At 67.0% G+C, this 56920-nt stretch carries 42 protein-coding genes and 2 tRNA genes (1 of these 44 cut by a window edge); 15 read left to right on the forward strand and 29 right to left on the reverse strand.

Features of this window, described 5'->3' with window-relative positions; genetic code table 11:
- Both C5B91_RS06870 and C5B91_RS06875 read right to left on the reverse strand, forming a co-directional pair.
- Positions 1–452 carry the 5' portion of a pyridoxamine 5'-phosphate oxidase family protein gene (locus C5B91_RS06870; RefSeq protein WP_115819278.1) on the reverse strand. Its footprint begins 46 nt before the window's first position, so only the first 452 of its 498 coding nucleotides appear in the window; the start codon lies at positions 450–452; its stop codon lies off the left edge, out of view.
- Between the two features lie 38 nt (positions 453–490).
- The gene (locus C5B91_RS06875; RefSeq protein WP_008093668.1) at positions 491–1798 is read right to left on the reverse strand and encodes an MFS transporter; all 1308 of its coding nucleotides are present in this window, start codon (positions 1796–1798) and stop codon (positions 491–493) included.
- Positions 1799–1916: 118 nt separating this feature from the next.
- Between C5B91_RS06875 and C5B91_RS06880 the strand changes: the two genes are divergently transcribed.
- Entirely contained in the window at positions 1917–2168 is a 252-nt protein-coding gene (locus C5B91_RS06880; RefSeq protein ID WP_049913456.1) for a hypothetical protein, read from the forward strand.
- 1 nt (position 2169) lies between these two features.
- On the opposite strand, the gene C5B91_RS06885 is transcribed toward C5B91_RS06880, so the two are convergent.
- Positions 2170–2400: a hypothetical protein gene (locus C5B91_RS06885; protein ID WP_115819279.1), complete on the reverse strand. Its 231-nt coding sequence runs from the start codon at positions 2398–2400 to the stop codon at positions 2170–2172.
- A 117-nt stretch (positions 2401–2517) separates the two neighbouring features.
- A tRNA-Lys gene (locus C5B91_RS06890) sits at positions 2518–2591 on the reverse strand.
- A 132-nt stretch (positions 2592–2723) separates the two neighbouring features.
- Between C5B91_RS06890 and C5B91_RS06895 the strand changes: the two genes are divergently transcribed.
- Positions 2724–4181 (forward strand): DHH family phosphoesterase, encoded by a 1458-nt coding sequence (locus C5B91_RS06895; RefSeq protein WP_004976579.1) that lies wholly within the window; start codon positions 2724–2726, stop codon positions 4179–4181.
- 4 nt (positions 4182–4185) lie between these two features.
- Here C5B91_RS06895 and C5B91_RS06900 read toward each other — a convergent pair whose 3' ends face one another.
- From C5B91_RS06900 to C5B91_RS06920, 5 genes are all read right to left on the reverse strand, one after another.
- Positions 4186–4479 (reverse strand): PRC-barrel domain-containing protein, encoded by a 294-nt coding sequence (locus C5B91_RS06900; RefSeq protein WP_007274456.1) that lies wholly within the window; start codon positions 4477–4479, stop codon positions 4186–4188.
- A 184-nt stretch (positions 4480–4663) separates the two neighbouring features.
- The gene (locus C5B91_RS06905; protein WP_049913457.1) at positions 4664–6865 is read right to left on the reverse strand and encodes an LUD domain-containing protein; all 2202 of its coding nucleotides are present in this window, start codon (positions 6863–6865) and stop codon (positions 4664–4666) included.
- A complete protein-coding gene (locus C5B91_RS06910; protein WP_008093681.1) occupies positions 6858–7361 on the reverse strand; it encodes an LUD domain-containing protein in 504 nt (167 codons plus the stop codon). The genes C5B91_RS06905 and C5B91_RS06910 overlap by 8 nt, the downstream gene beginning before the upstream one ends.
- Positions 7362–7439: 78 nt before the next feature.
- Positions 7440–9275 carry an Nramp family divalent metal transporter gene (locus tag C5B91_RS06915; RefSeq protein ID WP_008093683.1) on the reverse strand — a complete coding sequence of 612 codons (1836 nt, stop codon included), beginning with the start codon at positions 9273–9275 and terminating at the stop codon, positions 7440–7442.
- 122 nt (positions 9276–9397) lie between these two features.
- The gene (locus C5B91_RS06920) at positions 9398–10039 is read right to left on the reverse strand and encodes an HTH domain-containing protein (RefSeq protein WP_008093685.1); all 642 of its coding nucleotides are present in this window, start codon (positions 10037–10039) and stop codon (positions 9398–9400) included.
- A gap of 373 nt (positions 10040–10412) precedes the next feature.
- Between C5B91_RS06920 and C5B91_RS06925 the strand changes: the two genes are divergently transcribed.
- From C5B91_RS06925 to C5B91_RS06935, 3 genes are all read left to right on the forward strand, one after another.
- Positions 10413–12125, forward strand: coding sequence for an L-lactate permease (locus C5B91_RS06925; RefSeq protein ID WP_049968544.1), 1713 nt, complete (start codon positions 10413–10415; stop codon positions 12123–12125).
- A gap of 179 nt (positions 12126–12304) precedes the next feature.
- Positions 12305–15385 carry an FAD-binding and (Fe-S)-binding domain-containing protein gene (locus tag C5B91_RS06930; protein ID WP_115819280.1) on the forward strand — a complete coding sequence of 1027 codons (3081 nt, stop codon included), beginning with the start codon at positions 12305–12307 and terminating at the stop codon, positions 15383–15385.
- Positions 15386–15545: 160 nt separating this feature from the next.
- On the forward strand, positions 15546–16334 hold the full coding sequence (locus C5B91_RS06935) for a CBS domain-containing protein (RefSeq protein WP_008093691.1): 789 nt from the start codon (positions 15546–15548) through the stop codon (positions 16332–16334).
- Positions 16335–16378: 44 nt separating this feature from the next.
- Here the strand turns inward: C5B91_RS06935 and C5B91_RS06940 are convergent, their stop codons facing one another.
- From C5B91_RS06940 to C5B91_RS06955, 4 genes are all read right to left on the reverse strand, one after another.
- The gene (locus C5B91_RS06940; protein ID WP_008093693.1) at positions 16379–17515 is read right to left on the reverse strand and encodes a pyridoxal phosphate-dependent aminotransferase; all 1137 of its coding nucleotides are present in this window, start codon (positions 17513–17515) and stop codon (positions 16379–16381) included.
- 70 nt (positions 17516–17585) lie between these two features.
- Entirely contained in the window at positions 17586–18374 is a 789-nt protein-coding gene (locus C5B91_RS06945) for a winged helix-turn-helix domain-containing protein (RefSeq protein WP_008093695.1), read from the reverse strand.
- Between the two features lie 234 nt (positions 18375–18608).
- Positions 18609–19202 carry a DUF123 domain-containing protein gene (locus tag C5B91_RS06950; RefSeq protein ID WP_233514190.1) on the reverse strand — a complete coding sequence of 198 codons (594 nt, stop codon included), beginning with the start codon at positions 19200–19202 and terminating at the stop codon, positions 18609–18611.
- 22 nt (positions 19203–19224) lie between these two features.
- Positions 19225–19656 (reverse strand): DCC1-like thiol-disulfide oxidoreductase family protein, encoded by a 432-nt coding sequence (locus tag C5B91_RS06955; protein WP_008093698.1) that lies wholly within the window; start codon positions 19654–19656, stop codon positions 19225–19227.
- A 106-nt stretch (positions 19657–19762) separates the two neighbouring features.
- Between C5B91_RS06955 and C5B91_RS06960 the strand changes: the two genes are divergently transcribed.
- The 6 genes from C5B91_RS06960 (at position 19763) to C5B91_RS06985 (ending at position 29822) form a co-directional block, all read left to right on the forward strand.
- Complete coding sequence (locus C5B91_RS06960) at positions 19763–22114, forward strand: DEAD/DEAH box helicase (protein WP_115819281.1); 2352 nt, start codon at positions 19763–19765, stop codon at positions 22112–22114.
- A gap of 127 nt (positions 22115–22241) precedes the next feature.
- Complete coding sequence (locus C5B91_RS06965) at positions 22242–23399, forward strand: hypothetical protein (protein WP_008093700.1); 1158 nt, start codon at positions 22242–22244, stop codon at positions 23397–23399.
- Positions 23400–23543: 144 nt separating this feature from the next.
- Positions 23544–24707, forward strand: a complete 1164-nt coding sequence (locus tag C5B91_RS06970) for an iron ABC transporter substrate-binding protein (RefSeq protein WP_115819282.1) — start codon at positions 23544–23546, stop codon at positions 24705–24707.
- A gap of 12 nt (positions 24708–24719) precedes the next feature.
- Positions 24720–26315, forward strand: coding sequence for an iron ABC transporter permease (locus tag C5B91_RS06975; RefSeq protein WP_008093702.1), 1596 nt, complete (start codon positions 24720–24722; stop codon positions 26313–26315).
- Complete coding sequence (locus C5B91_RS06980; protein WP_008093703.1) at positions 26305–27477, forward strand: ABC transporter ATP-binding protein; 1173 nt, start codon at positions 26305–26307, stop codon at positions 27475–27477. The genes C5B91_RS06975 and C5B91_RS06980 overlap by 11 nt, the downstream gene beginning before the upstream one ends.
- Before the next feature lie 2 nt (positions 27478–27479).
- Positions 27480–29822 (forward strand): glycosyltransferase family 39 protein, encoded by a 2343-nt coding sequence (locus C5B91_RS06985; protein ID WP_115819283.1) that lies wholly within the window; start codon positions 27480–27482, stop codon positions 29820–29822.
- Between the two features lie 129 nt (positions 29823–29951).
- On the opposite strand, the gene C5B91_RS06990 is transcribed toward C5B91_RS06985, so the two are convergent.
- The 3 genes from C5B91_RS06990 to malA all read right to left on the reverse strand — a co-directional run bounded on the left by C5B91_RS06990 (position 29952) and on the right by malA (position 36159).
- Positions 29952–31250 carry an MFS transporter gene (locus tag C5B91_RS06990; protein WP_008093705.1) on the reverse strand — a complete coding sequence of 433 codons (1299 nt, stop codon included), beginning with the start codon at positions 31248–31250 and terminating at the stop codon, positions 29952–29954.
- Positions 31251–31531: 281 nt separating this feature from the next.
- Complete coding sequence (gghA, locus tag C5B91_RS06995) at positions 31532–33988, reverse strand: glucosylglycerol hydrolase (RefSeq protein ID WP_115819284.1); 2457 nt, start codon at positions 33986–33988, stop codon at positions 31532–31534.
- 137 nt (positions 33989–34125) lie between these two features.
- On the reverse strand, positions 34126–36159 hold the full coding sequence (malA, locus tag C5B91_RS07000; RefSeq protein ID WP_304999679.1) for an alpha-amylase MalA: 2034 nt from the start codon (positions 36157–36159) through the stop codon (positions 34126–34128).
- Between the two features lie 174 nt (positions 36160–36333).
- On the opposite strand from malA, the gene C5B91_RS07005 reads away from it, so the two are divergent.
- A complete protein-coding gene (locus C5B91_RS07005; protein ID WP_115819286.1) occupies positions 36334–40869 on the forward strand; it encodes a glycoside hydrolase family 15 protein in 4536 nt (1511 codons plus the stop codon).
- 106 nt (positions 40870–40975) lie between these two features.
- A complete protein-coding gene (locus C5B91_RS07010; protein ID WP_049968550.1) occupies positions 40976–41461 on the forward strand; it encodes an SRPBCC family protein in 486 nt (161 codons plus the stop codon).
- A 27-nt stretch (positions 41462–41488) separates the two neighbouring features.
- Here the strand turns inward: C5B91_RS07010 and C5B91_RS07015 are convergent, their stop codons facing one another.
- The 8 genes from C5B91_RS07015 to C5B91_RS07050 form a co-directional block, all read right to left on the reverse strand.
- Positions 41489–43582: a response regulator gene (locus tag C5B91_RS07015; protein ID WP_115819287.1), complete on the reverse strand. Its 2094-nt coding sequence runs from the start codon at positions 43580–43582 to the stop codon at positions 41489–41491.
- A gap of 138 nt (positions 43583–43720) precedes the next feature.
- Entirely contained in the window at positions 43721–44602 is an 882-nt protein-coding gene (locus tag C5B91_RS07020; protein ID WP_008093715.1) for a DMT family transporter, read from the reverse strand.
- Between the two features lie 123 nt (positions 44603–44725).
- Positions 44726–45478: a class I SAM-dependent methyltransferase gene (locus C5B91_RS07025; RefSeq protein WP_008093717.1), complete on the reverse strand. Its 753-nt coding sequence runs from the start codon at positions 45476–45478 to the stop codon at positions 44726–44728.
- Positions 45479–45575: 97 nt separating this feature from the next.
- Complete coding sequence (gene queC, locus C5B91_RS07030; protein WP_008093718.1) at positions 45576–46310, reverse strand: 7-cyano-7-deazaguanine synthase QueC; 735 nt, start codon at positions 46308–46310, stop codon at positions 45576–45578.
- Between the two features lie 148 nt (positions 46311–46458).
- Positions 46459–47232, reverse strand: a complete 774-nt coding sequence (locus tag C5B91_RS07035; RefSeq protein WP_049968554.1) for a 7-carboxy-7-deazaguanine synthase QueE — start codon at positions 47230–47232, stop codon at positions 46459–46461.
- A complete protein-coding gene (locus C5B91_RS07040) occupies positions 47232–47708 on the reverse strand; it encodes a 6-pyruvoyl tetrahydropterin synthase family protein (RefSeq protein ID WP_008093721.1) in 477 nt (158 codons plus the stop codon). Before C5B91_RS07040 ends, C5B91_RS07035 begins: the two co-directional genes overlap by 1 nt.
- A gap of 143 nt (positions 47709–47851) precedes the next feature.
- Entirely contained in the window at positions 47852–48235 is a 384-nt protein-coding gene (locus C5B91_RS07045; protein ID WP_008093723.1) for a thioesterase family protein, read from the reverse strand.
- Between the two features lie 136 nt (positions 48236–48371).
- Entirely contained in the window at positions 48372–48650 is a 279-nt protein-coding gene (locus tag C5B91_RS07050; protein ID WP_050459183.1) for a hypothetical protein, read from the reverse strand.
- 169 nt (positions 48651–48819) lie between these two features.
- Between C5B91_RS07050 and C5B91_RS07055 the strand changes: the two genes are divergently transcribed.
- The gene (locus C5B91_RS07055) at positions 48820–49215 is read left to right on the forward strand and encodes a 2Fe-2S iron-sulfur cluster-binding protein (RefSeq protein ID WP_115819288.1); all 396 of its coding nucleotides are present in this window, start codon (positions 48820–48822) and stop codon (positions 49213–49215) included.
- 178 nt (positions 49216–49393) lie between these two features.
- Here C5B91_RS07055 and C5B91_RS07060 read toward each other — a convergent pair.
- The 3 genes from C5B91_RS07060 to C5B91_RS07070 form a co-directional block, all read right to left on the reverse strand.
- A tRNA-Tyr gene (locus tag C5B91_RS07060) sits at positions 49394–49467 on the reverse strand.
- A 74-nt stretch (positions 49468–49541) separates the two neighbouring features.
- Positions 49542–51584, reverse strand: coding sequence for a DEAD/DEAH box helicase (locus C5B91_RS07065; protein WP_115819289.1), 2043 nt, complete (start codon positions 51582–51584; stop codon positions 49542–49544).
- Between the two features lie 80 nt (positions 51585–51664).
- Positions 51665–52147, reverse strand: a complete 483-nt coding sequence (locus C5B91_RS07070) for a hypothetical protein (RefSeq protein ID WP_008093730.1) — start codon at positions 52145–52147, stop codon at positions 51665–51667.
- A 1401-nt stretch (positions 52148–53548) separates the two neighbouring features.
- Here C5B91_RS07070 and C5B91_RS07075 point away from each other — a divergent pair.
- On the forward strand, positions 53549–54754 hold the full coding sequence (locus C5B91_RS07075; RefSeq protein WP_008093732.1) for a Cdc6/Cdc18 family protein: 1206 nt from the start codon (positions 53549–53551) through the stop codon (positions 54752–54754).
- Between the two features lie 175 nt (positions 54755–54929).
- Here C5B91_RS07075 and C5B91_RS07080 read toward each other — a convergent pair whose 3' ends face one another.
- On the reverse strand, positions 54930–55499 hold the full coding sequence (locus tag C5B91_RS07080; protein WP_008093735.1) for a winged helix-turn-helix domain-containing protein: 570 nt from the start codon (positions 55497–55499) through the stop codon (positions 54930–54932).
- Positions 55500–55796: 297 nt separating this feature from the next.
- Positions 55797–56357, reverse strand: coding sequence for a TATA-box-binding protein (locus C5B91_RS07085; protein ID WP_004041616.1), 561 nt, complete (start codon positions 56355–56357; stop codon positions 55797–55799).
- Between the last annotated feature and the right edge of the window lie 563 nt (positions 56358–56920).

The following is a 56920-nucleotide window of genomic DNA, read 5'->3' on the forward strand; positions in this document are numbered from 1 at the left end:
GACCACGCCAGCACGCGCTCGGGTCGAATCCGAAACACCGGCGTCCCGTGGCGAATCCCGTACTTCGCCTCGTAGGCGTCGTCGATGCGGGCGAGCGTGGTCTCGTCGGCGGTCTCCGCGTCCAGTCGCTCGGCGGCGCCTTCGAGGATGACCACGTCGGTTCCGCTTTCGGTGTGAACCGAGAGGCGCGGGTCGTGCGCGAGGTTTCTGACCCATCTAGTCCGCTCGCCGCCGCCGCAGTGGAACGCGCCGTCGACCCAGACGCCCCAGACCGGGCGGGCGTGCGGTCGGCCGTCGGGGCGGGTCGTCGTGGCCCAGAACACCTCGCCGTCGGCGAACGCGGTCTCGACGAGGTGCCACTCCAAGAGCCCCTCTTCCGATTCGGGGATGCCGTAACTCGGTTCGGTCATCGGGCGGTCGCGGGTCGTCGCGGGCGGCGCGTCGGCGGACATGAGAGAAAGAAGGGACGCGAGAGATTAAACGCGGAGCCCTACCACGTCGTGAGCGCGTCGGTCCCGTGGGACCACGTCAGGGCGGCGAGGAAGGCGAGGACGCCGGTGATGGCCGACGCGCCGCCGACGAAGAACACCCACTCCATGCCGACTTCGGCCATGAGGTAGCCGCCGAGGAGGGGCGCGACGACGCTGCCGGGCCGCCAGAGGAGTTCGCGGATGCCGAAGCTACTGGCGACCCCCGCGCCGCCGGAGCCCTCGTCGGCGAACAGCGCCATGCTGGCCGGTTCGCGGAGGCTGTCTGCGACGCCGAGGAGGCCGGCGAGGCCGACGAGCGGGAGGAACGCGGGCGAAAGCGGACCGAGGAAGGGGACGGCGGCAGGGAGCGCGAGCGCCTCGCCGACCGCGGGCGAGAAGGGGACGGCGAGCGCGATGAGGCCGTAGAGGCCGCCGCCGACGAAGACGAACCGCGCCCGGCCGTACGAATCGGAGATGCGCCCGGTGTACGGCTGACAGAGCATGTTGGTGAACTTCTCGGCGACGACCGTGGCGGCGACGGCGATGCCGCCGTATTCGAGGCCGCCGGAGGCCGCGGAGACCCCGGCGTAGATGGGCACCCACGTCCGGACGAGGGTGACCGCGACGGCGTACTGGACGCGGAACGTCGCCATCGTCAGGATGCGCTCGTTGAGCGCGAGGTCCGTGAACGGAAAGCCGTGGACGCGGGTCTCGTCCGGCGGGAGAAACACCCAGATGGCGACGACGGCGATGGTCAGGAGAATCGTGATGACGATGAAGATGGGCGTGAAGCCGAACAGGTCGTAGAGGATACCGGCGCTGATGCTTCCGAGGATGGAGGCCGCAAAGCGGGCGGCGTTCGCCTTCCCGATGTGGTTCGCGCGCGTCCCCTCGCGGGCGAGTTCGCCGACGAGCGCGAGCGACATCAGCCCCGCGCCGGTGACGGCGACCCCCTGTGCGGCCCGCACGAGAATAAACGAGAGACTGGAGTCGACGAGCGGGAACGCGGCGTAGACGACCGCACCGAGGCCGACCGTCCCCGCAAGCACGAGGCGTTTATCGTACCGGTCGCCGGCCCACGACAGCGGCACGACGGCGATAGTCTGGGCGAGCGTGAAGCCGGTGGTGAACATGCCGATGACGAAGCCGCGAGAGAGGGAGAACCCGCCGAGCGCGAGCCCGCCGAGCGCGAGTTCGGGGACGGCGACCGCACCCGGGTCGAGTTCGTTGATGTACTTCGGGAGCAGGGTGACGAGCGTGATGAAGCCGAAACCGCCGGCGAACCGAGTGAGATACAGCGTCCAAAACCTGAGACGGGTGCGGTCCATGGGCTGTGTGCGGCTAACCGGTGAAAAGAAGTTCCGGAACCGGCCGTCGACGAAGATGACCTAAAGCCCCCGGATAACGGTGGTGAGCTTTATCCCTCACGAAAAGAGACATGTTACCATGGAACTGGTGGATGGTGAAACGGTGGCGAGAGGTGTGGAGACGCGCCTCATCCGAGTCGAGCGGGAGATGAACGACCACGGGGCGATGACCGTCCGCGTGGCCGAAACCGGAGAGCTCCGCACCGTGGTGGCGTGTGCGACCTCCGACCTTCGGGCTCGCCTGGCCTCGGCGACGGTGGGGTCGGAGTTCCCGCTTCGACTCGCGCCCTCGCCGGGCCGCGGGAACTCGTGGGTCGTGCTCGGGCGCTGAGTCAGGAATCGAACAGGAGTTTTGCGCCGACCGCGAGGCCGCCGAAGAGCGTCACGAGCACCGCACCGGCGACGACGTCGGCCCCGAACAACACCCCGAAGTCCGGGGTGAGCGCGGCGACGAACCGGTCGGGGTTGAAGCGCTCCCCGACACCTGTAGCCAGCCCGAAGACGACGGCGACGAGAAGCGTGATGAAGACGAGGACCACTTCGGTCCTGTCGCTCTGGTTCATACTCGGTAGCGTTCGGAGCGGGACATAAAACACCCGAGGGTGGCGACCGAGTCGGTTATCCGACACGAACGACCGAGCCGGAGTCCCGACTGCCGAAGTTGGTCTGAGATGAAGGAATGGGCCGGACGCGATTTGAACACGCGACCGTCTGATTAAGAGTCAGACGCTCTGCCTAACTGAGCTACCGGCCCTTGCAATCTCTCGTAACTGCCGGTAGGTAAAATGACTTTCCTTTCTGTACGACGACGGCAGGGACGCACACGCACGAAACAACGAACAAACGGTGGGTGTTAAGTGGCGGCCGACCGGAGTAGCGGGCAACGATGAGCGCAGGGGTCAGCATTTCCTCGATGTCTACGTACGCGATACTCGGCTGTGGGAGCGTCGGGCACGCGGTCGCCGAGGAACTGACAGACGAGGGAAAAGACGTCCTCATCCTCGACAAGGACGAAAGCCGCGTCGAAGCCTTGCGCGACCAGGACTTGAACGCGCAGACGACGGACATCACCGACCCGGAACTGGCCGGCGCCGTCACCGGTCGCGACGTGATTCTCATCCTCTCGTCGGACGTCGAGGCCAACAAGGCCGCCGTCTCGACCATCCGCGACCGCGGCGAAGACCAGTTCATCGTCGTCCGCGCGTCGGACCCCGTCTCCGAGGACGAACTGACGAAACTCGGTGCCGACGTGGTCATCAATCCCTCCGAGGTCATCGCCGACTCGGCACTTCGGAGCGTCGAGTCCGGCGAACTCGAATACAAAGCCCGCCAACTGGCCGACCTCCTGCGCGACACCGACCACGGGATGGCCATCCTCACCCACGACAACCCCGACCCCGACTCACTCGCGTCGGCGGTCGCCTTACAGGCCATCGCCCGCGAGTACGACGTCGAAGCCGACATCCTCTATTCGGGCGACATGGGACACCAGGAGAACCGGGCGTTCGTGAACATCCTCGGCATCGAACTCACCCCGCGGGCCGACTCGAAGCCGCTCGAAGAGTACGGCGCGGTCGCGCTCGTCGACCACATGAAGTCGGGGATGCCCGACCTCGGTGACGCCGACATCACGGTGTTCATCGACCACTTCGAGCCCGACGACGGCATCGACGCCCGCTTTACCGACGTGCGGCCGAACGTCTCTTCGACCTCGACGATTCTCACGAAGTACATCCAGGAGTTCGACCTCAGCCCGTCGCAGGCGGTCGCCACGGCGCTCCTCTACGGCATCCGCGCCGAGACGCTCGACTTCAAGCGCGATACGACGCCCGCGGACCTGACCGCCGCGGCGTACCTCTACCCCTTCGCCGACCACGACACGCTGGAGAAGGTCGAGTCGCCGTCGATGTCGCCCGAGACGCTGGACGTGCTCGCCGAGGCCATCCAGAACCGCGACGTGCAGGGCTCGCACCTCGTCTCGAACGCGGGGTTCATCCGCGACCGCGACGCGCTGACGCAGGCGGCCCAGCACCTCCTCAACCTGGAGGGCATCACCACGACCGCCGTCTTCGGCATCGCCGACGACACCATCTATCTCGCGGCGCGGTCGAAGGACATCCGCATGAACATCGGGAAGATTCTGAGCGACGCCTTCACCGGCATCGGCGAGGCCGGCGGCCACTCCACGCAGGGGTCCGTCGAGATTCCACTCGGCATCTTCACGGGCATCGAATCCAACGACGACAACCGCGACACGCTCCTCCAACTCACCGAGGAAGCGGTAAAGCGCAAGCTCTTCCGTGCGATGGGCGTGGAGGGCGGCGAGAGCGGAAACGGAAGCTAGAACGTCAGACGACGAGCGACTCTTCGTCTTCTTCGGGATTCTTCAGGCGCTCGATGACGTCGTTGATGAGGATGACGTCACCGACGGCGCGGACCCACCGATACGGGATGAGAACGCCCTTTCCGGGTTCGATTTGATTGCGGAACAGTTCGTCGTTCAGCGCCGTCAACGCGAGACCGGTGACCGTCTCGTGGTCCAGGTCGAGGCGGACGTCTTCGACTTCGCCGACGAACACACCGTTGTTCGAGTAGACCTCCCGGCCTACGAGCGTCGTAATCTCTTCGGGCGTCCCGTCCATATCCGCCAACATGGGATGCCGGGTCTTAATTGTTCGTAGCCCACGGCTCGGGGCGCAGACACGCGGCAGACGGGCGTCCGACGCCGGCGAGAAATCGCCGGACAAAGACGTGTTGTTCGGTTGAGAAGATGGCGTTCCTCGCGTCGCGGGCGACGGCCGAGGCGGGGACCGAAACGGGGGCGCGTTACCGCCGCGGCGCGACCAGCTGAATCGGGTGTTGCGTCGGCCGGCTGAGGAGCGAATCGAGCTGTTCCAGACAGGAGGTGCCGCTGGCGACGACCGTGCGGTCTCTGTTCTCGTCGGTCTGGAACTGTCCCTGTAGCTCGGAGCCGACGTCGACGCTGAGTTCGTAGTACTCGGACTTGTAACCGAACGAGCCGGCCATGCCGCAACACTCCACGTCGGAGGTGGCGACGTCGTAGCCGAGGTCCGACAGGACCGCCTCGGTGTGGCCTTCGAGGCCGAGGGTGCGCTGTTGGCAGTGGCTGTGGTAGGCGACGCCCTCACCCTCGCTCGTCGAGAGCGCGTCGGCGTCCGCGCCGTGTTCCAGTAGGCCGAAGACGTACTCCATGACCTCGTAGCTGACCTCCGAGATGCGCTCGAAGGACTTCTCGGGCAGGAACTTCTCGTACTCGGTTCGGAACATCGCGAGGTCAGACGGCTCGATGACGACGATGTCGCGGCCGTCGTCGATGTGCTCCGCGAGGCCGGCGTACACGTCGTGGGCGTGGTCTTCCGCGGTCGCAATCATGCCCTGCGAGAGCGGGGCGCGGCCCGACGAGCGAACGTCGGGGACGATTACGTCGACACCGAGGGCTTCGAGCGTGCGGACCGCGGCCTTCCCGCGTTCGACCTGCACGTGGTTCGTGTACACGTCGGGATAGAGCACGGCGGTCCGGACCGGGTCGTCGACCCGCGAGGTCCGGTTCTCGAACCAGTCTTTCAGCGTCTCGCGCTGGAAGGCGGGGAGTTCGCGGCGGGCGTCGATGCCGAGGAACCGCTCCATGATGTCGCGGGAGACGCCGAGTCCGGCGGCCCAGTTAGAGACGGGCGCGAAGAAGCTCCCGACCTTCGCGGCCGTCTCGAAGTTGCCGAAGAAGCGTTTCTGGAGGCTGACGCCGCCGGGTTCCTCGTCGGGGGTGAGCCCCTCGACGAGCCAGTCGAGTTCGGAGACCTCGCCGCGGTTGACCCGGTCGCGGACGACCGTGTTTATCCACGGGATATCGATTTCGACCGGGCAGGCGGTGGTACACCGGCTACAGCCGGTACAGAGGTCGTTGAACTCCGCGGCGCTGTCGAGGCCCTCGACGCCGGCCTCCCAGCCGGTGCCGATGCCGCCGGAGTAGGTCTCGCCGCCGAAGGCGTGGCCGCCGACGTGCTGGAAGTTGGCGCAGACGTTGGAACACGCCGAACACCGGATGCAGTAGAGCGTCTCGCGCAGTTGGTCGTCCTCGCGCATGTCGAACCGCCCGTTGTCGATGAGAACGAGGTGGAAATCGCGGTCCGTCTCGGTCTCCGAAAGCGGCGTGTCGGGGGCGTCGAAGTCGACGGTCGGCGACTCGACCGGCGGGGTCAGAAGCGAGATGTAGGAGGTGATGTCCTGTCCCGTTCCCGACTTGCCGATGAGTTCGACGAAGGGACGGAGGTCCTCGACGGTCGGGATAACTTTCTCGACGCCGGCGACCGCGACGTGTGTATCGGGCACGACGGCCGTCTTCCGGGCGTTACCCTCGGAGGTGACGAGCGCCATCGTCCCGGTGTCGGCGGTGATGAAGTTCGCGCCGGTCATCCCCACGTCCGCGCCCTCGATGAGTTCGCCGAGTTGTTCGCGGGCGAACATCGTGAGTTCCTCCGCGGTCTCGAGGGGTTCGTCGGGGTCGAACGTCTCGTTGAACAGGTCGGCGATGGCCTCCCGCGACTTGTGGATGGCGGGCGCGACGATGTGCGACGGGGACTCGTCTGCGACCTGCAAAACCCACTCGCCGAGGTCGGTCTCGACCACGTCGATGTCGGCGGCTTCGAGGTCCTCGTTGACCTCTATCTCCTCGGAGGTCATCGACTTCGACTTGACGACGCGTTCGGCCTCCTTGTCCTCGCAGACCTCGCGGATGTACTGGTTCGCGTCGGCCGCGTCGTCGGCGATGTAGAGCGTGCCGCCGTTGGACTCGACGGTCTCGCGCAGTTGGTCGATGAGTTCGGGGAGGCGCTCGATGGCGTCTTCCTTGATGGCCCGCGCTTCGGACTTCAGCCCCTCGTAGTCGTCGAGCGTCTGGACCGACTGGTAGCGACCCTCGTTGAACCCGCGGGTGCTCGTGCCGACGGCGTCGCCCTCGGTCTCCATCAACTGTCGAATCTTCGCCGCCTTGGCCTCGCGCGCCTTACTCATCGAGAATCACCACGTGGACTTCCTTCGGACCGTGCGCTCCTTTCACCAGCGCGCCCATGTCGGCGGTGGCGCTGGGGCCGGTGGCGATAATGGCCGAGGAGTGTCCCGTGCGGAACTCCTCGCCCAGCCAGTCGAACGCCTCGGGCATGCCGGGGACGATATCCGACCGTCGGAGGACGGCGACGTGGAGGTCGCCGAACAGACTCACCGGCTCGATGCCGTCGGGCGTGCCCTGCACGACGACGCTCCCGTAGTCCGCGATGCCCAGTCCCGCGGCCGTGATACCGGCGTTCGCCTCGCGGAGGTCCGCGGGGGTCGGGTCGGTGTTCACCCAGCCGGGGAGCTCGACGCCGTCGTACGGAAGTTCCACGCCGATAGTCGGGTCCGAACAGAGTCCTTCGAGCACGTCCGCCAGCCTATCGGAAGACGCGTGTGTCCAGCCTACTTCGAGTCGTTCGAGCGAGTCCTCGAACGTCGCAACCGTGCCGGTTGACATACGTTGAGCTAGCGCGTTCTACATAATCGTTCTTCGGGTTCAGACACCTCGCTGTCGGTTAATTATGAAGGATGAGAGTTAGGGGAACCGGCCGGCCGCCTCGTCCGCGTCGGCGACCGTTCCGGCCGCCTCGCGCTTACCGGCGGTGGACTTCGTCACCGCGTACGTTTGCACGACGAAGTAGCCAGCCCAGAGGAGGTAGCCGCCGGTGCCGCTCCCGAGGACCGTCGGAACCGTCCGGAACGTCTCGAGACCGACGGTGGTCAGCCACGTCCCGATGAGGAGGACACTGAAGTAGCCGTAGAAGCCCGTTGCCCACCACATACCGACGACGCGGGCCCAGCCGGGTTGGACGTGTTCGGGGAGCCGAGTCGTGTTCATCACGAGGACGAGCGCGGTGTAGGGCCACATCATCACGCCGGACATCGCGGCCCCGACGACGAGGAAGAAAAACGGCTCTTGACCCTCGAACGGCGAGGAGAAAAGCAGGATGATGACGACGCCCCAGACGCAGAAGGCGGTGAGGAGCCGCCAGAACAGCTTCGGGAGGTCCCAGCCGGCCTCCCGGCCGTAGGACTCGTAGAGGGCGTCGGCGCTGTTGCGGACGAACGACTCGACGATGGCGTACTCGGTGGTGAACAGCGCGACGAAGAGGACGGCGAAGACGAGAACGGAGCCGACCGGGCCGAGCAGCGGGACGACGTCTCCGAGCCACATCTGGATGGCGTTGGCGGTCGACCCCGACGCGTAGCGGATGGCGACGCTCATCAGCGCGGGGGCGACGAGGAGCAAGCCGAGGACGAACGTGAGCAGGTGTTCGAGTTGGACGACGCGCCACCAGCCGCGCCACCGACGGAGATTCGTCAGAGTCGGACGGAACGCGAACCCGTCGCGCTCGATGGGTTCGGGGTCGTCGCCGCGGAGCGGGTTCTTCACGCGCCCCTGATAGTTGCCCATACCGTAGCCCTTCTCCCGCATCCAGAGGCTCTGCGAGAGGTTCAGGTAGCCGCCCGCGCCGGCGAAGGCGAGGCCGCCGAGGAAGACCGCGATGTCGAGCCCCTCGGGGAGCGTCCCGACCGAGCCCGCGGCCGCGGGGAGGTCGGCGAACTCGACCCACGAGCCGGTGACGGCGACGAGCAGCAGAGCCGCGCCGATGGCGACGAACAGGAGGCCGATCTGGAACACCTCGACGGCGTTGTACATGACCGACGACACCTGATACGACAGCCAGATGACGCCCATCAGGACGGCGGCGACGAGCTTCCACGTCGCGAGCGACGCGCCGAAGAGTGCGACCGACCCGTCCAGTCCGAGCGCCGTCGTGGCGACCTGCGCCGCGCCGGCGGCCCAGCCGGGCCAGCCGAGGCTGATGAGGCCGCCGACGAGGAACGCCCACGGCCAGTACGACCCCACGCGTGCGAACGCGCGGAAGATGCTTTCGCCGGTGGCGAGCGTCCAGCGCTGAAGCTCCGTGTTGATGAGGAACTGCGTGAAGACGCCGACGACGAACGCCCAGAAGACCCCCCAACCGTACTGCGCAGTCAACACGGGCCAAAAGAGCGTCTCGCCGCTGCCGAGCGACGCCCCGAGCATGATGGCCGAGGGGCCGACGACGTGTCCGACGCGAGGGACCCGCGGGAGGTCGGCGAGGCGGAACGACCCGCCCTCGCCCGATTCGGGGTAGTCCTCCGAGTCGTCTGACTCCTCCAACTCCTCGTAGCGAAGCGGGAGATACCAGGTGCCGCGGTACTGCTTTCCCTCGACCTCGGAGGCGTAGACGTCGTCGCCGCCGGCGACGCTCGGTTCCGTCGAGGAGGCGGACTCCGGGGGTTCCCCGTTTGAATCGTCCGAATCGGCGGGGGCGTCCGACCGCGCGGACGCGTCCGCGTCTGAACCGGGGCGACCGTCGCTCACGAGACGAGACACCCCGGAACGGCACTATCGGACGGCGAATCCCTTGACATCGATGCGTTTGCCGGGATTGTGGCCCGATGGTGTATAAATTCGTAGGGTGGCTGTCGCGTTCGAAAACCGGACTACCCGCCGAGGAAGTGCCAGATGTGGCCGCGCTCTTCCGGCGGGTCGACGCCGGGCAGTTGCTTGAGCGCCGGCTGAATCGCGTTCCACCAACCCTCGGCGGACTCGAAGCCGGCGGGGTAGTCTCGGTACACGTCCCGCAGGAAGTCGGCCTTCTTCGCCTCCGGGTGGTCCGTGAGGTACTGGTACGCCGCCGACAGCGCCTCGCGGCGGGCGTCCAGCATCGGGCCGCTCCCCGGCAGGTCGGCGCGCTCGATGGCGGACGAGACGGCGGGCGGGTGGTCGAGGCCGTCGGGGTCGTCGGCCTCGCCCGCAACCGCGGTTTCAGGGGAAGAGCCCGGGTCGGTCGAACCCGCGGCCCGTCCCACAGTCGAGTCCGCGTCGGCGGCCATCGGAATCCAGAACACGCGACTCCGAGCGCCGACCTTTCGAGTGGCGAGGTCGCCGCGTTCTTCGAGTTCGTTCAGTTTGTTGTGCGCGGTGCGCCGCGAGCAGTCGAGCGCCTCCATCACGTCGGTGGCGGTCAGCGGACGGGCCGCGTCGTCGCGCGCCTCGAACACCTCCAAGACGGCGTCCAGCGAGATGCGTCCCACGTACTGTCCGTGCTCGTTTCGGGAGCGCGCGCGAGACTCATCGTCCATGAGATGTCCTTTTCACACGACTGCATAAGCCTTTGCACACGAGTGTACTTCCGATTCATTCGTGTGTTATGGCCGAGAAACACGTGTGAAGTGGTCGTTTCGAGAGTCGAGGGTTCGATTTCGGCTCCGAACCCGAACAGACAGAATAGACCATGTAAGACCGTAAATCGGCGTTTAACCGCGTATTTGGCGCAGTATCCACGAGTGTACTGGGTTGTGTACTCCGGGGAAGACGACCGAAACCAGATATGTCATAAATAGCGACGAACGATAGATATTTATCACAAAAGTTGTGTAGCGGATTCCACGATGCACCGCATCAGGCACGAATCTGGAACGGCACAGGCTGGAACGAACTGTGGGGGTGTGCGGCATGGTTAACGCGACCGACGCGCTCATCGCTCTGCTCCCGCTCATCACCATCGCCTATCTGATGGTCGGGCGGTACTGGCCCGCGACGCGGGCGATGCCCGTCGCGTGGCTCGTCGCAATCGGGGCCGGCGTCCTCGGCTGGGGCATGACGCCGCAGTGGGTTATCGCGTCGACCATCAACGGCTTCATCACCGCCTCGAACATCCTGTACATCGTCTTCGGGGCCATCTTGCTCCTGTACACGCTCAAGCAGACGGGCGCCTTCGACGCCATCAACAACGGCTTCGCCTCCATCAGCGAGGACCGCCGCGTGCAGGTCGTCCTGCTCGTGTTCCTCATGGGCTCGTTCATCGAGGCGGCCGCCGGCTTCGGCACGCCCGCGGCAATCGTCGGCCCGCTCCTCGTGGGCCTCGGCTTCCCGCCGCTCGCGGCCGTCGTGGTCGCGCTCACGGGGAACCTCATGGCCATCACCTTCGGCGCGGTCGGCACGCCGCTCATCATCGGGATGATAGACATCTTCGACGACGTGCCGGTCATCACGAACGCGCTCGACGCGCAGGGCATGGGCGTCGAACAGTGGGTGTCCGAAATCGCCGTCTTCGCGGCGATGAACCACGTCGTCGTCGGCGTCGTGCTCCCCTTTATCGGCGTCGCCATGATGACGCGCTTCTTCGGCGAGGAGCGCTCAATCAAGCCGGCGCTCGAAGTCCTCCCCCTCACGCTGTTCGCGTGGGCGTCCTTTTCGGTGCCGTACTTCCTGACCGCCTACTTCCTCGGACCGGTGTTCCCCGGCCTCGTCGGCGCGATGGTCGGACTGCTGCTCACCGTCTCCGCGCTCAAGGCCGGCTTCTTCCACCCCGACGAGGAGTGGGACTTCGCGCCGCAGACCGAGTGGCCCGACCACTGGGTCGGCGACATCCAGCCCGGCGAGACGAGCGAGCGCGGCGGCGCGGTCGCCGCCGACGGCGGCGTCGTCCAGCAGATGTCGCTCTGGAAGGCGTGGACGCCGTACGTCCTCGTCGCGGCCCTGCTCGTCGTCACCCGCGTGTTCGACCCGCTGACGAGCTTCCTCACGTCGAATCTCGTGTTCGAGTACGCCAACATCTGGGGCACGGACCTGACCGGCGACTTCCAGTTGCTCTACCTGCCCGGTGCGGTGTTCCTCGCGGTCCATCTCGTCACTATCGGCCTCCACGACATGGACACGGCGGCGGTCAAAGCGACGTGGGCCGAGACCATCGAGAAAGTCACGCCGGCGGTCATCGCGCTGCTGTTCGCCGTGGCGACCGTCCAGATAATGCTCCAGTCGGGTAACGCGACGGGCACCGACAGCATGCTCATCGTCCTCTCGGAGGGGATGGCCGGCATCGCGGGCGGTGCCTACCCGTTCTTCGCCGCCTTCGTGGGCGCGTTCGGCGCGTTCCTCGCGGGGTCGAACACCGTCTCCGACATCCTGTTCGGCACCTTCCAGTACGGCGTCGCCGACCAAATCGGCACGCCGAAGACCGTCATGCTGGGCGCGCAGGCGGTCGGCGGGGCCATCGGCAACCTCATCGCCGTCCACAACGTCGTCGCCGCGCTCGCGGTCGTCGGCCTCGTCGGCGAGGAGGGTCGCGTCATCCGCCTCGAACTCATCCCGCTTCTGTACTACGGGACCGCGACCGGCGTCCTCACGCTCCTGTTCAGCTACGTGCTGTTCCCGGGCGTGTTCTGACCGGACGGGGGTCCCGACAGGACCGACCTGAATTGTCCCGGCCCGACTCGAACCGGACCGAACCGACTCGGTTCGGGTCGCGAATCGACGCGCAAACCAACCGCGCGCGACCCGGACCGACACCCGTCACCGGGTGTCTTTATCCGTTCACGCAAACCGACATACGACAGAGCTAATCAATGGCATCCAACACGCACGAACCGGCCACCGACCCCGCGCTCGCTGGCGATTACGACTACGTCAGCGACGACGTCGAGCGGCCGGGGCTGGTCGAAGACCTCGAGTCCCTCGTCGAGGGCGACGTGCGCTTCGACACCTACACGAGAACACTGTACGCGACCGACGCGTCGGCGTACGAGCAAGTCCCCATCGGCGTCGTCATGCCGACCTCGACCGCCGACGTGGCGGCGGTGATGGAGTACTGCGCCGACCGCGAAATTCCCGTCCTCCCCCGGGGCGGCGGCACGAGCCTCGCCGGCCAGACCGTCAACGAGGCGGTCGTCCTCGACCTCGTCCGCCACATGGGCGGCGTCGAGGAAATCGACCCAGAGGCGCGGACGGCCACGGCCGAAGCGGGCGTCCGCCTCGGCGAACTCAACGAGGAACTCGCCCCCCACGGTCTGAAGTTCGCGCCCGACCCGGCGTGGGGCGACCGCTCCGCGCTCGGCGGCGCAATCGGCAACAACTCCACCGGCTCGCACTCGCTGAAGTACGGCAAGACCGACTACTACATCGAAGAGCTGGAAATCGTTCTCGCGGACGGCACGGTGACGACGTTCGGCGAGGTGAGCGTCGACGAACTCCGCGAGTCCGGCGACCCCGACGGCGACCTCGAAGCGCGCGTCCACGCGGGGGTCGCGCGGATACTCGACGAGGAGGCCGACGAGATTTCCGAGCGCTTCCCCGACCTGAAGCGCAACGTCTCGGGCTACAACCTCGACATGCTCGTCGACGAGATGCGCGGCGAGCGCCGCACGCCGGACGATACCGGCATCGACGAGGACTGGGAGGCCGGCCGCGTCAATCTCGGTCGGCTCATCGCCGGGAGCGAGGGTACCCTCGGAATCGTGACGAAGGCGACCGTCTCGCTGGAGGAGATTCCGAACACCGCGTCGGTGGCGCTTCTCACCTACGACGACGTCATCGACGCGATGCACGACGTCGCGCCCATTCTCGAACACGAGCCGGCGGCCGTCGAGGTCATGGACGACGTGCTGCTCGACCTCGCGCGCGACACCGCCGAGTTCGCGGACGTGGTCGGCATGCTCCCCGAGGGCACGGACTCGACGCTCCTCGTGGAGTTCTACGCCGACTCCGACGAGGACGGCAAACAGAAGGTGGCGAACCTCATCGAAGACCGCGTCATCGACCCCGCCGGCACCGAGTTCGACCCCAACGAGGGCTCGGCCTCGGTGACCGAAACGGAGCGCCGCGCAACCGACTTCATGGAGGCCCACGACGCCGACACCCGCGCGAAGTTCTGGAAGATGCGCAAGTCGGGGCTCCCGATTCTCCTCGGTCGGACGACCGACGAAAAGCACATCGCGTACATCGAGGACACCGCCATCCCGGCGGAGAACCTCCCGGCGTACGTTTCGGACTTCCAGGCCATCCTCGACGAACACGACACCTTCGCCTCGTACTACGCCCACGCGGGGCCGGGCGTCCTGCACATCCGCCCGCTCGTCAACACGAAGACGGTCGAGGGCGTCGAGACGTTCGAGGCCATCGCCGACGAGGTGACGGACTTGGTCGTCAAGTACGGCGGCTCCGTCTCGGGCGAACACGGGGACGGCCGCGCGCGGACCCAGTGGAATCGCAAGCTGTACGGCGACCACCTCTGGAACGTCTTCCGCGACCTCAAGACAGCGTTCGACCCCGACTGGCTCCTGAACCCGGGGAACATCTGCGGCGACTACGACATGACCGAGAACCTCCGATTCTCGCCCGACTACGAGTTCGAGGCCGGCTTCGAACCGGCGCTGAACTGGGACAACGACAACGGGTTCGAGGGCATGGTCGAACTCTGTCACGGCTGTGCGGGCTGTCGCGGCCAGCAGTCCACGGTCGGCGGCGTCATGTGCCCGACGTTCCGCGCCGCCGAAGAGGAGATTCAGGCGACCCGCGGCCGCGCCAACATGCTCCGGCAGGCCATGAGCGGCGGGCTCCCCGAAGACGAGATGTTCACCGACGAGTTCGTCGACGAGGTGCTCGACCTCTGTGTCGGCTGTAAGGGCTGTTCGAAGGACTGTCCGAGCGAGGTCGACATGGCGAAGATGAAAGCAGAGGTCGTCCACGAGTACCACCAGCGCAACGGCTCCAGCCTCCGCGACAAGCTCTTTGCAAACATCGACTCGCTGTCGAAGCTCGGGTCGGCGTTCGCCCCGCTCGCCAACGCGGCGACGAAGGTGCCGGGCGCGCGGACGGTCATGGAGAAGACCGTCGGTATCGCCAAGGAGCGCTCACTCCCGAGATTCCACTCGACGAGTTTCGTGGACTGGTTCGAGAGCCGCGGGTCGGCCGACATCACCGAGGCGCAGGCCGACCGCAAGGTGCTGTTGTTCCCCGACACCTACACGAACTACAACCACCCCGAGGTCGGCAAGGCCGCCGTGAAGGCGCTGGAGGCCGCGAACGTCCACGTTCGGATTCCGGAGGGCGTCGCCGGCTCCGGTCGGCCGCCGCACTCGAAGGGCTTTCTCGACAAGGCCCGCGCCGACGCCGAGCAGAACGTCGAGGTCCTCGCGCCCTACGTCGAAGAGGGATGGGATATCGTCCTCTGTGAACCCTCCGATGCGGTGATGTTCCAGTCGGACTACCTCGACTTGCTCTCCGGCGACGACGTGGAGACCGTCGCGACCAACGCCTACGGCGTCATGGAGTACGTCGACGCGTTCCGGCTCGACGAGTCGCTGTCGTTCCTCCCGCAGGATGAGTACCTGACGTACCACGGCCACTGTCACCAGAAGTCCACGAAGAAGGACCACCACGCGGTGGGCGTCCTCCGCCGCGCCGGCTTCGAGGTGGACCCGCTGGACTCGACGTGCTGCGGGATGTCCGGCTCGTTCGGCTACGAGGCCGAACACTACTCCATGTCGAAGGCCATCGGGAACATCCTCGAAGGCCAAGTGGCCGAGAGTCCCGGCGACGTGGTCGTCGCCCCCGGCGCGTCCTGCCGGACCCAACTCGAAGACATGGACGGCGCGGACGACGATCCGCCGCACCCGGTCGAGGTGCTCGCGCGCGCCATCGACGCGTAACGCGGACGCCGCGGCGGCGCTCCGACGGCGCGCATCGCGGGCCCGACTCGGACGCGACGCCGGTCGTCGTCCCACCTCGTTTTTCGTCGCAGATACGTTTAGGGCGCTCCGCGGTCAACCGCGGGACGACCGAGATGCGAGTGAACCACCAATGACACCGATGGAACTCGACGACGTTCGCGTCGACGCGTACATGACGACCGACGTGGAGACCGTCGGGCCCGACGCGTGGGTCACCGACGTGGTCGACCGACTCAAGGCCGGCCCGCAGTACGGCGGCCTCCCGGTCGTCGACGGCGACGACCACCTCCTCGGGTTCGTCGGCGCGATAGACCTCTTGGAGGTCAACGGCGACGTGCGGGTCGAGTCGGTGATGAGCCGCGACCTCGTGGTCGTCCGCCCGGAGATGACGGTGAAGAACGCCGCGCGCGTCATCTTCCGCACCGGCCACCAGTTCCTCCCCGTTGTCGACGACGACCGGGTGCTGCTCGGCCTCTTTTCGAACGGCGACGCGGTGCGGAGCCAAATCGAGCGGACGACGCCCTCCAAGGTCCAGAGCACCCGCGAGATGCTCGAACGGACCCACGACGCGTCAATCAGTGTCGCCGAGCGCGAAGTCGAGGTGGACTCGCTGATTCCGACTCAGCGAGAGGTGTACGGCGACGAACTCGAAGGCCGGAAGTACGAACTCCAGAACGGTCTCGCGGAGCCGCTCATCGTCGTCTCCCACGGAGCCGAGACGCTCCTCGTCGACGGCCACCACCGGGCGATGGCGGCGAGACGCCTCGATATCGACCGGATGCTCGCGCACGTCCTTTCGGTCTCCCCGGAAGAGGTCGACGAACTGGGCCTGCGGAGGATGGCCCGCGTCGGGGGCCTCCAGTCGCTCGCGGACGTGGAGGTCAACGACTACCTCCAGCACCCGCTCATCGAGAAGACCGAGCAGTAGACCGGAAGCGCCGCCGGGAGGTACGAGTCGGAGCGGTGGCCGAGTTACTCGGCGAGGTCGTCGAGCGCGTCGCCGAAGGCGGCGAGTCCGGCTTCCATCGCCTCGGGGTCGCCGCCGAGGGAGATGCGGAACGACTCCGGCGCGTCGAAGAAGCGACCGGGGACGACGAGCACGCCGCGGTCCCACGCGGCGTCGGCGACCGCGTCGCCGTCGGCGGAGACGTGGTCGAGGAAGGCGAACGTCCCGCCGGCGTGGATGCGGCCGTCGAGTTCGTCGCGCTCGGCGACGAACGTGGCGAGGAGGTCGTGGTTCGCCGAGAGGTGTTCGCGGGCGGCGGCCTCTATCTCGTCGCCGTGGTGGAGCGCGCGCCGGGCGAGTGTAGTGCTCGGCTCGGCGACCGCGGGGAGGTACATCGACGCCGAGCGGGCGCGGGAGACGACTTCTTCGGGGCCGATAATCCAGCCGACTCGGAGCCCACCGAGGCCGTAGAACTTCGTCAGCGACCCGGTGACGACGGTGTTGTCGAGGCCCGACGCCGTGATACCTCCGAAGGGACCGTCGGCGGCCGGGTCGACGAAGGGCGCGTACACCTCGTCGACGAGGAGGTAGCCACCGGCGTCGGCCGCGGCCGACGCGACCTCGGCGAGTTCGGCGCGCGGCGTGAGTTTGCCGGACGGGTTGTGGCGGTTGGTGACGATGGCGTAGGCGAAGGCGTCGGTCGAGGCCCCGTCGAGGCGGTGGGGTTCGAGTTCGTAGTCGTACTCGGGCGGGCGGACGAAGCGGTCGACGCGCGCGCCGAGCGCTTCGGACGTAGCCACGAGCGGCTGGTAGCCGGGCTTTTCGACGAGCACCTGCGGGCGCGAGGCGTCAGGCTCGTCGTCTTCTTCTTCGGCGTCTTCCTCGCCGGTCGCGAGGCCGAGGAGCGCGCAGGCGGCGAGGAAGTTCGCGTTCGTCGCGCCCGCGGTGACGAGGACCGACGACTCGGAGACGCCGTAGCGCGCCGCGAGCTGGCCGGCGAGCGTCGCGTCCTCGGGGTCCGAGCGACCGGAGAGAACCGGCGGGACGAGGTCGTCGCCGCGCCGGGACGACCCGAGGTCGCTCGTCGCGAGGTCGTGGGCGGCCTCGTCCGCCCGGTCGACAATCCACTCCAGATAGGGGATTTCGGGGAACGTCGTCGTCATTGGGACTCCTTCGCGGTGGCTCCCGTAAGTCGTTGGGGTCTCGCGGACATCGGCCGCGGCCGCGGGGTCGTCAGCCCCCGTCGACCGGCGGTCGGGGGAGCGACGAGGCGTCCGCCCGACAGTCTTCGATGCGCTCTCTGGCCCACGCGACCGCCGCGGGCGAATCGTTGTAGACGACGCCCGCGAGGCCGCGTTCGGAGTACGCGACCAGGAACGCGACGGGGCCGTCCGGGAGGTCGGAGACGACGAGACTGTAGGGAAGCGATTCGACCGACCGGAGCGAAAAGGAGCTGACCGACCACGCCTCGGCGAGCTGCGGCCGATAGGCGGTGACGAGCCGTTGGACCACGTCGTCGGTGGCGACGAGGTCGACCGGGGTGCCGTCTTCGACGACCGCCCGGTGGTAGGCGTCGACCTGCGAGGGAAGCGCCCCGCGGACGAGGCCGCGTATCGACGTCGAGCCCTCGACGAAGGACGTGAGCTTCGAGAGCACGGGGCCGAGGCCGTCATCGGTGGCGACGACCTCGCAGCCGTCGAGGAAGACCGGCGCGAGCGGCGCGTCCGAATCGAGCGAGTCGAGCACTGCGGCGGCCGCGTCGATGTCGTCCAAACACTCGACGAAGTTCGAGTACGTGTCGAGCGCCATTCGCCCGGCGAGCGTCGGGCGGTGGACGCGGTCGCTCGTCTCGACGAAGCCCGCGCGCTCTAACTCGCGGAGGCCGCGGTCGACGGTCGAGCGCGACACTGGGAGCCCGCTCACGAGTTCCGCGGTGGTCCGAGGCTGGCGAACGACGGCCTCGAGCACGTCAGCCCGCGACGCGAGCACGTCGAACACCTCGTCAGCCTCGGACCGAACCATGTCGAGCTACATGAACGTCGTACTACTTAAAGAACAGGAGAATCGGCCACAAGAATATAAAGAAACATCGTATTTATATATGCCAAGTCACGGTATGACTGAGTGATGCGATGGGTGAAGTAAAGCGTGTAGCAGCAGTATGAGGGTATGCCGGGGTGCCTCTGACAACCGGCTTTTCGTCCGAACCGGGGTGCCCGGTCCGGTTCGGGCGTCAGAGGGGGGAGACATCCCCCTTCACATTTTGCTTCGAAATGCTGCTTCGACGAGCGGTGTCGCCGTCTCGACCGAGTCACCGCGCGCGAGGTGCGCGTCGCACGAACAGTCCGACGAGCCGAAGCCCTCGATTGGGGTCGAACCGAGCGAGGACGCGAGTTCGGTCGCGACCGCGCACTCCACGTCGCGGTCGGTAACGCAGACGACGCGCGCGAGTTCGACGGCCGGATGGCCGCCGAGGTAGTCGACGTGCCAATGGCGAGCGTCGTGGTCGCCGGCCGCGACGCGCCGATGGCGGAGGACGCGTCGCAATCCGCCCGTTCCGAACGCGCTCCCGACGTAGACGTAGGCACCGGCGGAAACGCGGTGCTCGCCCAACGCGCCGACGTCGATGGTCGCCGCGGGCGCGTCGAAGACCAGCGCGTACGTTCCGGCGGGCGACCGAGAACCGAGGGCCAGCGGGTCGTCGTCGGTGCCGAGGACGGCGGGGTCGAGCGTGTGGACTGTCGGATTCTCGTCGGTCGAGTTCCTCGGGTCGTCGTCGGTCGAGTTCCTCGGGTCGTCGTCGGTCGAGTTCCTCGGGTCGTCGTCGGTCGAGTTCTTCGGGCCGGTCATCGGTCGGAGTGCGTCGCCCCGACTACGAAAGCTCGGCGGGTCGCGGTTCGGCGTTGTCGAGGAGGGACGAAAACAGCTCGGCCGCGTCGGCGTCGAGGTCGTAGACGCTGTGGACGTCGTCGGGGTCGCGGCCGCGACCGCTGGCGGCGCCGACGACCTTCGCTATTCTGTCGTAGTTGTCGCGGACGAGACTGCCGAGGAGGCCGGGCATCCCGGCCCGGTCGGTGAGTTCCTTCGCGGCGGCGCGGCCGGCGTAGACGCGGCTCTCCCGCCGGTCGACGAGGACCATAGCGAACGGCACGTCCGCGAACTGGGCGTCGAGGAACGCCTGCGCCGCGTCGTCGTACCACGAAATCGCTTCCACGTCGTCGAGGCGCTTCAGCGCCGACGCGGCGACCGAGCAGTAGGCGCACTCACCGTCGTAGATGAGGACGGCGTCCGCGGATTCGTTCATGCGCTTCCGTCGGGACGCGAAGAACAAAAACGGCGCGGCTACCGTGGCTCGTGCTACCACCTCAGAACTGCGACAGCGTTAGGGCGGCCACGTCCGCAGTAGGCGCGTGGACGACCTCATCGAGTGGCTCCGGACCAGACCGTACTACGAGGGGCAGATTCGGTCTCACCGCCGGTTCGAAGCGCGCGAGCCCGCCTTCGTCGACGTGGACCTCGAACCGCGACTGGCGTCGACCCTCGAAGACCGCGGCATCGACCGACTCTACCGCCATCAGGCCGAGGCGGTCGAGGCGGTCCGCGACGGGAACAACGTCGTCTTGGCGACGCGGACCGCCAGCGGCAAGAGCCTCGCGTACACGGTGCCGGCGTTCGAGCGGGCGATGGACCACGGCGGCCGGACGCTCTATCTCGGCCCGCAGAACGCGCTCGTCGCCGACCAACTCGACACGCTGTCGGACCTCGCTCGCGGCCTCGGCTTCGGCAGCCGCGTCTCGGTCGACCAGTACACCGGCCGGCTGTCGAAGTCCGAAAAGCGCGAGGTCAGAAAGCGGATGCCGACGGTCCTACTTTCGAATCCCGACATGGTTCACTACGCGCTTCTCCCGCACGCCCATCGGCTGTGGGAGTGGTTCTTCTCCTCGCTGGAGACGGTCGTCATCGACGAGGTCCACGGCTATCGCGGGGTGTTCGGGAGCCACGTCGCGCTGCTCCTCCGTCGGCTCAAGCGCGTCTGCGAGCGGTTCGGCTCCGACCCGCAGTTCGTCTGCTGTTCGGCCACTATCGGCAACCCCGTCGAGCACGCCGCGCGCATCACGGGCGAGCGGGAGGACACCTTCGCGCTCGTCGACGAGGACACGAGCGGGACCGGCGAGACCAACTGGCTCCTGTGGAACCCGCCGGAGTACGAGAACCCCGAGGCCGGCGGGTCGGGGCGGCGGCACTCGGGCCACGTCGAGACCAAGAACCTCTTCGTCGACCTCGTCGCCCGCGGCCACCAGACGCTGGCGTTCACCCGCGCCCGACAGGCGGCCGAACGGTACGCCTCCGAGAGCGCGAGCGACCTCAGAAGCCGCGGCGAACACGCGCTCGCGGGGGAAATCGCGGCGTATCAGGCCTCCCTGACTCACGACCGGCGGCGGGAGATAGAAGCCGGCCTGCACGACGGCGACATCACGGGCGTCTGGAGCACCAACGCGCTCGAACTCGGCGTCGACGTGGGCGGGCTCGACGTGGTGCTCATCGACGGCTACCCCGGCACGCGGATGTCCGCGTGGCAACAGGCCGGACGGGCGGGTCGCGGCGATAGGCCCGCCTTGGTCGTCCTCGTCGGCGGCGAAGACCAACTCGACCAGTACCTGCTGAACCACCCCGCGGAGTTCTTCGACGGCGACCCCGAGCGGGCCGTCTCGGACCCGGAAAACGACCACCTGCTCCCCTCGCACGTCGCCTGCGCCGCCGCCGAGAACTGGCTCTCGACCGGCGACGAGTCGTACTTCGGCGGGTCGTTCCCCGGCGTCGTCTCGGGCCTCGAAGCCGACGGAACGCTGGCGCGCCGGGAGACGGACGAGGGGCTCCGGTGGACCCACGACGGAAGCGAGAGCCCGCAGCACGCGATGAGCCTCCGGACCATCACCGACCGCGAGGTCCAACTGATGGACTCGCGGAACGACGAGACCATCGCCACGCTGGCGTTCGACGACGCGCTTCGAGACGCCCATCCCGGCGCGGTCTACCACCATCAGGGACAGACGTACGAGGTCGCGGAGCTCGATTTGGACCGCGACGTGGCACGACTCCAGCCGACGTGGGCGGACTACTACACCCGCGTTCTCCACGACAAGCACATCACGGTCGAACGGGACATCCTGTCGAAGCCGCTGTCGACGCGGTCCGACGTGGAGGTCCGGTTCGCCGAGGTGACGATGCGCAAGCAGATTACGGGGTTCGAGCGTCGCGACCCGAAGCGCGGGACGACCATCGGCCAGCAACTGCTCGACCTGCCGGAGACGAGCCTGCGAACGAAGGCGCTGTATTTCACCGTCCCCGGCGACGTGGAAGCGGAGATGCGGGAGCTATCGAGCGACCGCGCGGAGGGGCGCGACTACGGCTTCAACGGCGGCATCCACGCCGCGGAACACGGGATGATTTCGCTGTTTCCGCTCCGGCTCCTCTGTGACCGCGGCGACATCGGCGGGCTCTCGACGCCGTACCACAGCCACACCGACCAATCGACAATCTTCATCTACGACGGCCACCCCGGCGGGGTCGGCATCACGCGCGCCGGCTACGACATCGCCGAGGGACTGATGCGACAGACCGCCGAACTGATTTCCGACTGTGACTGCGAGGACGGCTGTCCCTCCTGCGTGCAGTCGCCGCAGTGCGGGAACGCGAACGACCCGCTGGCGAAGGATACGGCGGTCCTGCTGTTGGAGTCGCTGACGGGAACGCGAGCCTGAAGCAGCGAGACGGGCGTGAATCGCCCGCCCTCGCCGACCCGCCGAACTAATTATCACTACATCGCCATTTCAGGCCCGCTATTCGGAACCAACAGCTATTTTTGGGAAGCCTAAATTCATAGGAGCAATGAACGCGGACATCTGTGTGGTCGTCCCGACCATTCGGGAGTACGAGTGCATGCGGTCGTACTTCGACAACGCGCGCGAACACGGGTTCGACCTCGACCGGCTCTTCGTCCTCCTCGTCACGGAGGACTTCTGCGACGCCGAGGGAATGGAGTCGATGCTGGACGACGAGGGCGTTTCGGGCGCGGTCTTCGACGGGGCCGCCCGCGAGGAGTGGTACGACGAACACGACGTCTCGGAGTACTCGCATCTCGTCCCGGCGGCCAGCCACGCCCAGACGAGTTTCGGCCTGCTGTACATGTGGGCGCACCCCGAGTTCGACTACGGCGTCTTCATCGACGACGACACCCTCCCGCACGACGAGTGGGACTTCTTCGGCCGCCACATGGCGAACCTCGACCGCACCGACGAGGTGGAGTCGGTGTCGAGCGACGAGCGCTGGGTGAACGTCCTCTACCAGAACGCCGACGAGCACGGGCTGTACCCCCGCGGGTACCCCTACTCGGCGATGGACGAGACGGTCGAGACCGGGACGCGAGAACTCCGCGACGTGGTCGCCTCGCAGGGGCTGTGGACGAACGTCCCCGACCTCGACGCGGTCCGCATCCTGATGGACGGCGACCTCGAGGGACAGGCCCAGACCCGGACCGACTTCGACGACTTCGACGGCGACTTCGTGGCCGAACAGGGGCAGTACCTCACCGTCTGCTCGATGAACCTCGCGTTCGAGCGCGAGGTCATCCCGGCGTTCTACCAGCTCCCGATGGACGACAACGAGTGGGAGGTCGGCCGCTTCGACGACATCTGGTCGGGCGTGTTCCTCAAGCGCGCCGCCGACGTGCTCGGCAAGGACGTGCTCACCGGCTACCCGCTCTGCGAGCACAACAAGGCCGCCCGCCCGACGTTCGACGACCTCAACAACGAGGTGCCGGGCCTCGAACTCAACGAGCACCTCTGGGAGGTCGTCGACGCGGTCGGCGACGACGCCGACAGCTACGCCGGCGTCTTCGAGGCGATGGCCGACGCCCTCGCCGACGGCGACTGGTCCGACTACCGCAACGGCGACTTCTTCAATTACGTCGGCGAGCACATGCGCGACTGGCTGGACTGCCTCGACGCCCTCGCCGCGCCGCGGGCCGCCGCGCCGGCTGACGACTGATTGACCGACGGCTGACCAACCGGCCGACTGCTGACCGGCCGCCGCGCGTCGCCGGACCGACCATCGTCTCTTTGTCCGGCGATTTGCTCGATTTTCCCGACGAATCGGCAGGTATAAATGGTTTAGGGAGACCTAAATCAATGTATGCAAGAACGCGACCGAGAGCTTCGCGGCCACAGTCGTCGCCGGTTCATCGCGACGACGGCGGCCCTCGGGGTCGGCGCGCTCGCCGGCTGTACCGGCGGCGACGAAGAGACGGAGACGACGACCGAGTCCGGTACCGGCGGGGAGGTCGAACAGATCGGTTCCGGGCGCTCCCCGTTCGGCGACCGCGACATAAGCGGCGGCGTGTCCGTTGCCGAGATGCCGGACCTGTCGGGTGAACTCACGCTCTACTCGGGCCGCGGTAAGGCGCTCGTCGGCGAACTTATCTCCTTTTTCGAGGAGTACTACGACGACTTCACCATCCGCCCGCGGTACAACTCGGCGACCGAGTTAGTCAACCAGATTCAGACCGAGGGACAGAACAGTCCCGCGGACGTGTTCTTCTCGGTCAACGCCGGGTCGCTCGGCGCGCTGAAGGACGCCGGTCGAACCCAGGACCTCCCGAGCGAGGTGCTCGACCTCGTCCGCGACGAGTTCCACGACCCCGACGGGCAGTGGACCGGAACCTCCGGTCGCGCCCGGACCGTCCCGTTCAACACCGACCAGTTCGACGAATCGGGGATTCCCGACGACATCATGGCCTTCCCGGACACGGAGGCGTTCCGCGACAACATCGGCTGGGCACCCACGTACTCCTCGTTCCAGGCGTTCATCACGGCGATGCGCGTCCTCGAAGGCGAGGAGGCCACGAGAGAGTGGCTGCAGGGGATGCAGGACCTCGGCGTCACGGAGTACAACGACGAGTTCCTCGTCTCGCAGGCCGTCGCCGACGGCGAAATCGGCGCGGGCTTCGCGAACCACTACTACATCCAGCGCATCCTCGCCGGGCGGACGAACGCGCCGCTTTCGACCGCCTTCACCGCGGGCGACGCCGGCTCGATTTTCAACGTTGCGGGCGCGCTCGTCCTCGACACCGCCGACGACTCCGAACTGGCGAGCAACTTCGTCCGACACCTGCTGTCGGCCGAGGCGCAGGACTACTTCGCGCGGACGACCTTCGAGTACCCGCTCGTCTCGGGCGTCGACCCCATCGGCGAGCTGCCGGGCATCGACGAACTCAGCCCGCCGGAGGGCCTCGACCTGACGCAGCTTTCGGACCTCGAAGGAACCGTGGAACTCTTGCGTGAGGTGGGCGTTCTCTGAGGTAGCTCACTCATGGCGACCGAACAGCAGACGGGGACCGGTGGGGGAGACGACGAGCAACCGCTCGGCCTGACCGTCGCCAGCGGGGCCGTCGCCGCCGCCGTCGTCGTCCCGCTGTTGTGGCTCGTCAAGACCGCGCTCGAGGTGGGGTTCGCCGAGGCGCTGGCGCTCGTCACTCGGCCGACGACCGTCGAGGTGTTCCTGAACAGCGCCGTCCTCGTCACGCTCGTCACCGCCGCGTGCATCGGTCTGGGCGTCCCGCTGGCGTACCTGACCGTCCGGACAGACCTGCCGTTCAGACGCTTTTGGACCGTCGTCGTCTCGCTGCCGCTCGTCATCCCGAGTTACATCGGCGCGTTCGCGTTCGTCTCGGCGTTCGGCCCGCGGGGCGCGTTCCAGCGGCTCTTGGCCCCGCTCGGCGTCGAGTCGCTCCCGGAAATCTACGGACTACCCGGTGCCGTTTTGGTGCTGACGCTCTACACGTATCCGTACGTGTTCATCACCACCCGGGCCGCGCTCAAGTCGATGGACACCACGCTCATCGACGCCGCGCGGACCCTGAACCACACCCGCTGGGAGTCGTTCAAGCGGGTGACGGTCCCGCAGATTCGCCCGGCGGTGGCCGCCGGCTCGCTCCTGACGGCGCTGTACGTCCTCTCGGACTTCGGCACGCCGGCCATCATGAAGTTCGACGCGTTCACCCGCGTCATCTACGTGGAGTTCGGGACGTTCGGCCGCGACACCGCGACGCTCCTGTCGCTCCAGCTCATCGCCGTGACGCTCCTCATCTTGACCCTCGAATCGCAGATTCGCGGCGACGAGCGCACGACGACCGGCGGCCGCTCGGGAAGCCCGATGCCGCTCGGGAAGTGGAAGTACCCGGCGCTCGGCTTCGCGGCGCTCGTCGCCACCGTCGCGCTCCTCGTCCCGCTCGGCATCCTCTTTACGTGGCTCGCGCAGGGGGTCGCCGCGACGAGTGGCTCGCTCGCGTTCCAGCCCGAGTACGCGCTCAACTCGGTCCTCGTCGCGGCCGCGACTGCGGGCGCGGCGACGCTCGCCGGCCTTCCGGTCGCCTACCTCGCCGCCCGGCACCCCTCGCGGCTCAGTTCCGTCTTCGAGCGCGCGACCTACGTCGGCTACGCGGTGCCGGGCGTCGTCCTCGGGCTGGCGCTCGTCTACTTCGGTAGCTCGTACGCGACGCCCATCTACCAGACGCTCTATCTCCTCGTGTTCGCGTACGTCATCCGTTTTCTCCCGCAGGCCATCGGGTCGCTCCGGGCGTCGTTCCTCCGGGTCGACCCCGCGCTCCCCGAGGCGGCGCGGACGCTCGGGGAGACCCCGTCGGGAGCGTTCCGTCACGTGACGCTTCCCCTCGTCGCGCCCGGCCTGTTCGGCGGCGCGGCGCTCGTCTTCCTGACCACGATGAAGGAACTGCCCGCGACGCTCCTGCTGCGCCCCTCGGGGTTCAGCACGCTCGTGACGCACATCTGGACGGCCTACGAGCAGGGCTACTTCGGCCAGGCCGTCGTGCCCGCGTTCATCCTGCTTTTCGTCTCCGGGCTCTCGATGCTCGTCATCATCACCCAAGAGGGATACGATGTCAAATAGCACACTCACGACCACCGACCGCTCGAACCGCACAGAATCCACCGGCTCCGAGGCCGAGGACGCGGACGCCGGCGGCGTCCTCGAACTCGACGGCGTCTCGAAGTCCTACGGGACCGAGTCGGTTATCACCGACCTCTCGCTCGGCGTCGAGGAGGGCGAAATCCTCACGCTTCTCGGCCCCTCGGGGTGCGGCAAGACGACGACGCTCCGGCTCATCGCCGGGCTCGACCGCCCCGACGGCGGCGAGGTCCGACTGAACGGAAACGTCGTCTCCGGCGGCGGCACCTTCCGCGCGCCCGAAGAGCGCGGCGTCGGCGTCGTCTTCCAGGAGTTCGCGCTGTTCCCGCACCTCACCGCGGCCGAGAACATCGCCTTCGGCCTGAAGGACCTCGACGAGGCCGAGCGCGACGAGCGCGTCCGCGACCTCCTCGACCTCGTGGGACTGGAAACCCAAGGCGACAGCTACCCCGACGAGCTCTCCGGCGGCCAGCAACAGCGGGTCGCCCTCGCCCGATCGCTCGCGCCGGAGCCCGCCATCCTGCTTCTCGACGAGCCCTTCTCGAACCTCGACGTGGACCTCCGCGTCCAGATGCGCGAGGAGGTCCGTCGCATCCTCAAGGAAGCCGGCGTGACGGCCGTCTCCGTCACCCACGACCAGGAGGAGGCGATGTCCATCTCCGACCGCGTGGCCGTGATGAACGACGGCGACCTCGAACAGGTGGGCGAGCCCGAACAGGTGTTCCAGCACCCCGAATCGCGTTTCGTCGCCGGCTTCCTCGGCTACGCCGGGTTCCTGCCGGGACGCATCGCCGGCGGTGTGGTCGAGACCGAACTCGGGTCGGTCGCGCGCGACCAGATACACGGCCTCGCGCCCGAGTACGACGACACCGACATCGACATCCTCGTCCGCCCGGACGACGTGTCGGCCCACCCCTGCGGCGACGGCGGCGAGGGCCACGGCAAAGTCGTCGGGAAGCGCTACCTCGGGCCGACCATCCTCTACGAGGTCGAACTCCACGGCGGCGACACCCTCCTGTGTATGCACAACCACGACGAGACCGTCCCGACCGACGGCTGCGTCGAGGTGACGCTCGACGCCGGCCACGAGCTCGCGTGGTTCCCGCGCGAACAGCGCCCCGAAACCGGCCCCTACTCGGACTGAGGATGGGTCGACGAGACTCGAACACAGGCGATTCCCTCCCGCTGGTCGGGCGCATGCGAGCCGCGGTCCGCGGGCTCGCGTTCGACGTCGACTTCACCATCGACATCGACCGGACGCGAACGCGTCGACGACTCGCAGCGCTCTGCGTCTCGCTTCTCGTCGGACTCGTCGTGACGTGGTTCGCGGTCGACCTCTTTCCGTACCACACCGTCAACGACGACGAGGGCGTCTATCTCACGCAGGCCGCGATGCTCCTCGAAGGCAAGCTGTTCCTCTATCCCGGCCCGCTGACGGAGGCCGTCAGACCGTGGTTCTTCGTGGTGCAGGAGACGCCGAGCGCCCCCGGCGGCGTCCAGCTCTACTCGAAGTACTCGCCGGCCGTGCCGGCGCTGTTCGCGGTCGGTCTCGCGGTCGGGCTTCCGAACCTCGTGTTGGGAGCCATCGCCGCGATGTCCGCCGCGTTGGTCTACGCGCTCGCCGCCGACGCGTTCGACCGGACGACCGGAGTCGTCGCGGCGGGGCTGCTCGGGCTCTCGCCGCTGTTTCTGCTCACTTCGTCGACGTTCCTCGCGTACGCGCCGACGACGATGCTCAACCTCGGCTTCGCCGTCTGCTACGTCCGGGCCGCTCGTCGCGACTCCTCGGGCTACGCCGTCGTCGCCGGTGCGCTCGTCGGCGCGGCGTTCTTCGCCCGCCCCTACACCGCCGTGCTGTTCGCCCTGCCGTTCATCGCCCACTCGCTGTGGGCGCTCGCGACAGCCCGCCGCGCGGGGACTGGCTGGGTCGTCTTCCGCCGGTACGCCGCCATCGCGCTCCCCGGACTCGCGTTCGTCGGCCTGACGCTCGCCTACAACGCCGTCGTGACGGGCGACCCGCTCACGTTCCCCTACATCGCCTTCGCCCCGCGGGACGGCATCGGCTTCGGCGAGCGGGCCATCCTCGGCTACGAAGTCGTCTATACGCCCGAACGAGGGGTTGAGACCGCAATCGAGGCGCTCGACCTGCTCGTGACGCAGTGGGGCCCGATGGGCTGGCTTGGCTCCGTCGCCGCGGTGTTCGGCCTCGGCGTCACGGCCCACCGCTGGTGGGGTCACAAGACCGGCCGGAACCTCCGCGGGAGCGCGAGACGACGACACCACGGCCTCGGTGGGCGCGACCGCGCCTTCACCGAACTCTCAGACGACGCCCTCGCCTGCGTCGTCGCGGGCGTGTTCGCCTCGGTGTTCGTCGGCAACGCCGCCTTCTGGGGGACGCACAACGGCCTTCGAAACGGTCTCATCGACCTCCTCGGGCCGTTCTATCACTTCGACGCGCTCGTCCCGCTCGCGGTGTTCGGCGCGGCCGGAGTCGTCGCCGGCGCTCGCCTCCTCCGCCGGCTGGCCCACCGCCGCTTTTCGGCCTCGGAGGCCCGGGGCGTCGTCTTCTCGGTGCTCCTCGTCTCGGCGCTCGTCGCCGGCGGCGTGACGGTCGGGGCGGTCGAGGAGCCCTACGACGAGAACCGACTCCGAACCGAGAACCTTGCGGCGACCTACGAACCGCTCCTCGACGCCGGCTTCGAACACCCGCCGCTGACGCCGTCGGTTCCAAGCGTCGGTACCGGCGGTCTCGGGAGCGGTGGCGGCATCGGACTCGGAGGTGACTCGGCCGCGACGGGCAACGAGACGAAGGCGCTCGTCTTCCACCCCGACCCCTACGGCGACTGGTCGGCTCATCCCTTCCAGACACTCCGCAACGACCCCGGCTTCGACGGCCCGGTGGTGTACGCCATCGACGACGGGGCCGAACAGGACTTCGCGGTCCTCGACGCGACGAATCGGACCCCGTACCGGTTCACCTATCGAGGGACGTGGACCGGAGCGGTGGACGCCGTCGAGCCGGAACTGACCCGACTCGACGTGCTGTCGGGCGAGCGGGTCGACGCGACGACGACGCTCGGCGCGCCCGAGGGGACGAACACGGTGTCGATTCGCGTCGAGACCGACGAGGGCTACGCCCGCTACGACGCGGCGATGGCCGAGAGCCTGACCGTCGAGTGGTCGTTCTCGCCCGACGGCGTGGCCGTGACGAACCGCCCGCTCGCCGCCGGCCCCCAGCGGCTGTCGATTCCGCCGGGCGCGAGCGAGGTCGACCTCGCGGTGACCTACGTCGGCGACTTCGGCGAGACGGTCACGTACCGACAGACCGTGACGGTCGAGCGCTCCGGCGACGAGGTTCGCGTCGTCTGGCCGCCGGAGACCCGCGTCTGCCGGCTGACCACCGACTGTGGGACCGAAGGCGAGTGGGTCGGTCCCGACGGCGACTACCTCGACGGCGTCTCGGTCGAGACTGACGCGCGCGTCGCCTGAGCGAGAGCCGGGAGCTCTCGGGCGCTTGGCGTCGGATGAAAAATGAAACCGTGATTCGGTTCGAGTTCGTTCGGTTCGTCCGCGGTCGGTGCCGCGGACAGACGTGTCGCGGTCGTCGCAGTCGGCGACTCAATCGTCCGCCGGGCCGGTCGCGCCCGACGAGCCGAGGAAGCCGTCGATAGTCGCGCGCTTCGCGATGTGCGGGCGGTAGACCCACGCGTTCAGGAGGACGATGGGAACCATCGTCGCCGCGACGAGCGCGTAGCCGACGTGCAGGTTCGGCAGGAGCACCGACGAGTAGACGAGCGGGTAAGCGATGCCGCCGATGGTACCGACACCGCCGACGACGCCCGCGACGGCCCCGGAGCTGTTGGGGAACATCGCCGGAACCTGTGCGAAGATGGCACCTTCCGCGAACGCGCAGGCCATGCCGACCATGAAGCCGGCGGCCACCGCGATGAGGACGGCTCCGGAGAGACCGGCGAGCGTCATGGCGAGCATGGAGACGATGATGAACGAGAGCGACACGAACGTCCACTGCTCGCGGTAGCGGCCCTTGAACACGGGCAGGATGTCCATCTCCCTGCGCGCCAGCACGTCGCTGACGTAGCCGCCGATGGGACGGAGCAGGCCGGCCGCGATGGAGAACGTGGCCGCGAACGTGCTCGCGAGCACGAGGTTGTTCGTGTTGAACGCCTCGCGGTAGTAGGTGGCGAGCCAGCCGTTCATCGAGAGTTCGAGGCCGAAGCTCATGACGTAAGCGAGCGCGAGCGCGACGGTCCCGTACCGGGTGGCCGTGTGGACCCACTGCTTGAGCGTCGCGTTGTCGGCGGTCGCCTGCCGACGCTCGTCGGTCGCCGCGGCCTCGCCGAGGACGTAGTAGGCGACCGCGAGCAGAATCGAGACGATACCGGTGTAGAAGAACGCCGCCCGCCAGTTGCTCTGGAAGAGCGGCCCGCTCCAGTCCGCGCCGAACACGCGGGGCAGGATGAGCGCACCGCCGGCGGCACCGGCGTTCCCGACGCCGGCGTAGATTCCCTCGGCCATGCCGAGGTTCTCCTCTTCGAACCACTCGGAGACGTGCTGGATGCCGATGACGAACGTGATGCCCGCCGTGGCGACGATGAGGCGTTCGATGAAGAACACGGTGTAGCTCTCGGCGAAGGCGCTCGCCATCGAGAACACCCCGACGTAGCCGAGGACGATAGCGAACACCACCGGCGCGCCGAACTTATCGGAGAGCCAGCCGGTGAGGATGCGGCCGAAGGGCGCGAGCCAGATTGCCGCGCTCGCCAAGATACCGATTTCCGCGAGCGAGAGCCCGAACTCCTCCGCCATCGGCCCCGTGAAGGGCGCGAACGAGAACCAGATGAGGAAGGAGAAGTTGAACCCGATAGTGGCGAGAAGCAGCGTCCGCCACTTGGTCATCTTTACGAGACCCATACGCCCACCCCCGACACAGTAGCACAATCGTGTATTATTCTACCTTTTTCTTGCATTGATTTGGACATCATGTAGCGGATAGCACAGAGTTCTAATTGAAAAACTCTGCCCACAATGTCCCATAAACACTTATCGAATGTTTAGAGAACTGGACCAGATAGAAACAATATTACCAATATTATTCGATAATATACCGAGTTGTACTGTGGACATACGTCCAAAAACACTCTGAGAATATGAATCTGGTGGTGAGTTCTCGTCGGTCGTTACGGGTCGCGACGCCAGACGACGGCCGCCCCGTTGGCGAGTGCGACCGCGAGCGGGTCGGACGGGGCGGTCGAGTCGTCGGGTTCCTCGACGCCGGGAGCGACTAACGCCGGCTCCCAGCCGTCGGTCGGAATCGCGGGCGCGTTCTCGTCTTCGGCGGCGTCGTCGGCGAGCCTCGCTGGCGACACCTCGATGGGGACGCCCTCCATATTGGCGGCGAAGAGCAACTGCTCTCTATCACCCTCGTCCGGGGCGGTCCGGAAGCCGTAGTAGAGGACCGTCCCGTCGGTCGGGTGGCGGTAGGCGAAGTAGTCGTCGTCGTCGTCGAGGTCGGCGATGAGCCACGGGCGGTCGTGGCGGAACTCGCGGGTTTCGAGGCGGAAGGCGGTCCGCTCGTCGTCCTGTTCGTCGCGCCAGTGGTCGAGGTTCGCGAAGTCGTGCACGTCGCGCATCCACGCGTCGCCGTATGCTTCGAGGTCCGCGGCCGAGAGGTCGTCGCCGAGCGGTTGGTCCATCGCCGAGAGCATAGCCGCCATCACGTCGAGGTCGTAGTCGGTCGCGCCGACCGCCGAGGAGAGGGCGTTCATGAAGGTCAACAGTTCCTCGCGGGAATCGAAGCCGAGGCCCTTCACGCGCCGGAAGAAGCGGTCGTCCTCGAAGTCCTCGTCGCGCACCTGCCAGTAGCAGAACTTCGACTCGTCGGAGACGACCTTGACGTTCCACGTCGGGTCGGTGTCGCGGACGAACCCCCACGGCGCGCGCATGTTCGCGTGGACGAAGTCCATCGGGACGCCCGGCAGGAAGCAGTGAAACAGCATCGACGACGCGGCGTTGTCGTACGCCTCGTCCAGCGTCTCCGGGTAATCGTCGCCGAGGTAGGGGTTGACCGGCGACTGGTTGAACTCGACCGTCGGGTCGATTTGGGTCCCGCGGCGGACGGTGTCGTGGTTGGCGACGCCCGTCAGCCAGTTGCCGCCGAACTCGCCGACCTCGCGGACGCGCCACCACTTCGTCGCCCAGAAGGTGAGGAGCGCGGGGGTGTTGTGCGCGAAGGTGATGGGCGACCACTGGAACGAGTGGGGATGTTGCTCGATGAGCGCGCGGTACGAGGAGGCGAGTTCCCAGTCCTCCCGCGGCCACGGCCGCCCGTCCTCGTAAATCATCCACGGCCGGTACTCCGTGCCGGCGACCTCCTGGGTCACGCGGTCCATCTCCGCGAGGAAGTCGTCGTCGTGGTACATTTCGCCCGTCTCAGGGTCGTGGGAGGTGAAGTCCTGCGCGCCGTCGACGCGGATGCCGTCGGCACCGAAGTCCATCTTGCGCCGCTGCATCTCCAAGAAGACGGCGCGCGCGGTCGGTTCCGTGTAGTCGAGGTGCTTGCCGTACATCCCCGGACCGAGGACGTACCGGTCCGAGAGGAGTTCCGCGCCGCGGTTGTCGGCGTGCCCGAGCGCGATGTCGAAGACGACCTTTATCGGTCGCGGGAGGTCGTGGCACGCGGCGATGAAGTCGACCAGTTCGTCCGGACGGCCGGTCTCGAGGACCGCCGGGTTCGGCGCGGAAAAGGCGCTGACGACGATGTCGTAGCCCCAGTTTATCAGTTCGGGACGGGCGACGTCGACCGTCGCCTCGGCGGCCGAGTCGTCGGCGACGCTCCAGAAGTCGTGTTCCTCCTCGTTCTCGGTCAGCGGCTCGACGGGCATCAGCTGAATCCCGTCGTAGCCGGCGAAGGCGCGCTCCCACGGGACGAGGTCGTCGCCGGCGCGCTGTTTCGCGGCGATTCCCTCGTACACCTCGGCGAGGCCGGCGAGCGACCCGCGCGCCGTGGCGGTTCCGGGGTGAATTTCGAGCATGCTCGTCGCGGGGTCGATGCGCGGGAGGCCGCTGTCCTCGGTCGTGGCGACCCGCTCGTCGTCGGTCCCGAGCGCCTCGAAGTAGTCGCGGTCGGCGCGGGTCTCGTCCAGCCTGTCGAGGTCGTACACCTCGGCGGGCGCGAACGCCCCGAACGGGACCGAGTACGCGACGGGGTCCTGAACCGTTCGCTCCTCGCCGTCGTCGCCCTCGTAGACGAGTCGGTAGAGCGCGCCGAGGGTGTCGCGAGTGCCGGCGCGAACGCCCTCGACGGCCGCCCAGTGGTACTCGCCGACCCGGCGCATCGGGACGCGGTGGCGGTCGAACGCCACGCGCCGATGGTCGGTCTCGCCGGGGTCGAGGTCGGCCGGCGGCGTCAGGAGTTCCAGTTCGACCGCGGCCTCGGAGACGCCGGCCTCGACGAGGTCCGGCGTCCAGAAACCGAACTCGACGACACCGTCGTGAACGTGCGCGCCGAGTTTCGTCGTCAGCGCCTTGGCGGCCGCGAAGTCGTCGTCGTTGCTCTCGACGACCGCCTCGTGCCACGAGGCGAGGACGTCGGTTCGGTCGGCGTGCAGGGTCGGGGTGGGGGAGTTCGTGCTCATGGTGAATCGGGCTGGTCGGGCCGAACGGAGGCAGAGGTGGAGTCGAAGCCGGAGCGGCGACCGAACGATGGGCGGGAACCGGGACGCGAGATGGGAAATCCGGGATTCGAGACGGTCGAAAAACGGGGCGAGAGACGTTACGCGAGCGGGCAGACGACCACGTCATCGACGCGGATACCACCCTCGACGGCGACGGAGTCACCGGAGATGACGTCGGTCGCGTCGACCGCGAGGTCGCCGACGTCGACCGTGGTCGAACCGGGTGCGAAGTTGAGCGCACAGAGGTACGAGCCGTCGTCGTGGTCGCGGACGAACGCGACCGCGCGGTCGGAGTCGGCCTCGTAGTCGATGCGGCGGAACGTCCCGTCGTACCGGAGCGCGGGCGTCTCGTCGCGGAGTTCGATGAGTCGCTCGTAGTGCTCGCGGATGTCGTCGCGGGCGTGGTCCCACGCGAGGGCGTCCCGACGGCCGCGCTGGCCGATTTCCTGTCCGCCGTAGACCATCGGCACGCCGGGGAGCGTAAAGAGCGCGCCCGCGGCGGCCAGCGCCTCGTCCTCGCCGCACTCGACGATGTAGCGCGTCTCGTCGTGGTTTTCGAGATAGAGCATGAACGCCGCGTGGTCGGGGAAGCCGACCTGCGTGCGCTGTTCGACGGCGTCGAGAATCCGTTCGGCGGGCTCGTCGCCGCGGCCGACCTGCCGGAGCGTGAAGTACAGCGTCGTGTCGAAGTGCATGTCGAACATGCCCTCGTGGAAGTCGGCGATGTACGGGATGGTCTCGTCCAGAAGCAGGAACTCGGGGTCTTTCGCCTTCACGCGGTCGCGAATCTCCTGCCAGAACGTGTCGGGGACGGCCCACGCCATGTCGCAGCGAAAGCCGTCGACCACCTCGGCCCACATGTCCACCGCGTCGAGCAGGTAGCGCCGGACTTCGAGGTTCCGGTGGTCGAAGTTGGCGATGTACTCCCAGTCGAAGTAGGTGCCCGGCTCGCCGCTCTCCTGCCACTCGTACCAGTCGTAGTACTCCGAGTCGGGGTTCTTGTAGGCGTCTTCGAAGAACGGGTGGGCGCGGGCGGAGTGGTTGAGCACGAGGTCGAAAAGCACCTTCATGCCGCGGTCGTGAGCGGCCTCGACGAACTGTTCGTAGTCCTCGCGGGTGCCGAGGTCCTCCGCAATGTCGTAGAAGTCAACGATGTTGTAGCCGTGGGGCGCGTGGTCGTTCTGGAGGACGGGCGTGAGCCACAGGCAGTCGACGCCGAGCGATTCGAGGTAGTCGAGTCTGGTTTCGAGCGCCTCGAAGGTGTTGTCGACGCCCTCGACATCGGAGGCGTAGCCGCGGACGTAAATTTCGTAGAGCGTCACCTCCTGTGCCCACTGCGGCGGGTCGTTGGGGCGGGAGACGGACGCGCTTCCCGCGCCGGAGCCGTCTACGTGGCCGGTTACGTCGGTCTGGACCGCTTCTGTCTCCGTCTCGGCGAATCCGCCGTCGGCGACGGCCTCGCGCTCGACGGTGACGGTGTCGGGCACGCTGTACGTCTCGTCGAGGGCGACCGCGTGGACGCGGAGTCGGTCGCCGACCGCCGAAAGCGGGACCCGGAGTTCCCAGCCGTCGGTCTCGACGGCCGCGTCGTCGATCTCGTCGCGGTCGTCGACGACGAACTCGACCACGAGGTCGTCGCGGCCGGTGTCGCTGTCGGGGTTCGGTTGCGGGTCCGCGCGGACGACGACGACGCCGTCTTCGACGGTCGCGTCGAGCCTGATGCGCGGCCGACCGCCCCGTCCCCGCTGGGCGTCGCCGGCACCGCTTCCGGAGCCGGACGCGCCGCCGCTGAACCCAGTCGGGCGTGCGGAGCCGCTCTGTCCGCTGTAGCCGCTCATCCCGCTCATCCCGCTCGCGCCGCTCCTGACGGAGCCGGCGGGCAGGTAGGAACCGGGGAAGACCCGGACAGTGAGCGTGTGCGTCGCGTCGGGCGCGTCGAGTTCGACGACGTAGCGGCCGGCCGCGTCGGGCGTGAACTGTACGACTGCGGTGTCTTCGTCGAGTTCGAGACTGCTGGCGACCGGCGCGCTCCGAACCCGCCACGAGTAGTCGGCGTCGGGGTCGGGGTCGCGAGGTGCGAGTTGTACTGACTCGCCGACAGCCATGAACTGCGGCGGTCCTGGGTGTTGCATACTCACAATCAACGTGCCGGGTGACTTTGAGTTTACCCCTGATGGACCCGAGGTTCCGGTTGGAGACGGGTTCTACCGAGTCGCCTCGGCGTCCCCCGAATTCGTCGGTTTGCAGGCATAAATGATGGAAGATGGGCGGCCAATACTTATGGTTCGAGACCCTCGTCTACCTCTATGCGACTTCGGACCGCCTTAAACGAATACAAACGCGACCGGGGCGGACGCTTCCCAGAGGAGTGTCGGACCTCGGACGGGGCGTTCTCCGGTCACGGGGACCGGCTCGTCTACGTCGGCCTCGATGGGTCTCTCCGGGATTACTCTGCTTCGCTTTCGGGCCTCTACGGTATCGACCGCTCTCGGTTCGGCATCGAGGCGGACGGCGAGACACACTGGTTCGACGAGTTGGAGTCCGTGCGGCAGCACTACTACCGGGAGACGAGCCTCGTCGAGACCGAGTACGACGCCGGGGAGTACACCGTCCACCAGTACGACCTGACGCTCGGTCGCGCCCACGTGACTCACGTCGAGCTTCGCGGCGCGATTCCCACCGACGCCCACCTGACCGCCTTTCTCACCTTCGCCCCCGAAGGCCGAGAGACGCGGGTCGGCCGTCTCATCCACGAGGCCGGCGGCCCGAACGACACCCAAGCGGTCGAGGTGTTCCACCGAAACGAACACGACTACGTCACCGCGTCGACCGGCCTCACCGACGTTCGCGGCCAGATACCCGAGCGGTTCGACGAGATTCTCTCCGACGACAGTTTCGACTTCCCGCGAGAGGCCGTCCTCGACCGCTACGAGGACACCCACCTCTCGGGTGACGTCGTCGTCAGCGCCCCGCTCGAACAGGAGGGCCGCGCCGCTCGGACGACCCTCGTCACCCAGCTTTCGGACCACAACGAGATGGCTCGGACCGACGCCCTCGCCGACCTCAGATACTGTTCGGTCCAGCACGCGACCGCCGACGCGCTCCGAGAAGCCGCCCGCGAGCAGGCCGAGGTGTTCGTCCCCGACGGGACGCCGCGCGAGCGAATCGTCCGCGCCGACCTCCGGGCGCTGTCGCTTCTGACCGCGCCCAGCGGCGCGCGCATCGCCGGGCCGGAGTTCGACCCGTTCTACGCCCACTCCGGCGGCTACGGCTACACGTGGTTCCGCGACGACGCCGAGGTCACGCAGGCGCTCGCGCACGCCGACGACGCCTTCAGTCTCGGCCTCGGCGACCGCCTCGGAACGAGCGCCGAGTTCTACTGCAAGACGCAGCTCGAAGACGGCACCTGGCCTCACCGCGTCTGGGCCGTCGACGGGACCGTCGCCCCCGGCTGGGCCCACGGCCGCGTCGAAGGCTCCGGTGACGAGGAGTACCAGGCCGACCAGACCGCGAGCGTCGTCGCCGCGCTCGCGTCGCTCCTCGCCGACCGCCGCGACGAACTCGACGACGAACTCGTCGGGCGCATCCGTTCGACCGTCGCGGCTGGCGTCTCGGGGCTCGACAGCAGTCTCGAATCCGACGGACTCCCGAAACCCTGTCAGAACGCGTGGGAGAACATGAGCGGCCGGTTCACGCACACGGCCGCGACGTTCCTCCAAGCGTACGCCACGGTCGCCACCGCGCCCGTGAACGACGACCTCCGCGAGCACGCCGCCGAGCAGGCGACCGCGGTGTACGAGGGACTCGACGAACTGTGGTCCGAAGAGCGCGAAGTCTACGCCCTCCGCATCGATCGGAACGGCGAACTCGACGACCGCCTCGATTCGGCCACGTTCGCCCTCGTCGACGCCATCGACGCCTACGCGGACATCGAGGAGGTCGAATCGAAGACCGCGAACCGGCTCGTCAAACACATGGCTGCGACGCTCAAGGGCCTCTACCGCAACCCCCGCGGCGACGTCGCCGGGCTGGTCCGGTTCGAGGACGACTACTGGCGCGCCGACGGACAGGACGGCGAGAAGGTCTGGTCCGTCTCGACCGCGTGGGGCGCGAACGCCGCCGCGAAGTTCGGCGTCCTCTGTGACCGCATCGGCAAGGACGGCCGCCGGTTCGTCGAGCGCGCGACGAATCTCTACGAACTGCTCCAACCCGACGGCCCCCTCACGACCGAGGCGGGCTACCTCGCCGAACAGGTGTTCGACGACGGGAGCTTCGACAGCGCGACGCCGCTCGGATGGCCCCACGCCATCCGGATGGAGACGACGGCCATCCTCGCCGACATCGACGCGCTCCCAGCGCCGAAGCCCGCGCCGACCGGTCCGGAGAACCGACCGCGGTGGACGACCGGCGAGAAGTACGGCATCGGCACCGTCGCCGACCACTACGCCGAAGACCCCTCGCGCGTCTGGTTCACCCTGACCGAGGGCGCGCTGACCGAGGTCCGCTTCCCGCGGGTCGACCTGATGAACCTCCGAACGCTCGACTTCCTCGTCGTCGACGCCGACCCCGACGACGAGTACACGGCGCGCACTCACAACGAGACCCGGCGGGACGACCACGCGGACACGGTCAAACGCCGGGCCGAAATCGTCGACGACGACGCGCTCGTCTTCCGCCACGTCGTCACCGAGACGGGCGACGGTCGCGGCCACGAGTGGGAGCTCACCGTCGAGTACGTCATCGACCCCGAACACGACGCGATGCTCGCGGACGTGCAGTTCGAGTCAATCGACGGCGACGACTACGAGCTGTACACCATCGCCGACACGGCGCTGGCGAACACCGGGACGAAAGACCGCAGCATCCGCCTCGGCCAACTCGGGAGCTATCACCTCGTCGCCCGCGACGCGGGCGCGTTCGACGCCGGCGACGGCCACGAACCGCTTCTCATCGACCAAGACGGCAGGGAGTACAGCGTCGCCATCGCGCTCACCGCCGCCGGCCGGTTCGAGTGGGCCACCGTCGGCGTCGCCGGCTCGCGGTACCTCGCGGACTTCTTCTCGAAGGGCGAACTCCCGAGCGCCCAAGAGCGCGTCGACGACGAGAACGTCGTGCTCGTCGGACGCATCGGCACGGGCGACGAACTCGGCGAGACGCTGGCGCTCGGCTTCGCCGAACACGCCGACACCGCCGCCGCGCTGGGCGAGGCGGCCGGCGCGCTCACCCGCGGCTACGAGACGGCCCGGGCGGCCTACACCGACTCGTGGGCCGAGTTCCTCGCCGACAAGGAGCTCCCCGGCTCGGTCGACGACGACGGCGAACTCGCCGCGCAGTACAAGACCTCGCTCATGAGCCTGCGGGCGGTCGAGGACAAGACCTACCTCGGCGCGGGGCTCGCCTCGCCGTCGGTGCCGTGGGGCGAGGCCGTCCCCGCCGAGGAGGCCAAGGGGTACGGCTACAACTTCGTCTGGTCGCGCGACCTCTACCAGGTCTTCACCGTCTTCGAGGCCGTCGGCGACGTCGAGACGGCCATCGACGCGCTGGAGTACATCTACACCTACCAGCAGGACGACCGCGGCTTCATCCCGCAGAACACCTACCTCAACGGGCGGACCCGCTGGGGCGGCGAGCAGATGGACAACATCTCGTTCCCGCAGGTGATGGCGTACATGCTCAAAGAACGCGGCGTCGCCTTCGACGACGTGGCCTACGACTACGAGAACGTCAAGTACTCCGCCGACTACGTCGCGCGGAACGGGCCGCCGACCGCACAGGAGCGCTGGGAGGAGGAAGCCGGTTACTCGCCGTCGTCCATCGCGGCCGAAATCGCCGGCCTCGGCTGTGCGGCGTCAATCGCGCTGGACGAGGGCCATACCGAGGACGCGCTCGTCTGGCTGGCGCTGGCCGACGACTGGACAGAGCGCGTCGACGACTGGACCGCGACGCGGACCGGCACCGACCGCAACACGCACACGCCGTACTACGTCCGCGTCACTCGCGACGGCGAACCCGACGCCGGGCACCTGCGGACGCTCGCGAACAACGGGCCGACGCTCGACGAGCGCGAGATCATCGACGCCGGGTTCCTCGAACTCACCCGCCTCGGCATCAAGCCCGCCGACGACGAGATAATCCGGAACTCCGTGAAGGAAGTCGACGAGACCATCCGCGTCGACACGCCCCACGGGCCGGCGTTCTACCGGTACAATGGCGACGGCTACGGCGAGCGCGAGCGCGACGAAGAGGGCGCGCCGTGGTCCGTCGACGCCAAAGGGAAAGGTCGGCTCTGGCCCATCTTCACCGGCGAGCGCGGCGAGTACGAACTGCTCGCCGGGACCGAGGAGGGCGACCTCGCGCCGGACAACCTGCTGCGGACGATGGCCGCCTTCGCCAACTCCGGCCGCATGCTCGCAGAGCAGGTCTGGGACCGCGAACACGCGACCGACTACAACTGGGAGTTCGGCGAGGGAACCGGCAGCGCGACGCCGCTGGCGTGGTCGATGGCCCAGTTCATCCGCCTCGCCCACGGCGTCGAGGCCGGCGAACCCGTCGAGACGCCCGCGTTCCTCCGCGAGCGATACGCCGAGTCCGACCGCCCGAACGGGCCGTCGCTCCGCGTGAGCACGCGCTTCAAAGGCGACAAACTCGTCGTCACCGGACAGACCGACGCCGCCGTCGTCGCGGTCAAGACGCCCGGCGAGACCCGACTCGTCGAACCCGACGACGGGACGTTCGAAGTCGAAGTCGCCATCGAGTACGGCGAGAACCAGGTGACGGTCGCCGCGGCGACCCACGAAGACCTGACGAAAGCCGGCACGACCGTCTCGCGCTTCACCCTCTGAGGCGGCGCGAGGCGACCGGCCACCGACTCTCGCGGTCGGCGATTTGCTTCCGTTTTTGACCGATTCCGCCAGCACCGCTTTTCCGTCTCCAGCCTAACGGTCGGGTATGCCGGTCTACCAGCGTCGAACTCGAATCGCCGCCCCGCTCGAACGCGTCTGGGAGTTCCACTCCGCGGTGTCCGGACTGGAGGCGCTCACCCCGGCGTGGATGAACCTCGAAATCGAGTCGGTCCGCGGCCCCGACGGCGAGGAGGACCCCGACGAACTCGTTTCCGGGACGGAAATCGAGATGTCGATGCGACCGTTCGGCGTCGGCCCGCGCCAGCGATGGACCTCGCGCATCCTCGACCGCGAGTCGGGCGAGGGAACGGCGTGGTTCCGTGACGACATGGTTGGCGGCCCCTTCTCGCGGTGGGTCCACACCCACCGCTTCGTCGCCGACGGCGACGAGACGATTCTCGAAGACCGCGTGGAGTACGAGTTGCCGTTCGGCCCGCTCGGCGACCTCGCGGGCGTCTTCGGCGGCGTCGGCTTCGAGGGGATGTTCCGCGCGCGCCACGCCGAGACGAAGCGGCTGTTGGAAGAAGAATAGAGACGGGCAGTCGGACGCGCCGACGGTTCAGTCGTCGCTGAGCGAGAAGCGCGGTTCGACCTCGGAGCGGACGCCGCCGATGTCGAACTCGAATCGCGCGCCGCCGAGGTCGGGTTCGGGCGCGGTGGCCTCGATGTCCCAGCCGTGGGCCTCGACGATGCTCTCGACGATAGAGAGCCCGAAACCCGTCCCGGACTCGGAGGTCGTGTGGCCGTGTTCGAAGACGGTGTCGCGCTCGTCGGTCGGGATGCCGGGGCCGTCGTCGGCGACGTAGAAACCGGTCTCGGTGGGGCCGACGCGGACGGTCAGTTCGTCGGTCGCGTCCTTCGACGCCCCGTCTGCGGAGGCGTCGCCGGGAGCATCCCGGCGGCCTGTGGAACCGTGTTCCACAGCGTCACCAGACGTAGTCTGGTTGCCCGTCGAGCCATGCTCGACGGCGTTCCGAAACAGGTTCTCGAACGCCTGTTGGAACCGGCCTTGGTCGGCCTGCGTGTTCCCGAGGCCGTCTTCGACGACGAGGACCGCGTCGTCGCCGGTGTCGACCGCCTTCCACGCCCGCTCGGCGACGTTCCCGATGGCGACCGAGCGCGTCTCCCCGACCTTTCGGCCCTGTCTGGCCAGTTTGAGCACGTCGTTGAGGAGCGTGTCCATCCGGGTGACGCCGTCGAGCGCGCGGTCGAGGTAGGTCACGTCGTCCTCCTCGCGGGCGAGTTCGACGAACCCCTTGGCGACGTTGAGAGGGTTTCGGAGGTCGTGGGAGACGACCGATGCGAACTCCTCGAGACGGTCGTTCTGCCGCTGGAGTTCGCGCTCGCGTCGCTGGCGTGCCAGCGTGTGCGTGACGTTGTTGGCGACCGAGCGCAGGAGGTCGACCTCGGTGTCGGTCCACGAGCGACTCGTCTCGACCACGTCGAAGACGACGAAGCCGACGAGCGCCCACTTCGAGACCATCGGGACGGCGACGAAGCCGCCGGTCTCGGCGTCGGTGAGCACGCGCTTCGTGTCCGACGCCTCGGGCGGGAGGTCAGAGACTCGGTGGAGCCGGACGTTTTCGAAGCGATAGAGCCGTTCGACCAGCCAGCGAGCGTCTTCGAGGGCGACGCGCGCGGGATGCTCGCGCGGGTCGCCGCCGCGCCAGTCGTGCATCAGCGCGGCGACGTTCGTCTCGTCGTCGTAGAGGTAGACCGAGCAGCGGTCGAGGTCGGCCACCTCGCCGACGGACTGGAGCGTCCACTCGATTTTCGTCCCGATTTCGTCGGTCTCGGCGCTCATCAGCGAGGTTGACGTGTCCAAGACGGCGTCTTTCAGGCGCGTCTCGTAGCGCAGGCGGTTCCGCCGGCGGCGGCGCTCGGTCACGTCCTGTAGCGTTCCGATGACCGCGGGCTCGTCGTCCTCGGTGGGACGGAGCGCGAGGTGTCCCTCGCACAGGAGGTCGTCGTCGTGCGGATACGCGGAACCGGGCGAGAGCACCGTCTCGAAGCGTTCCGTGTCGGGGGCGTCAGGGGCGACGACTCGCTCGAAAGCGGCGCGAATCTCGTCGTCGGACTCGGCGGCGAGGTCGGCGAACTCGCGGCCGATAATTGCTTCCCGGTCGTAGCCGGTGAGCTCGCAGAAGACGCCGTCGGCGGAGGTGAAGCGACCGGACGAATCGAGCGAGTAGACGCCGCTGTCGAGCACCTCGATGGCGGTGCCGTACCGCTCGGAGGCCGCCTTCGCGCGGTACTGCGAGACGGCGTTGACGACCCGGTTGGCGAGGACCGTGTACTGGTCCGTGCCGGTGTCTTTCTGCATGTAGTCGGTCGCGCCGACGCGGAAGGCGTCGCGGGCGACCTCCTCGGAGCCTTTGCCGGTAAAGAGAATGAAAGGGAGGTCGGGGTGTTCGGAACGGACCGCGCGGAGGAACTCCAGTCCGTCGATATCGGGCATGTCGTAGTCCGACACGACGCAATCGACCTGTTCCTGTCGGAGTCGTTCGAGGGCGTCCGCCCCCGAGTTCGACGTCGAGACCGACAGGTCGACGTCGCCGGCCTCGCGTTCGAGGTAAATCGACACGAGGTCCGTCAGACTGGGTTCGTCGTCGACGTGGAGGACACGTACGTCTGCCCCCGACCCGTCGTCCATACGGAGTAGCGACCGCTCACCGTAATGAGCGTTGTGACGCGGTTATCAGCGTCGATAACCAACACGGAGGCTGGAGTGAACAGGCGCTTCGGCGGACTCCCATTCGGAGGCTGGACAGCCCTCTCGTGGCGGGACAGGTCAGGACGCGCTGACGTAGATACCGCCGAGGACGATCGCCCCGCCGAGGACGGTCGGGAGCGTGGGAATCTCACCGAGGAGAAAGAGCGCGAGAATCGTACTGCCGACGGGCTCGCCGAGCAGAGAAACGGAGACGACGCTCGATTCGAGATGGGCGAGCGCCCAGTTGATGACGGTGTGGCCGAAGATACCCGGGCCGACCGCCATCCCGAGAAACAGGAGCCACTCGCGGGCCGGATAGCCGGTAAGCGAGTCGCCGCGGCCGACCGCGACGACGAGGAGCGCGGCGGCACAGACCGTGTAGACGACGACCACGTAGGGGACGAGCGAGACCCTGCTTCGGACGCTCCGGCCCGTGAGGACGTAGGCGGCGGCCGTCACGGCACCCACGACCGCGAGCCCGTTTCCGAGAAGCGGGCGCGGCGCGCCGCTGGCGGTGAGGAAGTCGGAGACGGACATGAGCACCATGCCCGCGAGCGCGACGCCGATGCCGACAGCGGTGCGGCGGCTCACGCGCTCGTCGAGGACGGCCCACGCGCCGACAGCGACGAACAGCGGTTGGGACTGCACGAGCGTGACGCTCGCGGCGACCGTCGTGTGGTTGAGGCTCTCGAACCACGACGCGAAGTGGGCCGCGAGCGCGACGCCCGCGCCACCGGCCGCGAGGAGGTCGCGTCCCGAGATGGTCGCCAGCGCGTCGCGGTGGCGGACGAGCGCGACCGGCGCGAGAAGAGCGACGGTGAACAGGACCCGATAAAAGGCCTTTATCAGGCTCGGCGCGGCGCTCCAGCGCACGAGGATGGCGCTCGTGCTGACCGCGAGGACGGCGATGCCGAGCCCCGCGAGCGGCGAGATGGGAGCGTCGAAGTCGGGCGTTGACACACCCCCACGTCGCGGGGGGTCCGCTTACCGTTTGTGGGTCTCGGTGAGTCGCAGTCGGCCGGGGTGGAGCGGGGGCGGGAAGCGGGGTCGGGTCGGGTCGGGTCGTGGGTTTCCCCGACAGAGCTACTCCTTCCGTGCTCGAATCAGCGCCTTCGGGTTGGCGAACGAGACGACCTCGTCGCCGTCGAACACCACGTCGAACAGCGCTTTCGCCTCGTCGGGCGCCTCGCGGAAGCGCCGTTCGAGTTCGGCCCGGTCGTCGGGCGAGACGTTCGTCCGCTCGGTCCACGGGTCGAATTCGAGGCGTATCGCTGCGGTCTCGACCGCTTCGACCGACAGGCCCGCGGCCTCGAACCACTCGCGCCACCGCGAAACCGGGTGGAGTTCGACGTGGGTCGGGTCGCGGAGCACCTCGACGCCGTTGAGGAACTCGGCGAGAGTCGCGTCCTCGGGCGCGACGTTGTCCTCGAAGGCGAGGACGCCGCCGGGTTCGAGGACGCGAGCGACTTCCGCGACGAACGACTCGGGGTCGGGGAAGTGGTGCGCGGCGATTCGGCAGGCGGCCGCGTCGAAAGAATCGTCCGCGAAGGGAAGGCGCTCCGCGTCGGCGACGACGCCCGTGACGGGGTATTCGCGGACCGCGGTGGCGACCATCTCCGGGGCGGCGTCGGCCGCGACGACCGAGGGAACGCCCGCCTCGGCTATCGCGCCCGCGGTGTGGCCGGCCCCGGTCGCCACGTCGAGCGCGCGGGTCGCGCCGCGGCACCACGACGCGAGCGTCTCCCGGTCCTCGCCGAGACGGTGGACCTCGCTGTCGAAGTACGACTCGGCGGCGCTCCCGAACTGGGCGGCGGTTCGGCGTTTCTCGTCGCTCATGACCCGAGATTCGCGCAGGTCGGTGAAAAAGGGGAGCGAGGAGACAGGTAGAACGGCGGGCGGAGTCTATCCCCGTCGTCGGCGCACGGGGGCGACGCTACGCCGCGTCCGCGTCCACGTACTCCGGGCGCTCGGCGTACGGAATCGGGTCGCGCTCGCCGAGGTTCTGGAACGCCTGCAGGCGGAACGCACAGGAGTCGCAGGTGCCGCAGGCCGGTTCCTCGGCGCGGTAGCAGGACCACGTGTGCTCGAAGGGGACGCCGAGTTCGAGGCCGCGGCGGGCGATGTCGGTCTTCGAGTCGTGGACGAACGGGACCTCCAGCGAGATAGTCGTGGCGGGCTTCGTGCCGACATCGACCATGGCCTCGAAGGCGTCGAAGAACTCGGGGCGGCAGTCGGGGTAGCCCGAGTAGTCCTCGGAGTGCGCGCCGACGAAGACGGCGTCGCAGTCGTTCGCCTCGGCGTACGAGACGGCCATCGACAGGAGGTTGGCGTTGCGGAAGGGGACGTACGAGGTCGGAATCTCGTCGGCGTCCATGTCGGCGTCGGCGACGGCCATCGAGTCGTCCGTGAGCGACGACGCGCCGATTTGCTTCAGGTGGCTCGTCTCGATGTGGAGGAAGTCGCGGGCGTCGAGTTCGTCGGCGAGCGCGCGGGCGCAGTCGAACTCCTTCGACTCGGTCTTCTGGCCGTAGGAGGTGTGGAGCGCGTAGAGTTCGTAGCCGCGTTCCTTGGCCTCGTAGGCGGTCGTCGCGCTGTCCATGCCGCCGGAGAGGAGGACGACGGCGCGCTTTTCGTCGGACGTGGTGCCGGTATCGGTCTCGGTAGTCATCGTTGTCGTGGAATGGTTCGGGGTGCGTTCGGAGTGTATTCGGGGTTCGTTCGGAGTGCGTTCAGAGTGTATTCGGGGTTCGTTCGGAGTGCGTTCAGAGTGTTTTCGGGGTTCGTTCGGAGTGCGTTCAGAGTGTTTTCGGAGGTACTCAGGTCTCGGGCGCGTCGTTCCAGAGGTCGACGTGGAGTCTCGGCGTGTAGCGGTAGCCGAACGCCGCGGCGAGGTCGGCGACCTCGGTCCGGGTTCGGACGAGTTGCTCGCGGGTCTGTCCCTCGGGCATGAGCAACACGTCGCTGTCGCGGATTTCGCGGGCCGCGACGCCGCGCACGTCGGCGACGAGCGACTCGATTTCGTCGATGTCGTCGCGGCCGGTGACGACGAACTTCAGTTGGAAGTCCGCGGCGTGTTCGACCAGCGAGGCGAGCGCGTCGAGGTCGACGCGGGCGTTCTCGTGTCGCTCGGTCCAGACGCCGGGGTCTACGTCGGCCGGGGCATTGTCGGGCGTCGGCGTCGACGACGCGAGTTTCGGGCTGATGCTCGCGAGGTCAACCGGCGCGTCGGTTTCGAGCGTCCCGTTCGTCTCGACGGTCAGGTGGTAGTCGTCGGCGAGCGCCGACAGGAGCGCGTCGGTCTCGGCGTGGACGAGCGGTTCGCCGCCGGTGACGACCACGTGATCGGGAGAGCGCGACTCGACCTCGGCGACGATTTCGTCGAGGGTCATCCACGCGTGAGTCGGCTCCCACGAGGTGTGAAACGAGTCGCAGAACCAACAGCGAAGGTTACAGCCGCTGGTGCGGACGAACGTGCTCGGAACGCCGGCGAGTTTGCCTTCGCCCTGAAGCGACGCGAACAGCTCGTTTATCGGGAGGCGGTCGCCCTCGGCGTCGGTGTCGTCGCGGGCGACGGTATCGGAGACGGGCATCAGAAGCCTGCGCAGAGTTCCGAGGTTTCGCTGACCGAGACCGAAACCTCGGAGACGGTGTCGGGAAGCGCCGACAGGAGCTTCTCTTCGAGCACGACGGCCATCACCTCGGCCGTCGGCGGCGCGTCGAGGACGACCGTCCCGTCGGCGTCGCCGGAGCGCTCGAACGCCTCGACCAGCGGGTCGCCCGACTCGACGAGGAAGCGGTGGTCCCACTCGTCGATGACGTCGGTCACGACGCCCTTGTCGACGACCCAGCCCTCGTCCGTGAGGTCGCCGACGACGCGAACCGAAATCTCGTAGTTGTGCCCGTGCGGGCGGCTACACTTGCCGTCGTGGTGGAGGAGGCGGTGGCCGGCGCTGATGCGGATGGGCCGGTCGCGACCGATGTGGAGGACGCGCTCGCCTGCTCGGGACAGCGGGGTCTCGTCGTCGGCTTCCGCCGACCGTGCGTGCTCTAGTGTTCCCCGAGGCATACTCGAGGATTATCACGAGAGTATTTAATTCTCCTGTCTCGGCACTGTGGGTCGAATTCAGCGACTCACGAGCCGCGGACCGCCCGGAAAAAGGAACCATCCCGGCGGTAGATGACCGCCGACGACGAGACGAGTGGACCGAGCTACGGTTGGTTCGCGATTGCCTCGCGCCACTGGTCGGGGACGCGGGTCGGGCGGCCCTCACCGTCCATGGCGACCTGGACCGTCTCCCCGGTGGCGACGACCTCGCCCTCGTAGGAGAGCGTGTAGTAGATGGGGAAGCTCTTGCCGCCGGGCTCGCCGGCTTCAACCTCCACCTCGACGGTACCGACGCCCTCGATGGGGGCGCGATAGTCGAGTTCGAGGTGTGCGACGACGATGTGTGGGTCGGAAAGCGGCGTGTCCATCACTTCCTCGAAGAAGCGGACCCGGGCCTGCTCGCAGTAGGTCGCGTAGACGGCGTTGTTCACGTGTCCGAACGAGTCGTGGTCGCGGAACCGGACTTCCACCTCGGCGACGAAGCTCATTGCGGTGCGCGACACAGGCGAGAAGTATAGCACCGACGGTTTGTCTCCGGTGGACCCGGTGAACGAGAGGCGGACGAGAAGACGAGTGAGAAGACAGCGGGGCGAGTGAGGGGAAGGAGACGGGACCGCAGACGCCTCAGTTCGCCGTCCGAGCCGACTGGTCCGCCGGAGCGGACTGCCGACCGTGGAGTGCGACGGCCTTCCAGACGTTCGAGCGCGAGCCGGCGCGGACCATCTCGACCGGAACGCGAGCGCCTTCGGAGAGGGACGCCAGGGTGTCGCGGATGCGCTCTGACTCGTAGGCCACGAGGTGGCGCGTTTCGTTCGTCTCGTGCAGTTCGACCGTCATCGTCTCGTGGTCGTTCATCTCGACGCGGACGTTCACCAACACCGGCGCGGACGCGAGGGTCACCATCACGCTCACCTACGAATCCGCCCGGCATAAGCCGTTATAATACTGATATCTTCGGATATGGACTCTACATAGACGGCTGGAACCCACCGGAGAGGCGTCAGTGAGTCCACTGGGCGAGGAGCCAACCAGAGGAGTACACCCATGTCGAGTCGGGCCTAACGACCGACAGATGAGCGACCGTGAGTCTCACCCCGAACGCGACCCGGCTGACTCGGCCGTCACGGTCCGCGTCCGCGGTGGCGACCCCGACGACGAACGGGACAGCGACACCGACGGCGGCCGTGTCACCGAGGTCAGCGTCGAACGCGGGACCGTCCTCCGCGATGCGCTTCTCGACGCCGGTCTCTCGCCGTACACACGGCTCACGAAGCGGGCGAACTGCGGCGGGCGCGGCCTCTGTGCCACGTGCGGCGTCCGGATTCGTTCGAGCGAACCGACGGCCGACCACTGGCACGACGACCTCGCGGCGCGGTTCGGCTACCCGCGGCTCTCCTGTCAGATTCGCGTCGACGAGCCGATGACCGTCGAGCTGGTCGAGAAGACGGTGTGGGGTGGGCGGGAATAGGTGGCTGGTGTCGGGTGGGCGAGAGTGAGGAGGTGAACCGACCAGTACGAGAGAAGACGGTCCGCCCTCCCCGATTTGAACTCACTCGCAACGCTCCGCGTTGCTCGCTGCTCAAATCGAGTCGAGGAGTCTTTCACATGCAACACGGCTCGCTGCGCTCGCGGGTGTTGAAGTTCAGTCCGCTCTCCCCGATTTGAACGGGGGACAAGCCGATCTACAGTCGGCTGCTCTGCCAGGCTGAGCTAAGAGCGGTCAAGAGAATCTCAATCTACGGTTAGACTTAAGAATTCTCATTCCGGGCGGCCAAGCGCCCGACGACGGTGCGGTTACTCGTCGGGCATCGTCGACTCGGAACCGTCCGCAGACGCTGAGTGCTCGCCATCTGAGTCGGGGTCACCGTCACTCGCCTCGGTGTCGAGGTCGTCAGAACTCGTCTCGCGGACGCGAATCCCCTTTCCGGCGAGGTGTTGCATCTGTCGCTGGGCGAAGTCCTCCTCGCTGGTCCCGCGGGTGGCGAGCACGTAGACGAGTGCGCTCCCCGTCGGACGCATGGTTCGACCGGCGCGCTGGGAGCCTTGCCGACGAGAGCCTCCGAGGCCGGAGGCGACGATTGCGAGCCCGGCGTTCGGGAGGTCGATACCCTCGTCGCCGATGCGGGAGATGACGAGCGTGTCGAGGTCACCGTCGCGGAACGCCTCGAAGTACGCCTCGCGGCGGTGGTGACGGGTCTCACCGCTGACGAAGGGTACGTCGAGCGCCTCGGAAATCGCCTCGCCCTGGTCGAGATAGTCGACGAAGACGAGCGTCTTCGAGTCGGCGTGGCGGGCGCGGAGCCGACGAATCTCGAATATCTTTCCGGGGTTCATCGCGGCGAGCATGTGCCGCTCGCGGCCGTCGCTGGAGGCCCACTCGTTTCTGGCCATATCGTCGCCCCAGCCCACGTAGCGAATCTCAACTTCCGGCTCCTGAACGTAGCCGGCGTCGAAGAGCTTCCCCCAGTCGGTCCCGATAGGCGGACCGATGAGCGTGAAAATCTCGGCCTCCTTGTCGTCCTCGCGGATGGGCGTCGCCGACAGCCCGAGGCGGTGTTTAGACTGGAGGTCGGCGCTCCGCTGGAAGACGCGACTCGGGATGTGGTGGGCCTCGTCGTAGATGATGAGCCCCCAGCGACGCGAGTCGAAAAGCGACCGGTGGCGGTCCATCCCGGCGGTCTGGTAGGTCGCGATGGTGACGGGTCGAATCTCCTTCGCACCGCCGTGGTACTCGCCGATTTGGTCGGCGTCGAGGTCGGTCGTCGAGAGGAGTTCCTCGCGCCACTGGCGGGCGAGTTCGCGGCTCGGGACGAGAACGAGCGTCTCGCCGCCGACCGCGGCGAGCGCGCCGATACCGGCGATGGTCTTCCCCGCACCGGGCGGGCCGACGAGGACGCCCGCGCGCTGGTCGACGAAGCGGTCGACCCAGTCTCGCTGGTAGTCGCGGAGGTCGACGTGAAGCGAGACGTCGAGTTCCTCGCCCTCTTCGAGGTCGCGGTCGTCCTCGACGGGGTACCCCGCGTCGTAGAGGATGCGCTTTATCGCCGCGATTTCCTCGTCTCTGACCCACGCCTCCGTGTCCGAGATGGGCGCGTAGACGTGGTCGTCGTCGAGTTTCTGGAGCGCGACGTTTCCCATGAGGCTCTCCGTGGCCGCTTCGAGGACGGTGTACCCCTCCTCGTGGGAGTAGAGGCGGAACTGGTGGGCGCGCTTCCACTGGTCTTCGACCCACGCTTCGAGGTGCGGCGACCGCTCGGGGAGGACCGACCGGAGCATCGAGAGGAGCGAGTCGACATCGTCGAAGGGCGCTTGCCACACGTCTTCCTGCCGGATTCGATAGAGGTAGCCTCGGCCTCTTCCCTCGCGGTCGCCGGTGGTATCGACGAGGTGCGCGAACTGGGAGAGTCGCGCCCGCGTGTACTGGGTCGGGTTGTCGACGACGATTTCGCGGCGCTTCGGGAAGAGGACGACCCGCTCCCGCGAGGCGAGTTCGCCCCACTCGGTCGGATACCAGACGGTCGGGTCGGTCTCGACGTTCACCCGCTGGACCCGACCGGCATCCGCGAGAGCGTCGAGTCCGTCCATCGCGTCCGCCTGCGAGACGCCGAGACGCCGCGCGACCTGCTGGGCGGTCACGACGGGTCGGCCCTCTGATTCGAGCGCCTCGTAGAACGACGCGAGCGAGACGCCGTCGTCGCCCTCGCTCGTCACCTCGGCGGCGGTTGGCGACGCGTCGGTCGCGTCTGCCAGTCGGTCGAGCACGTCTGCGGAGGCGTCGGCCTCGTCGGCCTCGGCGTCTCCGTCGGGAGGACTCGGGTCCTCGTCCTCGGCAGTCATCGAAGGCGGGTACGGCCGCGACGGGGAAACGGCTTGCGACACCGAGAGCGACTCGCACTATCGAGAACGAGGCGGTTCGCCTATCGGGACGTACTCGACTGCGCCGGAGCCATCCGGTCGAACACGGACCTGAAGTCGTCGCTGACGGTCAGGAACTCCGGGAACTCCTCGAGCGTCCGGACGCCGTCGAGGTAGACGTATTCGACCGGTTCGGGCGGAATTTCCTCGAACACCTGAACCGGACCGCGTTCGGTGAGGCCGACGAACGGCCGTCCCTCGGGGTCGGTCTGCGGAGTCAGTTCGTGTTCGAGGTACAGTTTCGCCATCGCGAGCGCGCTCGCGAGCGGGACCTGTCCGGGGGTCAACTGCCACGTGACCCCGCGGTCTTCGTAGTGGACGGTGGTCACGTAACCGTCGTCGAACCGGAAGCAGTCGACTCGTTCTCCCGAACGAGACCACCGCGTCTCCGTCGAACGGGATCGCTCGAGGGACCACTCTCGGTCGTCCCTTCGGCCCGACACGGCTTCGCTGAGGCGCACCCACACGCGACTGAGCGCACGCATACGGTATCGGTTCGTTCCCCTGGGTAATTGCATTGACGCCACGCTATCGACACAGTCCGTCGCGGGAGAACGTTCCGAGCGTGGGCGAACCGGGGTGCGCGTGAGTCGCATGCACACCTCGTTTCCGGTGAACGGGAGGACGAGACTCGAGTTGCAGACCTCGACAAAAGTCGGCGACGGCAGTCGGTCGGCACCGGTCAGTCACCGACCCGTTCCCGCGGGAAGTACCACACCTCGCTTCCGGTGAATCGCAACTCCGCGTGAGACGGTCAGAGACACCACGTTTCCGGTGAATTGGTCGAAATATACGAGGCCGAAATCCGACCCCGACGGCGAGGATATCTCGAACTGCGAGTGTTGGGACCGCCGGTCGAGACCGACGGCTGAACGTCGCGTCGACTGAACGGGGTATCGGCAGCCGTTGCAGCGGTGGTCCCGCTTCGGAGTCAGCCGATTCCCGAGTCAGCCGCTGCCAACCGACCGAGCGGAGAACGTAGCAGCGCTGACAGACACCACGTTTCCGGTGAAATACGACACGGTGGGGGGAGGCAGTAATCACGTCGGGATCGGTGTCGGCTCGCCGGCGAGCTACGAGAACGGAGTCACGCGCACACCACGTTTCCGATGAACTGGCCCGAGCGTCTCTCGGTGGGGAACGCGCCGAACAGCGGCCGTTGACGCCCGTGCCTTCTCCGTAGTTTTCGGCCTGAACTGAATCGGTCCACTTATTACCAACACACCACGTTTCCGGTGAAATACGACGTGAGAGGCGCGCTACTATCTATATCAACTCGAACCCCCGGAACGGTGTGAGACACTACATTTCCGGTGAGCGAGTGGGCTGTGTCAACTACCGACGGTCAACTGACCACTTTCTCTGGGTCGGTGGCACTGGAGCCCACGTATAACAACAATTAAATAGTTTATTTGTGTTACCGACCATTGATACACTCGCGAACAAGAATATACTCGATCCTCGAGTATTGGTCGACCCGAACGATACGTCTCGAGGCGCGTGTTCTCGGTGTTCTAACCGCTCCTATCGGTGCTCGCGGGTCTCTGAGATCCTGTGCTACTGGTCGTATCGACGGTTACCGCGGGCGACGTTCATTGAGTTCTGTTACGACGACAACGAGCACGTTCAGCGTGGCTACCACCGGTATTGTCGGACTCTCGGACCTCGTCTTCGTTTTCGTCCTCGTTACTGGACGAGAGACGAGCCGAGATTCCTCGACCCTCACTGGGTCAGGTAGACTCCCTCACACCGTGTTTCCGGTGAATCAATACCTCCGTTTCGTGTGGACGGGAAACCGGGGTTCGTGGTCGTTCACCGGAAACGTGGTGTGTGTGTGCTGCGTCGAATGGTAAGTCCTTTCACCGGAAACGTGGTGTGTTGCGAACATGCCTAACGCCAGCGACGACCTCTTCACCCGGGAGGACCCCATCTTCGCCAACAAGGAGTTGTTGGAGATAAACCACCTCCCGGGGGAGGGTCGCATCGTCGGTCGCGACGACGAGATCTCGGATCTCGCGACCGCGGTGAACCCCGCCATCTTCGGACAGAGCCCGAGCAACGTCCTTATCTACGGGAAGACGGGGACGGGGAAATCGCTCTGTGCGAAGTACGTCTCCCAGCGACTCGTCGAGACGGCTGAAGAAGAGGGAGTGAAAGCGACGTTCGCCTATGTTGATTGCGCGCAGGACACGACCGAGACGCAGGCCGTCCAGACTATCGCCGATAGCGTCAACGACACCGCGATTACCGGAATCAAAGTCCCCGACAAGGGACTCTCGACGTCGACGTACTACAAACGACTGTGGCGTATCCTCGATTCGCTGTACGACGTCGTCCTCATCATCCTCGACGAAATCGACAAACTGAGCGACGACGACATCCTCATGCAGCTCTCGCGAGCGGGAGAGGCCGGCAAAATCGCCGGCTGTAAGCTCGGCGTCATCGGAATCAGCAACAAGATTCAGTACAAAGACCGGATGGACGAGCGGGTGAAATCCAGCCTCTGCGAGCGCGAATTCGTCTTCCCGCCGTACGATGCGAACCAACTTCGCGACATCATGGACGCGCGGAGCGACGCGTTCCGTGACGGTGTGTTGGACCCGTCGACGATTCCACGGGCCGCGGCGCTCGCCGCCCGCGAGCACGGGGACGCGCGGAAGGCTATCGACATCCTGCGATACGCGGGTGAGATTGCCCAATCTATGGGGGCGAGCACGGTCAGAGAGAACTTCGTCACGCAGGCGCGACAGCGCGCGGAGACCGACCGCTTCCGCGAGTTGATTCGCGGGTCGACGCCGCACTCTCGCTACGTGTTACAAGCGCTGGCGATCCTCTCGCTTTCGAACCAACAGCAGGACGGCTTCCGGACGAGTCGCGTCTACGAGGTTTACGAGAACATCTGTCGGCAGCAGGGTTCTGATAGCCTGTCGCTTCGGCGGGTCCGCGACCTGCTGAAAGAACACGCCTTTCTCGATATCATCGAACAGTCGAAACACAGCGGCGGAAGTGCGGAAGGGAGCTACACTAAACACCAACTGCTCGAAGATCCGGACGTAGTCAAAGACGTTCTCATCGAGAACACGGACACCTGACGGGGAATCAGGGGACCGACCGAAAGCACGTAAGGGCCGAATCGCCTAGTGGGGGACGCTGCACCGCTGCAAGTACACCTCTGTCGAGCGACCTCTTATATTTTATTGCAGTGGCATGTGATTGGAATTATCACGTGTGACCGGATCGGTCACACCATCGGTTGTCGAGGGCGAGTCACGATTCGAGTTGTTCGAGCGGGACTGATGTCGAACAGACGGATTCGTACAGGCTCTCGACCCACGAGACGACCTCCGGGGCGTCACCGTCGACGAGGGCCGTCAGGTTACCGTGTTTGTCGTAGGCGGAGACGGCCCCGTGGCCGTCGACCAGTAGGAGGCCGAAGTCGAGGTCCTCGTCGGTGACCCGGAGTTCGAACTGGTCGAGGTCCTGTGCGCGCTCGAATGACTCGGGGTAGGCGTCCATCGACCGTTCGAGGACGTCGCGGTCGACGACGAGCTCCATCCGCGTGTCCGGGCCCAATACGTCTTTAGCCGACTCGTTGAACACCCGACTCACGATGGGCGTGACACCGCGGAAGCGGTCGACCGGCTCGTTTCCGACGATGGTCAGGTATCTGTTGAGCGGTGCGTGAGGGTCGTTGTCGGCAGCGGTGGTGATGTTCATCTGGCTGAGGACGCCGGACGGTGCGCCCTCACATATTTCCGCGGCGTTCGCCAGGAACTCGCTCATCCGATCGGCGCACTCGACCGTACCGATGAACTCCGCGTACTGGTCGTGGACCATTACGCCACCCGCGGTGAGATGATAGAACCCATCGGTCTTTTTGACCCACCCGCGGTCACAAAACCCTGCGAGTGTCCGCTGTGCCGTCTCCCTCGCACAGTCACAGCTGTCTGCGAGGTCAGTTGGTCGACGCGGCTCGACTGCCAGCGCTTGGAGAATAGCCTCCCTGCTTTGCGACCCGACGAGGAACGCAACGTCCTCCCGCGCACTCATGTGCCATCCGTTGGACTGTTCTGTATTTTACACTTGCGGGTGTTCAGGTCCGTACGCGGCGAAAAATCGATAGTTCGGGAGCGTCTATCCGAGCAGTCCGAGTGCGTCGATGCGCTCGACGATCTCTTCGACCGCGGTCTCCGCGTCGTCGGTCCGCTTTCCGCCGGTAATGACGATTTTCCCGGAACCGAAAAGCAGGATGACGACCTTCGGCTCGTCCATCCGATAGACGAGGCCGGGGAACTGCTCGGGCTCGTACTCGACGTCTTCGAGGCCGAGACCGATAGCCAGCGCGTTCAGGTTCAGGTTGTGTCCGAGGTCCGCGCTGGAGACGATGTTCTGGACGGTTATTTCTGGCTCGTCATCGACGGGAATCTTCAGCTCGCGGAGCTTGTCGAAGATGATTCCGAGTGCGTCGTGCACGTCGTCGATACTCTTTGCGCCCGTGCACACGATCTTCCCCGAGCGGAAGATGAGCGCAGCGGCTTTCGGGTCCTGGGTGCGATAGACGAGGCCCGGGAAGTTGTCCGGGTTGAAATCTGCACCGGGGAGGTCGTCGGCGAGGGCTTCGAGGTCGAGCTCCTGACCGATCCCGGTCGATGCGACTACGTTCTGAATCTCGATGGAGTCTGCCGGCCCACTCATTGCTCGCACGTGAATCGTACCTCCGGCCTTATAAAGCGACCCGTTATAAACCGACTTCAACGGGTCGATTCTATCGACACCTCGCACGCACGCGAAACTAATACATTGATTTCTCGCTCAGTCTAATTGATGTCACAATTGACCGCGCGTGAAGTTATGGCACGCCTCGTGTCTATTTTTCTCACAGAGCCACTAAATCAACGGGGTTAAATGTATCCCCGGCATTCGGATTAATGCGAAGAAGCGCACGGGGGTACTCCCCCCGAAAGCTTCCACCGAACGCCCCGACCCCAAGGTCGTCAGGCGCTCACCGGGATGACACACCTTCCCGGGGGCCGCCACGATACGACGGCCTTAAGTGGTCCAAGGCATTTCGGATGAATGCGAACGACACACCGCGATTGCAGGGCGATTCAACGCGTCCTGCCTCACCGGACCAGAACCCACGGAGGTTCGAAGGGTTTATACCCACGAATCGCCTCGGTTCAGGTCCGAAGGAAATGAGGATTCCGCCCCTGCGGTACGCCGCAAGACGGTATCTGATGTTAGCCCTAGTAGTTCGG

The organism is Haloferax sp. Atlit-10N (genome assembly GCF_003586325.1).
Classification (GTDB): Archaea; Halobacteriota; Halobacteria; order Halobacteriales; family Haloferacaceae; genus Haloferax; species Haloferax prahovense.

Bases quoted from the DNA above. Each gene is read 5' to 3' on its own strand.
- C5B91_RS06985 (WP_115819283.1), top strand. From the start codon at position 27,480: ATGGGTCGACGAGACTCGAACACAGGCGATTCCCTCCCGCTGGTCGGG.
- C5B91_RS06885 (WP_115819279.1), bottom strand. From the start codon at position 2,400: ATGAACCAGAGCGACAGGACCGAAGTGGTCCTCGTCTTCATCACGCTT.
- C5B91_RS06980 (WP_008093703.1), top strand. From the start codon at position 26,305: ATGTCAAATAGCACACTCACGACCACCGACCGCTCGAACCGCACAGAA.
- C5B91_RS07075 (WP_008093732.1), top strand. From the start codon at position 53,549: ATGCCTAACGCCAGCGACGACCTCTTCACCCGGGAGGACCCCATCTTC.
- C5B91_RS06935 (WP_008093691.1), top strand. From the start codon at position 15,546: ATGGAACTCGACGACGTTCGCGTCGACGCGTACATGACGACCGACGTG.
- C5B91_RS06910 (WP_008093681.1), bottom strand. From the start codon at position 7,361: ATGTCAACCGGCACGGTTGCGACGTTCGAGGACTCGCTCGAACGACTC.
- C5B91_RS06955 (WP_008093698.1), bottom strand. From the start codon at position 19,656: ATGAACGAATCCGCGGACGCCGTCCTCATCTACGACGGTGAGTGCGCC.
- C5B91_RS07070 (WP_008093730.1), bottom strand. From the start codon at position 52,147: ATGCGTGCGCTCAGTCGCGTGTGGGTGCGCCTCAGCGAAGCCGTGTCG.
- C5B91_RS06945 (WP_008093695.1), bottom strand. From the start codon at position 18,374: ATGGTTCGGTCCGAGGCTGACGAGGTGTTCGACGTGCTCGCGTCGCGG.
- C5B91_RS06965 (WP_008093700.1), top strand. From the start codon at position 22,242: ATGAACGCGGACATCTGTGTGGTCGTCCCGACCATTCGGGAGTACGAG.
- C5B91_RS06970 (WP_115819282.1), top strand. From the start codon at position 23,544: ATGCAAGAACGCGACCGAGAGCTTCGCGGCCACAGTCGTCGCCGGTTC.
- C5B91_RS07005 (WP_115819286.1), top strand. From the start codon at position 36,334: ATGCGACTTCGGACCGCCTTAAACGAATACAAACGCGACCGGGGCGGA.
- C5B91_RS07050 (WP_050459183.1), bottom strand. From the start codon at position 48,650: ATGGTGACCCTCGCGTCCGCGCCGGTGTTGGTGAACGTCCGCGTCGAG.
- C5B91_RS07085 (WP_004041616.1), bottom strand. From the start codon at position 56,357: ATGAGTGGGCCGGCAGACTCCATCGAGATTCAGAACGTAGTCGCATCG.
- C5B91_RS06900 (WP_007274456.1), bottom strand. From the start codon at position 4,479: ATGGACGGGACGCCCGAAGAGATTACGACGCTCGTAGGCCGGGAGGTC.
- C5B91_RS07025 (WP_008093717.1), bottom strand. From the start codon at position 45,478: ATGAGCGACGAGAAACGCCGAACCGCCGCCCAGTTCGGGAGCGCCGCC.
- C5B91_RS07045 (WP_008093723.1), bottom strand. From the start codon at position 48,235: ATGAGCTTCGTCGCCGAGGTGGAAGTCCGGTTCCGCGACCACGACTCG.
- malA (WP_304999679.1), bottom strand. From the start codon at position 36,159: ATGCAACACCCAGGACCGCCGCAGTTCATGGCTGTCGGCGAGTCAGTA.
- C5B91_RS06895 (WP_004976579.1), top strand. From the start codon at position 2,724: ATGAGCGCAGGGGTCAGCATTTCCTCGATGTCTACGTACGCGATACTC.
- C5B91_RS06875 (WP_008093668.1), bottom strand. From the start codon at position 1,798: ATGGACCGCACCCGTCTCAGGTTTTGGACGCTGTATCTCACTCGGTTC.
- C5B91_RS06925 (WP_049968544.1), top strand. From the start codon at position 10,413: ATGGTTAACGCGACCGACGCGCTCATCGCTCTGCTCCCGCTCATCACC.
- C5B91_RS06990 (WP_008093705.1), bottom strand. From the start codon at position 31,250: ATGACCAAGTGGCGGACGCTGCTTCTCGCCACTATCGGGTTCAACTTC.
- C5B91_RS06880 (WP_049913456.1), top strand. From the start codon at position 1,917: ATGGAACTGGTGGATGGTGAAACGGTGGCGAGAGGTGTGGAGACGCGC.
- C5B91_RS07065 (WP_115819289.1), bottom strand. From the start codon at position 51,584: ATGACTGCCGAGGACGAGGACCCGAGTCCTCCCGACGGAGACGCCGAG.
- C5B91_RS07035 (WP_049968554.1), bottom strand. From the start codon at position 47,232: ATGCCCGTCTCCGATACCGTCGCCCGCGACGACACCGACGCCGAGGGC.
- C5B91_RS07080 (WP_008093735.1), bottom strand. From the start codon at position 55,499: ATGGTCCACGACCAGTACGCGGAGTTCATCGGTACGGTCGAGTGCGCC.
- C5B91_RS07015 (WP_115819287.1), bottom strand. From the start codon at position 43,582: ATGGACGACGGGTCGGGGGCAGACGTACGTGTCCTCCACGTCGACGAC.
- C5B91_RS07010 (WP_049968550.1), top strand. From the start codon at position 40,976: ATGCCGGTCTACCAGCGTCGAACTCGAATCGCCGCCCCGCTCGAACGC.
- queC (WP_008093718.1), bottom strand. From the start codon at position 46,310: ATGACTACCGAGACCGATACCGGCACCACGTCCGACGAAAAGCGCGCC.
- C5B91_RS07055 (WP_115819288.1), top strand. From the start codon at position 48,820: ATGAGCGACCGTGAGTCTCACCCCGAACGCGACCCGGCTGACTCGGCC.
- C5B91_RS06975 (WP_008093702.1), top strand. From the start codon at position 24,720: ATGGCGACCGAACAGCAGACGGGGACCGGTGGGGGAGACGACGAGCAA.
- C5B91_RS06905 (WP_049913457.1), bottom strand. From the start codon at position 6,865: ATGAGTAAGGCGCGCGAGGCCAAGGCGGCGAAGATTCGACAGTTGATG.
- gghA (WP_115819284.1), bottom strand. From the start codon at position 33,988: ATGAGCACGAACTCCCCCACCCCGACCCTGCACGCCGACCGAACCGAC.
- C5B91_RS06950 (WP_233514190.1), bottom strand. From the start codon at position 19,202: ATGACCGGCCCGAAGAACTCGACCGACGACGACCCGAGGAACTCGACC.
- C5B91_RS07040 (WP_008093721.1), bottom strand. From the start codon at position 47,708: ATGCCTCGGGGAACACTAGAGCACGCACGGTCGGCGGAAGCCGACGAC.
- C5B91_RS06940 (WP_008093693.1), bottom strand. From the start codon at position 17,515: ATGACGACGACGTTCCCCGAAATCCCCTATCTGGAGTGGATTGTCGAC.
- C5B91_RS06920 (WP_008093685.1), bottom strand. From the start codon at position 10,039: ATGGACGATGAGTCTCGCGCGCGCTCCCGAAACGAGCACGGACAGTAC.
- C5B91_RS06930 (WP_115819280.1), top strand. From the start codon at position 12,305: ATGGCATCCAACACGCACGAACCGGCCACCGACCCCGCGCTCGCTGGC.